The organism is Acetobacter sp. AC2005 (genome assembly GCF_037901235.1).
GTDB classification, from domain to species: Bacteria; Pseudomonadota; Alphaproteobacteria; order Acetobacterales; family Acetobacteraceae; genus Acetobacter; species Acetobacter oryzoeni.
Map to the genome: position 1 here is coordinate 1,555,001 of NZ_CP149625.1, position 57,671 is coordinate 1,612,671.

The following is a 57,671-nucleotide window of genomic DNA, read 5'->3' on the forward strand; positions in this document are numbered from 1 at the left end:
GGCAAATTGCTCGTGTAACTTCGGGATAAGCGAGACCCGTTGGTGGGCAACCATTGGCGGGTGGCACAGACCAGGGGGTAGCGACTGTTTATTAAAAACACAGGACTCTGCGAAGTCGAAAGACGACGTATAGGGTCTGACGCCTGCCCGGTGCCGGAAGGTTAAGAGGAGGTGTGAGAGCGCTGAATTGAAGCCCCGGTAAACGGCGGCCGTAACTATAACGGTCCTAAGGTAGCGAAATTCCTTGTCGGGTAAGTTCCGACCTGCACGAATGGCGTAACGACTTCCCCGCTGTCTCCAGCATCGGCTCAGCGAAATTGAATTCCCCGTGAAGATGCGGGGTATCCGCGGTCAGACGGAAAGACCCTATGAACCTTTACTGCAGCTTTACAGTGGCATCAGAGACATTCTGTGTAGGATAGGTGGGAGGCTTTGAAGCAGGGGCGCCAGTTCCTGTGGAGCCATCCTTGAAATACCACCCTGAATTTTTCTGATGTCTAACCGTGGTCAGTTAGCCTGATCCGGGACCCTGTATGGTGGGCAGTTTGACTGGGGCGGTCGCCTCCCAAAGTGTAACGGAGGCGCGCGATGGTGGGCTCAGGCCGGTCGGAAACCGGCTGTTGAGTGCAATGGCATAAGCCCGCCTGACTGCGAGAGTGACAGCTCGAGCAGAGACGAAAGTCGGCCATAGTGATCCGGTGGTCCCGCGTGGAAGGGCCATCGCTCAACGGATAAAAGGTACTCTAGGGATAACAGGCTGATCTCCCCCAAGAGTCCACATCGACGGGGAGGTTTGGCACCTCGATGTCGGCTCATCACATCCTGGGGCTGGAGCAGGTCCCAAGGGTTCGGCTGTTCGCCGATTAAAGTGGTACGTGAGCTGGGTTTAGAACGTCGTGAGACAGTTCGGTCCCTATCTGCCGTGGATGTTGGAGACTTGAGAGGATTTGTCCCTAGTACGAGAGGACCGGGATGAACATACCTCTGGTGCACCGGTTGTCGCGCCAGCGGCACCGCCGGGTAGCTAAGTATGGAAGGGATAACCGCTGAAAGCATCTAAGCGGGAAACCCACCTCAAAACTAGGTCTCCCTGAGGGTCGTGGTAGACCACCACGTTAATAGGCCAGGTGTGAAAGCGTGGTAACACGTGCAGCTAACTGGTCCTAATCACCCAATAGGCTCACTCTCTTACTGTCCCCTTAAAAGGACAGCCCGTGCACAGAAATCATCCATATAACGCCTACTTCTTCATAACCAACCGTCCTCCACACACCCCTTACAGGGTGGACTGGATGACCTGGTGGCCATGGCGGGGAGAGATCCACCCGATCCCATCCCGAACTCGGCCGTGAAAACCCCCAGCGCCTATGATACTGTGGCTTAAGCCACGGGAAAGTCGGTCGCCGCCAGGTCTTCCAATCCACCCTATACAAATCTTACCCCTACAAATTTCAACACATCTTCAACCGCGGGGTGGAGCAGCCCGGTAGCTCGTCAGGCTCATAACCTGAAGGCCGCAGGTTCAAATCCTGCCCCCGCAACCATATCTAAAGCCCTTACAAGTCATAAACTTGTAAGGGCTTTTTTGTGCCCAAAAAATTCTCTAGCTGCTGCTTTGGTGTCCGCGGCGGGATTCGAACCCACGGTTTGTTATGGGGGGAATTTTACCAATACCTGCCGGGCAACACGGAAAAGAGTTTCTCGCAACCAGCGATGCACTGGGTCCATATCACGGCGAGGATGCCACGCTTGAAAAGCTTCTACAGATGGAAGTGAAAGCGGAAATTCAAAAGAAGTCAGCCCCAGAGCATCTAAAGAGATATGATCAATTACAATACCCGGTAAAGGTAGAATGAGATCTGTATTTTTCATACTTTCTATCATTGCATGGTAATTGGGCACCACCATCGCAATCCTACGGGTGAGCCCATATTGATTACGCAGCATCCAATCAATAGGTCCTTGTGCCCGGCCTCTGCGTGAAACGCTGATGTAATCGTAACGCACCATGCTTTGAGGTGTGATGGGCTCTGCCAGAATTGGATGTTCTTTACGTACAAGGCCCCGCATATAATCGCGGAAAATGGTCTGGCGGCGTATTTCGGGCTTCATCGTGTCTGTCGCACCGATGTACAAATCTACACTGCCATCGCGCAGTGGATCAGATGCAGCGGCATCTAGCTCGGGTGCCCAGATAACTTCACAGCGTGGGCAATCTTTTTTCAAGGCTTCTAGGAGTGGAAGGGCCAAGGCTGCCACAACCAGATCATTCGCCCGGATGGTAAAAGTAGGTGCCATGTTTGCCAGATTGGCAAGTGCGCGTGTTTCTATAAGGCTATCTGCGGCTACAACAACATCCTGCACACGGTTGAGTATGCCCGCGGCAAAGGTCGATGGGGTCATGCGTCGGCCAGATTGCACAAGAATGGGGTCAGCAAACGCTTTGCGTAATTTGGCCAGTTGGCGACTCATGGCCGGTTCGCTGATTTTTAGCCGACGTGCAGCAAGAGAAACGCTTTCTTCTTCAACAAGAACCTGAAGGTAGCGCAATAGGTCGAGATCATAACCTTTCATCCTTCCAGAAGTAGATGTTGATTTATGGAATGGCCAGAAGTTTCTATTCCGAAAATCGAATTCGTCACTTATCAGAAATGGAGGTTGTCGGGGACGCAGCGGGCGGCTTGAACTGCGCTTATGAATATTGCCGCTCCTGCACAGGGAGGAGGTGCAGCACCTGTTATTCACGCTGCGCCACCACGCCCTTCTTACATCCCTCCCTTTGGCCTACGTACTGTTATTGGCTGTTTGGGCATGCTGCTTGCCGTGCATGTTGCAGGATTTAATGAGCATGTGACCGAGATTGGTCTGTCCGATATTCGTGGCGCCATGCACATTGGGCATGATGAAGGCACGTGGGTTATTGCCATTTATGAGGCATTCAATATTGCCGCCATGGCGTTTACGCCGTGGTTTTATATGACGTTCTCAATCTATCGTTTTTCCATTTTCATGACAGCAGCCATGGCGCTGCTTTCCATCCCTGCACCTTTTATGCCGGATGTGACGTCGCTTTGTATTTTGCGTGCCTTTCAAGGTTTAACAGCCGGGTGTCTGCCGCCTGTGCTGATGACCGTGATGTTAAAATACCTTCCACCGGAAATACGCGTATTTGGCATTGGTGGGTACGCCATGAGTGCGACCTTCGGCCCTAATCTGGGTTTGCCGTTAGAAGCATTCTGGTTTGAACGTATGGGGTGGCACTGGCTGTATTGGGAAATTATTCCAACTGCAGTGTTGGCCATTGCGATGATGGCTTATGGTTTGCCGAAAGACCCAATGCATTTTGAGCGGTTTGAAAAGTTCAACTGGCTTGGCTTGTCGGTTGGGCTACCGGCCATCTGTTCCTTGGTGATTGTGCTGTATCAGGGAGACAGGTTGGATTGGTTCCGCTCCTCCGTCATTACGGATCTGACATTCTGGGGTGGAGCAGCATTTATTGTCTTTGTGATTAACGAGGCCTTTCATCCCAGCCCTTATTTTCGCATTCAATATTGGCGGTCTCGTAATATCCAAGCGGCTTTGCTCTCACTGGTCGGTATTCTCGCCATCTGTGCGATTATGGGGGATATTCCTGCAACCTATCTATCTGCGGTGCGAGGGTATCGGCCTATTCAAACAGCGCCAGTTTCTTTGGTTGTGGCTTTGCCACAGCTGATTATGCTGCCGCTGATTGCCGCTTTCTGTAACAGCCGTAAGGTAGATTGCCGTTTTGTACTGGCGGGTGGCATGTTGTGTCTGGCTGCTTCTGCATGGTTGGGCACATGGCTGACTGTGGATTGGGTGCGGGATAATTTTTATCCGCTGCAAATTCTGCAGGTTTTTGGCCAGCCCATGACCGTTATTCCCACTCTTATGTTGGCAACCCTTGCTATGGGTCCCGCCGATGGCCCATTTATTTCTGGCATGGTCAATATGCTTAAAGGCTTGGCCAATGCAGTTGCTTATGCACTGTTTGCAGCATTAACCCGCCGGCGTGAACAATATCACTCCACAATGTTGCTTGATCATCATGGCACGCATGGCTTGGCCCTGCAGGGCATGGGCAACCCTATTACGCAACAGCTTTCCGTGACATCGCCCGATAGTGCACATGTTGCACGAAATTCACTGCAGGTTTTCCATACCTATGTGCATGAGCAGGCGCTCGTTCTGGCGTTGAACGATATCTATTATGTGCTGATTTGGGTCTGCCTTGGTTATGCCTGCATGAACCTTGTTTTGCCGCGCCGGGTGTATCCACCGCGCGCGCCTTCTGCAAATACTCCAGCCCGCTAATCCGGAATACAGATTATGATCTATAAAAAACCGCTGCTTTATGCTGGCTGTGCCGCTGCTGTGCTTGCCCTTGTTGCATGGGGTGGTTCGCGGCTGATCAATGGTGATGGTGTCAACCAATATACCAATGATGCGTATGTAACAGCAGATTTCCCTACAGTTGCACCTAAGGTGTCAGGCCGTATTGATAGGGTGATTGCGCAGGATAACCAGCTTGTGCATGCAGGTGAAGAACTGGCGCATATTGAGGATGATGATTACCGGGCAGCCTTGGAAGTGGCAAAAGGTAATGTGCTGGCAGCCCAAGGTGATGTTGCTAATCTGGAAGCCGAACTTGGCCGGCAGGATGCCATTATTGCGCAAACACGTGCTGCTGTAATGGCAGATCAGGCAGCGTTGATGTTTGCTCGCCAAAATGCCACCCGGTATCGCAATCTTTCTTCTGGCGGTGCGGGCACAATTGAGCAAAAGCAATCTTCTGAAGCACAGGAAAAAGAAGCAGTTGCGGCCATAGCGCGAGATCAGGCTGGAGTAGATGCGGCTATTCGGCAGGTTGCTGTTTTAAAAGCCCAGCTTCAGCGGGCCCGTGGTGTTTTGCTGCGTATGCAGGGTGATGAAAAACAGGCAGAACTGAACCTGTCTTACTGCACCATTCCGGCCCCAATGGATGGCGTGGTGGGTGAACGTGGCGTGCGTGTAGGGAATTATGTGCATCCCGGTACGGGTATTTTGGCTGTTGTGCCTGTTCATGAAGCCTATGTGCTGGCCAATTTTCAGGAAACACAGCTTACAAAAGTGCAAACCGGCCAGAGTGCGACTGTTTGGGTCGATACATTTCCCGGTCATCCGCTTAAAGCTCATGTGGATTCCTTGGCACCTGCCACGGGTGTCGCTTTTGCACCTATTCAGCCAGATAACGCGACGGGTAACTTCACCAAGGTTGTGCAGCGTATTCCCGTTAAACTCACGTTTGATCCAGACCAGCCGCTTGCTGCAAAGGTGCGTGTTGGCATGTCTGTTGAGGTGAATATTGATACGGCGTCAAAGCCAGAAGGCCCGCATGCCAATAACTCCCGTTATATCTGGCAGTAATGTCATGAAGCGTCTTTTCCTTTCCGGCTTGTCTGTACTCGTGCTTTCTGGCTGCACAGTCGGGCCGAACTATCATAAACCGCAGGTGAAAGCGCCAGCAGATTGGCGCGCAACGCAACCGCCAGCAGAAAGCCAGATTACAACGGCATCAACAGATCCGCAGTGGTGGACGCTGTTTCATGATCCAGTGCTGACAAAGCTGGAAAATGAAGTTGCAGTCTCTAATCTGGATCTTAAAGCCGCCAGCCTGCGTTTGATGCAAAGCCAGGCAGAGCGGCGGATTGCTAGTGCCGCACAGTTTCCGCATGCAGAAGCCAACGCATCTTATGGGCGAGAACGGGCCAGCACCAATGGTGTTTTGGGGTTGCTGGGCACTATGGAGCGTGAACAGGCAGGGTCTATTGCATCTGGCTCTCAAGGGTTTGGGCCAACCGCCTTGCCCGGAAGTGTTGGGAACCCATCATTCAACTTGCCTCAATACGGTATGAACGCATCGTGGGAAGTGGACTTCTGGGGGCATGTGCGCAGGCAGGTGGAAGCAGCTACAGCGGCCATGCACGAAACGGAAGAAATGCGGCGTGATATTCTGGTGTCTCTTATGGCAGAGGCAGCGCAGGATTATATAGATTTACGCGCCACACAAACGCAGATTGGCATTTTGCAACATAATATTCAGGTTGCAAAAGATAGTGTAAAACTCACAACATTGCGGTTTGAGCAAGGTGCTGCAACACGCTTGGATGTGGCGGAAGCTACAGGACAGCTTCATACATTTGAAGCACGTTTGCCGCCATTGCAGGCGCAGGCAACACATATGCTGAATGCTCTGAGCTTTCTGGTTGCGCGTGAACCCGGAGCCTTGGATGCAGAACTTGGGCCACCAGGCCCCATTCCGCTTGTGCCTGCTTTGGTGCCAGTTGGTTTGCCATCTGAACTGGCAGAACGTCGGCCAGATATCCGTATGGCTGCGGATCATTTACATGCTGCCACAGCCAGTATTGGTGTGGCCATTGCAGATTTCTTTCCGCGGGTTACGCTATCTGGCAGTTTGGATGTGCAGGCGCTTCAGTTTAGCGGTTTAGGATCATGGGCATCACGCCAATATGGTTTTGGCCCCACGGCAACGCTTCCTTTGTTTGAAGGTGGGCGGCTGACAGGCCAGCTGCATTTGCGCAAGGCGCAGCAGAAAGAAGCTGCCACCATGTTCCAGCGCACGGTTTTAAAGGCGTGGCAGGAAATTGATGATGCCATGGCCGATTTTACGGCGGCGCAGCATCGGCGAGATGAATTGGCCGAAGCCGTGCATGAAAACGAAATTGCAGTAGATACGGCCAAGGCTCAATATGTGCAGGGCTCATCCGATTTCTTGAATGTGCTGACATTGCAGAATGCACTGTTGTCTTCTCAAAGTGCGTTGGCTGATGCCACGGCCCGCGTGGCAGGGTCTGTTACGCATCTTTATCGTGCGGTTGGTGGCGGCTGGGAAGGGATGTACCCAGAAAGAACAAAAGCAAAAAAACATGTGTGAGATTGGCGTATGATAACAATCAGGCAAGCACCTACGTTAGGCAGTGCACATTCAGATACGTTAATACTCCGCTGCCATTTTGCATTTGCTGATTATCAAGACCCAGCACATATCCATGATGGGCGCTTACGTGTGCTTAACCTTGGCATGCTTAAGCCAGAGCAGGCGTATCATCTTGGGCCAGAAGCCAATGTGGATATTCTCACATGGCTATCTGCGGGAAGTCTGGTGAGTCATGCAGATGGTTTTGAGCAGGAAAAAGTAGGGCAGGGCGGACTGCATCTTTTAAGCACCGGTACTGGCTGTAAAAGACTGGAATGGTCTGCTGGTCCAGAGGGTGCCACGTTTATTCAGTTCTGGTTTATGGCTGATGTAGAAGGTGTGGCCCCTGCGCAGGAAGTTCGTGCAAGTTTTCCTCAGTTGGAAGATGGCGGTTTTAGAATTCTTGCATCAGGATTTCCTGAAGATGATCCAGAAGAAGATGGTCAGATTACAGATGGCGCACCTGTTACCTTAACGGCGCGGGCCCGTCTGTTACATGCCGTTATACCAGCGGCAGAGGGAGCTGCTTACAGTACCACGTTAGGGCGAGATCTATATCTGTTGGTTGTATCAGGCATTGTGACAATAGATGGGTGTGTTCTGCATTGTGGTGATGCAGCGGCAATAACAGGTCAGCAGGATATTGTTGTGATTGCGCAGGAAAAAGCAGAGCTTCTTCTGGTCGATGTCGCATCTCGTTAGATATATGGGCTCAAGTATCAGAATGCTTGAGCCCATATATCTAAAACCATACGCTCATTCTTTGGGAGAAAGATGAGGCATATGGTTGCGCTTACTTTATAATAGTTCCAGCACAACATCAGCCGGGCGGCAGGCTTTTGCGCCTTTGGGTGTAACCACAACGGGGCGATTGAGAAGCTTGGGGTGTTCTGCAATGGCATCAAGTATCTGATCATTGCTGATGCCGGGCGCATCAAGCCCCAATTCCTTACATAAAGCTTCCTTACTGCGTAAAATGTCGCGCGCGCTCAACTTTCCTTTGGCTAAAATGTTTTCCAATTCTGCCCGGGTTGGCGGCGTTTTGAGATAAAGGATAATGTTCGGTTCAATTCCTGCATCTCGAATAAGGCCCAAAACTGTGCGTGACGTGCCGCAAGAAGGGTTGTGGTAAAGAGTGACAGACATAGGTGCATCCTAAAGAGTGAGGCCTCAATGATGATATTTGAGGGTATCATGGCACGTAAATAGAATGGGATAGAGAAAGTATGTCGCCCTTGTTAGGCATAAAAAATTGGCTCGGCCAACGGATAACCAAAAAATCCGGGTCATGGTCGGATATGCTGGCGGGGCTTTCTCTGGCTTCCATGAACATTCCTCAGGTTCTGGGGTATGCGCGTATTGCCGAAATGCCTGCGGTATGCGGGTTATATACTGTGTTGTTTCCGTTAGTGGCGTTTGCTCTGTTTGGTTCATCACGTCACCTCGTGGTGGCGGCAGATTCTGCCACAGCAGCCATTTTTTCCAGCGGCCTGTCAGAAATTGTTTCGCCCGGCAGTGCCAGATATATGGAATTGGTAAGTGCGGTAGCTCTTCTTAATGCGGGGTTTCTGCTGGTTGCCCGCTTATTTCGCCTAGGCTTTCTGGCAGATTTTTTGTCTCGCACCGTGCTGGTGGGCTTTTTGGCAGGTGTAGGTGTACAGGTAGGCCTAAGCATGTTGTATGACATGACAGGCTTGGTCTCGTCCTCTCACAATACACTGGTGCAGGCGATAGGGTTGTTCCAGGGCTTTGGGCAAATGCAAGGGTTAAGTATGGCCATTGCCAGCCTGAGCTGCGTGGTGCTGTTGGCAGGTGCAAGGCAGAGGCCCCATTGGCCTGTAGGCCTGTGTGTTGTGGTTGTGAGTATTTTGTGTAGCTGGGGGTTGGATCTGCAGCATTACGATGTTGCCATTTTGGGCAGCATACGCGGTGGCTTGCCGGCGTTTTCCATACCTCTTCCGGGCTGGCATGATATGCTGGCCCTGCTACCTATTTCTGCATCCTGTGTTTTTGTTATTATTGCGCAAAGTGCGGCCACATCACGTGCTTTTGCAAACATGTTTCATGAACATGTTGATGAAAATGCAGATATTGTGGGGTTGTGTGCGGCCAATGCTGCCGCAGCTTTAACCGGCACATTTACGGTGAACGGCAGCCCTACGCAAACAGCTATGGCCGTGCAGGCTGGAGCAAGATCACAAAAAGCGCAGCTTGTTTTTGCTGCCGTAACGGCATGTGTGCTTTTGTTTTTTCCAGAACCTTTGCAGTATCTTCCCCGCTGTGTGTTGGGTGCCATTGTGTTTTGCGTAGCCGTGCGGATGATAGATCTTCAGGCGCTTAATGGTATCCGCCAAGAAAGCCCCGGAGAATTCCGTTTGGCGCTGGTAACAGCAGCTACGGTTGTAAGCGTAGGGGTAGAGCAGGGTATCTTTATTGCTATTGCACTCTCTCTGTTTCGGCACGTGCGGCATAGCTATATGCCACATACGTTGATAATGGCACCAGAAGCCTCCACCGGGATGTTGGAAGCAGAAGCGGTTGCCCCCGGAGAGCAAAGTATGCCGGGTATTATCATTTATCGTTTTTGTGCAGATCTGTTTTATGCAAATTGTAATTTGTTTGCTGATGATATCATGACACTGATTTCATCAGCACCCAATCCGGTAAAATGCGTTGTGGTAGATTGCAGTGCCATAACCGATATTGATTATTCAGCAGCACAGGTTGTGCGGGATGTTTTGCAAAGATTACATGCGCGCGGAATAACCGTTTTGTTTGGGCGTGTAGCTCCATTCTTTCTAAAAGATATGGAGCGTCACCATATTACTGCCGTGCTTGGAAAAGAGAATATTTATACACAACTGCATACGGCGCTGGCGAGCGCACGCAAGCTATGTGGTAGCGCAAAAGCTTTATAACTTCTGCACACCTTGCCAGATCATGTAGATGGCCACGATAAAAATGATACAGGCAAACACTGTTGTAAGATGATTGGAAGAGCCTGACATACGGCGGGCTGTACGTGTGCCAAACAGGCTGCCAAGCGCTCCACCCAAAATGAACAAGGCCGCTAATTGCCAATCTATATAGCCAGAAAGCATATAGCTTAAAGCTGTGCTAAACCCAAAAGCGGAAACGGCAACCAGAGATGTGCCTACGGCATTGAGAATGGGCATGCCGGTAGAAGCAATAAGGCCAGGCACAATTAGAAACCCACCGCCAATGCCAAAAAAGCCAGAAAGCAGACCGGTGCCAAGGCCATAGCCCATAACTTTGGGGGCATTATGCCTGTTGCAACTTGCCCCTTGGCAGCCAACGTTATGCCGCCCGCGGAGCATAAGAATGCCTACGCCAATCATCAGCAGAGCAAAAAACAAAAGCAGCTTTTTGCCATCAACTGTTTTGCCAATGGCTGCGCCAATAAAGGCTCCGGCAACCCCACAAGATGCAAAAATACCTGCGCAGCGCCATTTTACCGTATGATTGCGGGCATGCTGTGCCAGCCCCACCAATGCGTTGATAGCGACAGCCAATGCGCTGGTGCCAATAGCTACATGGGGGTTTTTTACCCCCACCAGATAAACCATAAGTGGCACAGCCAGAATGGATCCTCCGCCACCGATTAATCCCAGAGTGAATCCAACCAGAACGCCAGACATAAGTTCCAGCAGGAGATGGGCAGAAAATAAGGTGAGCATGCGGGGTATCCAGAAAAGATCAGTAAATTTTAGAGCTTGTTGATGGGGATCTTGATGTAGCTGGTGCCATTATCTTCCGGTTCTGGCATGTGTCCCCCGCGGATATTGACCTGCACGGAAGGCATGATCAGATTGGGTAGAGCGAGCGTTGCATCGCGCGATGTGCGCATGTTTACAAAATCATCTTCACTCACACCTTCATGCACATGCACATTGTGCGCGCGTTCTGCGCCCACTGTGGTTTCCCATGCATAGGTATCACGGTTTGGCGCTTTGTAATCGTGACAAAGGAACAGGCGCGTTTCTGCTGGCAAGGTAAGAAGGCGGCGGATAGAGCGATACAGCATGCGGGCATCCCCACCGGGGAAGTCTGCGCGGGCGGTGCCGTAATCTGGCATGAACAGTGTATCGCCAATAAAGGCGGCATCACCGATAACAAAAGCCATATCTGCGGGGGTGTGCCCCGGAACGTGCAGGGCAATAGCGTTCAGGTTGCCCAGCTTGAACTGTTCACCATCTTTAAAAAGATGATCAAACTGAGATCCATCACGGGCAAATCTGGTATCGGCGTTAAAGATTTTGCCAAAAACTTCCTGCACCTGCACAATGTTGGCGCCAATACCCAACTTGCCGCCCAGCTGTTCCTGCAACCACGGCGCAGCGGAAAGATGATCAGCATGCGCATGTGTTTCTAATTGCCATGCAACCTGCAGCTTTTCGGCGCGTACATAATCTACAATTTCTTGGGCAGAATCGTATTTAATGCGGCCAGAAGCCGGATCATAATCCAGTACGCTATCAATTACGGCAGCTGTGAGGGTTTGTGGATCATGCACCACATGGCTGGCCGTAAAGGTTTTTTCATCAAAAAAGGTTTTTACAACAGGCCGTTGTTCGGGGTGCTGCACAGCCATCAGAATCTGCTGGGTGGCTGTGGCGATAGCTGGATCTGACATAAGGGAAACTCCCAACAGTTTATTATTTTAAGTAAACATGAATATACACTTTAATTAAGAATGAAAGCGTCTTGCGTCAAGGGAAAGAATGCGCGTAAACACTGCAGCTATGAATGACCGCATCATAGATACCAGTCAGTTGGAGCCGGTAGTGGCCGCACCCAGAATTGGAGACATGGCTCCAGATTTTATGGCGCGGACAACCCAAGGCATGCTTACGTTAAGCGCATTGCGTGGGCAGTGGGTGCTGCTGTTTTCGCATCCGGCAGATTTTACGCCGGTTTGCACCAGTGAATTTATTGCGTTTGCACAAGCTGCTTCGCAATTTGCTGACATGAATTGTGCGCTAGTGGGCCTTTCCGTGGATAGCCTGCCCGCGCATCTTGCATGGATTGAGGCCATACGGGAAAGGTTTGACGTAAGGATTCCTTTCCCTGTGGTGGAAGATCCCTCCATGGCCATTGCACGTGCCTACGGCATGCTGGACCCAACAGCCCGCAATAGTGCAACGGTGCGCAGTGTGTACATGATTGACCCACAAGGGATTGTGCGTGCCACAACCTGCTACCCCATGACTGTGGGCCGTTCTGTAGCCGAACTGTTGCGTTTGCTTGCGGCTCTTCAACGGGTGGATGAAGGGGATGTGCTGACGCCAGAAGGCTGGACGCCCGGAGGGAACGTGGTGCTACCTACAGCGCAAACCCAAGATGCTGTCATGCAGGCGGGGCCATCGTGGTTTATGTGTTTAAAGCCTGATCAGGGGCGATAAGCTCATGGTGGAAATGTCTTTAGATGAAGCAAAGCAGTTGGTGGAGCAGCTAAAGCTGTTTGCTCAGCCGCAGCGGCTTATGATTCTGGATGCGCTTTTGCAGCATGGGGCGCTGGCCGTAGGGGAACTGGAAAGCAAAACCGGAATCGGCCAGCCGACTCTGAGCCAGCAGTTGGGCACGTTAAGGCGTTCTAACCTGATTGTGCCACGCCGCGAATCGCGAACGATTTACTATAGCTTGCAGAGCGAAGATGAAGCCTTGCGGGTAAGGATTCTGATTGGTCTTTTAAAAGGTGATAAAGGCCTGCTGTCCGCCACGCATGAAATTGCAGATAAGCTCGGGACAAAATCGACCAAAAGAAAAGACCAGATCCTTCGGGAAGAAGGCGCGCAGTTTGCTTTTGTGCAAACACCACAGCCACGCCGCTTCTAAAACCAAAAATTAGCATGGATTCTCCTAAGCATCGGTGCAAATGGGCATGTGGAAACATGCTTTTGCGTGAGTACCATGATGCTGAATGGGGTAAGCCCGTCAAGGACGCACGCAGCTTATGGGAAATGCTGGTGTTGGAAAGTTTTCAGGCTGGGCTTTCATGGAATACGGTGCTGCAGAAGCGCGAAAATTTTCGGAAAGCTTTTACTGGGTTTGATCCTGAAAAAATCGCGCAGTTTACAGAGCACGATGTGCAAAGGCTGATGCAAGATGCTGGCATTATCCGCTCGCGTCTAAAAATAGAAGCCACCGTTAAAAATGCACATGCCTATTTGCAGATGCAGGCAATGGGAGAGGATTTTGCAGATTTTGCATGGGGTGTGGCGCAACAAAACCCCGTAAAGGCAGAGCACCCGCATGCACTTGCGCAAACGCTAGCTTCACAGGTTCTCTCCAAGGAATTGAAAAAGCGCGGTTTTCGTTTTGTGGGGCCAGTTATTGTTTATGCATGGATGCAAGCTGCAGGCATGGTAAATGGGCATGAACCAGATTGTTTTCGGTATCACGCCTGCGATTGATTCGATAAGCCTCGTGAAATGGCTGTTCTCAGGCGTATTGTGGAAAGCAAAATTATGACTGAGGTAAAACATGACAAAAAATGTAATTCAGCAGCGCGTTGAATGGGCGAGGGAAGGAAAGTTCCCTCAAGTTATCGGGCGTATGCCTTCAGGTTGGCTTATTGTAGCCGATACACAGCCTGTGCAAGGTTATTGCCAGCTTTTGTCAGACCCTATTGTGCCAAGCCTGAATGACCTGCAAGGGCAGGAACGCATGCAATATCTGGCAGATTGTGTAACGGTAGGTGATGCCCTGCTGAAAGCCACGGGTGCTGCCCGCATTAATTATGAGACGTGGTGTAATCAGGAGCCTTCGCTCCATACCCATATTGTGCCGCGTTATCTGACAGAAGCGGATGCCGTAAAAACAAAGCCTGTTTGTGTGGGCTATGCGGGTATTTTTGCACGCCCGTTTGATCTTGAGCAGGATACAGCTTTTATGGAAGAAATGCGGAAACTTCTGGATATCCAGTCATAAAAGTTGCTTTGCCTTAGGAGGGTTTATGAGCGCGCCAATAACGATATACGGAATTAAATCCTGCGATACGATGCGTAAGGCCATGAAGTGGCTAGAGGCGCACGGTGTGGCATATGACTTCCATGATTATAAAAAGCAGGGAATAGATGTCGCTACACTCAAGCAGTGGGCACAAAATGTTGGGTGGGAAAAGCTTTTGAATAAAGCTGGCACCACGTTTCGTAAATTGTCTGATTCTGAAAAAGAAAATATTGATGAACCACGCGCATTGGCGCTTATGGTTGCTTATCCTTCCCTTGTAAAACGGCCTGTTTTAGAAGCGCAGGGAAAAATCACGGTTGGCTTTAAGCCAGAAATCTATGCAGATTTATTTGCGAAAAATTAAATGGCACGGAAATATGGGGCGTATGAAACGCCCCATATTTTTGATCAGTGATTATTCCTGATCAGGTGCAGCTGCGGAGTTCAGCTGGATGTAGCGTTCAATGCCAATCTGCTTGATCAGATCAAACTGACGATCCAGGAAGTCTTCGTGCTCTTCTTCGTTTTCAAGGATCTTCAGCAGAAGGTCACGGGAAACAAAGTCACGCACGCTTTCGCAGTAGGCAATGCCTTCGCGCAGGTCAGCCAGAGCTTTTTCTTCCAGCTTCAGGTCGCATTCCAGAATTTCCTTCACGTCCTGACCAATCAGGATGGTGTTCAGACGCTGAACGTTGGGCAGGCCACCCAGATACAGAATGCGTTCGATCAGCCAATCAGCATGACGCATTTCTTCAATGGATTCTTCGTATTCTTTCTTGCCCAGCAGGGTAACGCCCCAGTGGCGCAGGGTGCGTGCGTGCAGGAAATACTGATTGATAGCCGTCAGCTCATTTGTCAGCTGCGTGTTCAGATGTTCGATAACCTTAGGATCTTTTACCATGATACGATTTCCAGATTTTGATGGAGGTTTGTGAGGTCTTTTTACGGATATTTCAGGCACAATGCAATCAGAAAATCGTTAAATATCAAGGAGTTTTAATAAGTAATTCTTATTCGCAAATGTTATTGGTGTTTTTTGTTGTCGAAACAGCATCTTATGTATGTAGTGTCCATTATAACATTTCTGTTATTTGGTTTGTGAAAGTTTAGGTGTGTCATCTAAAGGTAAATGAGCGCGTATTTCTTGCGAATAGTATGCATCTGGCGTTGCGCCATCAGGCCTTTGTATGCGGCTTAGGCGTTTAAGGGTAGGGAAGTCATACTGCGTGTTTAAGAGCCCCAAATCATATGCCAAGGAGGCCGTGTAGCCACTTAGCAACACGCGCCAGTCCAGCCGATAATGCAGTTGTGCACCAGCGCGGGAGAGAATTTCTGTTGTGCAGTTATCTGCGAGCGTATTGTACCAGCGTGGATGCGTATGCAGGAAATGAATTTCCGAAAGATAGCTTTTAAATAGGCGCTCACGTGTTTGCGGTGAAATGAAGAGCCGGTAAAGATAAACACGCTCCTTACGGATATCTGTGCGCACGCCAATCAGATCCTGCTCATCAGCCGTAACATAAAACATTTCATAATGATGGAAAAAGCCAGCAATCGCAGAATAGGGGAAACGCTTTTGCCTGCGTGTTTCAATAGATATGGCAAGGTGGCGCCCATCCTTAAATCCAAAGGTCAGGAAAACATGGGCAATGCTTTCCCCTGCCCAATAGGAGGTGATCATATCTACGGATGAAAGGTCATCCAGATTATACGTGGCATCATAATAATGTGGTGTATAATCCGTTTCTGTTTTGTATTTGAAATTGCGTATATTTTGAATATGCACAGTTCGACCGGTCAAAATGGCATCTGCCGGCAACGCATATTCTCCCGCCCAATCTCGATGATTGCGAGGGGGATCAGTTAAATACCATATTGCAAAAACAGCACATAAAGCAGGAATGGCAGGGCGGCGAAGCCGTGCAGGAGCAAAAAAGAACGCACCTAACACAAGCAGCGGAAAGACAATGCTCAGGCCTAAGCGCAGAATATCTGGTGTTAAGGTAGAATAATAAAATGCCGCAGCTGAGTAGAGGCTGAATAAGCATATGCCTGCTGCTTTTATCCAAAAAATCCAGCCATGCGTCGAAGAATTATGAGGAAGCTTGCTCATGGGTGTACTGGGGGTGTGGTTGGTTGATACTCACCGCCGATACGTGTGATATTTTGTTTGTTCATATCCCCTGTTTCTGGCGCTCCCGGCGTAAGGTGCGCCAGATGCTCCAGCAGAATGCGCCGCACCTCTGCAATAGTGATTGGGTTGGACTGTGTGGAATGGCCCGAATGCCGCACAACCAGTTCGGAATCAGCATAAGGAATGTGCGCGCTGCGGTATTTTACCACGCCATCATCGGCTGTTGCTAAGGGGCCATCCCCCAAAACCGGAATAATGGAATGTGTGCGCACTTCCGGCACTACAGGTATGGAGGCAAGAGAGCGGATAAAAGCACTATGGGGTGTCATGCCATACACGCTGCCCATACGCCACGGGCTCATGTTTACGCGTATTGAACCGGACTCTCCAGCAACAACTTGCTGCATCACCTCTGTCAGACTAACGGGAAATGTTACCATACGGCCTACAAGATGCGCTAGAGAAAGTGCAGCCAGGTAACTTCCGTGTTGTGGTGTAGAAATAAACACAACTTGCTGCACCTCAGGCAACGGTTTTGGAAACAGGGTTTCTTGCAAAAAGCTATGGGCTTTTGGGGTAAGGTGTAAACTGTTGAAAGGGTGGTGCGTGAGTCCATTCCAGAGTTTATCTTTGGGGTCTATCACTTGCATTTTTGCTAGAAGGCCGCCTTGGCTATGGCCAATAAGCACCATATGCCCAAGCGCAGGATCGGCCTGCGTGCCACCGTTGTTTTGAATGGCAGCTTCTAGAGCCTCGCGAAGTTGGAAGGCAGAGTAAGGGATAGGATTGCCCGTAGCGTAAGAAAAAAACCAAAATTCAAAATGGGCGCGGATTTGAGGATCTTCCAGAAGATCGTTCACCATATCAGCCCATCGTCCCGGGCTGGAAGCTGTGCCGTGAACAAGCACAACAGGAATACACCCATAGCGGTGAGGTTCTATGGCAATGAGCTGAGGTTTGCGGCCGTTATCAAAAAAACGACCGTCCAGAAAACCTTTGTACTCACTAGACCAATCTACAGCATTGCTAAGGCTCAGCGCGCGCGAGGCTGTTTGATCATACTGCAGAGGGATGGCTGTTTTGTTGGCTATAAGAATATGCCCCTGATCATCCAACGCTGTTAGGGTCAGATGTCCAGAAATATGATCGGAGAGAACTTGCCTGCGTGGATCAGGTATTTCCATAAACAAGCTGACAGGGATACGCAGTTTGTCTGTTACGGTAAAGGAAGATGGGGCGCGGCCATCTACATGCGGAATAGCGGCTAGAGGTTCGCCCAGCCCCATATGGCTATAAATATTTTTAACGCCATTTACTGTCAGGCGTGCTGTGGGGCGAAAATCGGTTAATTCGTAACCATGCCATATATGTTCTGCCGGGTTTGATGAAAGATCCAGATCACCAAATGGCAGTACCCAGTGTTGAGCATTCACATTGGCGGGTGATCCTAAGGCCTCTGTCAGGCTGAGCATATAAAGATCACACGCTTGCCGAAAATGTGGATCATACGGATCGGGGTGGTCCGATGTTTTATCCGCTGGGTTGAGGTACGCATATGCATACATGGCAGCAGCCATGAAATCTGTGCGAGACTTATGTTTTTTGCCACGTAAGTAGCTGAGTTCAGCCAACGCAAAAAGCTGGTCATTTAGATCTGGTGTGTAAAATTGGTCTTGCGTGCTTTTGCGCAGGATATCAATGGCGGCACTTGGGTGTGCTTGCCATATGCCCAACAAGTTTTGGCGTTCCAACACAATCCGGGTGGTGTTGCTAAGGATTGTTCCGTTAAGGGCCGTATGAGTACGGTCCAGATAAGCTTCTGTCAGGCTGAGTTGCTTGACAGATACAGGGGGGGTGCATCCTGTAAGGGCCAGAAAAACAGCAATGTAACAAGTTTTGTGATTTAATTTTCTTATAAATCTTATAGAAAAAACAGACATTATGCTTTCCGGAAGAACACACCCAAGCGTTAAAATATGCGGCGGAACTTACGATGTTCACGACTATGTGGCAAACAGAATGAACAGAAAGAGAGTTCTCTAAAATATTGGAAGATATTATGCGCAATATGCCAGCATTACGTGTTGTTTTATTGGGAAGTTGTATGCCTGATAATGTGCGTAAAGGGTATATACCAAAAAAAAATGAAATAATAAAATTTCAATTACCCAAGTTATTTCAGGAAAATATTTTAGAAAAACAGAATATCACACGTATTTTTTGTGCGCCTGATATTCAGGTTTCTCCAGAACGTTTTTTTTCTAAATATAGTATTGAATTAGAACCAAAGTTGGAAAATAGGAATTATGGCATTTGGGCCGGGCAACAGTTAAAAAATTTGTTGGTGGAAGATCAGGTGCAATTCATGAACCCCACATATTCTCCAAATGGGGGGGAAAGTATGTGCGTGTTTCATATCAGATTAAAATCCTGGCTTGATAGCCTATTTCATAAAGCTCAAAATCAAGATACATTCTTGATTATAGCTTCACCTGTTATCATACGTGCTTTGAGTGCATGTATTCTAGCTGATGAGATAAAAAATTCGTTTTATATTCTAAATAAATTAGATATTTATCCGGAAAGTTGGAGCGTTTTTTCAGGTAGGGCGGGAAAGTGGCGCATTCTCACACTTTCTGCTCCTTTTTGAAGTCATAAGGTGAAGTTATAAAAGCATCCGTAAAATTTTTGTTTGTTAAGAATAATCATTCACGATGTGGTGACATTTTGTGATATATTATATAAATATATATAAACAATTTCAGTGTAAAATTCGTCTATTTTGAAAATTAAATACTTAATATCAATAGGTTATCATATATTTTATGATAGAAATAAAAGATATTTTCTTGGATATGGAATATATTTTTTATATGAGAAACCGCAGTTTCATATATTGGACATTTGTTTGATTGAGGGTCTTAGCTAAAGGCCGTTTTTTGAGGCTATTCCGATAGGAGTGATTACACCATGACATATACAGTCGGCATGTATCTTGCTGAGCGTCTTTCTCAAATCGGATTAAAGCACCATTTTGCCGTAGCTGGAGATTTCAATCTGGTTCTTCTGGACCAGTTACTGGCCAATAAGGAAATGGAACAGGTTTACTGCTGTAATGAGCTGAACTGCGGTTTTAGTGCAGAAGGTTATGCACGTGCGCATGGCGCGGCGGCGGCTGTGGTAACCTTTAGTGTGGGCGCTATTTCTGCCATGAACGCCATTGCAGGTGCTTACGCAGAAAATCTGCCTGTTATTTTAATTTCAGGCTCACCCAATAGCAATGATTACGGAACAGGCCGTATTCTGCATCATACGCTGGGCACGAATGATTATACCTATCAGTTGGAAATGATGCGGCATGTAACGTGCGCGGCAGAAAGCATTACAGATGCAGCATCTGCTCCGGCTAAAATTGATCATGTTATCCGCACGGCCCTGCGTGAACGCAAACCAGCATATGTTGAAATTGCTTGTAACGTATCTGATGCAGAATGTGTGCGTCCTGGTCCGGTATCGTCTTTGCTGGCAGAATTGCGGGTAGATGATGTCAGCCTAAAAGCTGCGGTAGAAGCTTCCCTCAATTTTCTGGAAAAATCTCAGCGTGTGACCATGGTTGTGGGGAGCAAAGTGCGCGCTGCACATGCACAAACACAAACAGAACATCTGGCAGATAAGTTAGGCTGTGCTGTTACTATTATGGCAGCAGCAAAAAGCTTTTTCCCAGAAGATCACAAAGGTTTTCGTGGTCTGTATTGGGGAGATGTGTCTTCACTTGGCGCGCAGGAACTGGTTGAAAAATCTGATGCGCTTATCTGTGTCGCGCCCGTCTTTAATGATTACTCCACAGTAGGTTGGACAGCATGGCCCAAGGGTGACAATGTTTTGTTGGCAGAGCCCAACCGCGTCACTGTGGGTGGCAAAACATACGAAGGCTTCACGTTGCGTGAATTCCTTGAAGAGCTGGCAAAGAAAGCCCCCAGCCGTCCGTTAACGGCGCAGGAAAGTCAAAAACACACGCCAGTTATCGAATCAGCCAAAGCAGATGCACGCCTGACGAATGATGAAATGACCCGTCAGATCAATGCAATGCTCACATCAGATACTACTCTGGTTGCTGAAACAGGTGATTCCTGGTTCAACGCCACGCGTATGGATTTGCCGCGTGGCGCACGTGTTGAGCTAGAAATGCAGTGGGGGCATATTGGTTGGTCTGTGCCGTCGGCTTTTGGGAACGCTATGGGTTCTCAGGAACGCCAACATATTCTTATGGTAGGTGATGGGTCATTCCAGCTGACTGCGCAGGAAATGGCGCAGATGGTGCGTTATAAGCTGCCAGTCATTATCTTCCTTGTGAACAATCGTGGTTACGTTATTGAAATTGCTATTCACGATGGTCCGTATAATTACATCAAAAACTGGGACTATGCCGGTCTGATGAAAGTGTTCAACGCTGAAGATGGGCATGGCTTGGGCATGAAGGCCACTACGGCAGGTGAACTGGCAGAGGCCATCAAAAAAGCCAAAGCAAATCGTGAGGGTCCAACCATTATTGAATGTCAGATTGAACGTTCTGATTGCACCAAAACATTGGTGAAATGGGGTAAGAAGGTTGCTGCAGCTAACGCCAGAAAGCCTCAGGTATCCTGATACGTTGAGAGTTGAAATCTAGAATATTTACTCCCTCTCTTTTTTATGAAGGGAGAGGGGGTATGAACCAGATTGGCAAGAGTTTTTATATCAGGTAAAAGGCCTGATTAAATCGGACTATAAAGTTACACAGATTTTCCAGAATGAACAGGCTTTAATATTTACTTATAACGATATGGCTGATGATAGCGTCGTGAGACAGATGCAAGCTGCAATCTTAGTTGTATGCCGGATGCATTTCTTGTTCAAATCGAATTAAAATTCAAGCGTGCATTCTGGGAAGTGGCATTAGATTTACAGACCAGCCAGATTTCCTATCTTTGTCATAAATATTTCAGGAAAGGGCCGACAATATTGTTAGGGCTATCTGTTTGGCATGCCTGCGTATGACTATATTAGAACGTCTGGAACGAGTTTCTGAATAGAGGAATATTATTTATTCTAAATATTACAAGGAGTTTTCAAAAGGTATGAGCTTGGTATGGAGTCGGGCGCCGTGGATTGCGGGCGTTGTTCTATGTGGACAGAGGAAGCACGACGAACGCACTATAAACACTTTGCAGCATCTATGATGCTTAATGACATGGATGCTATCCTATATTTTATCGCCATTCTAGATAATCAACAAATAACCAATATTGTAAATTATATTCATACATATTTTAATAGTTATTATATCTATGTACTCGATAGCCTAAAAAATTCTTTAGACTGATTTTCTAAAAAGAATTTAAGAAGATTGAATTTATAATTGAGAATGGATATTATTACCAAAAAATGTATTACTATGAAACTAAATTATATGATTTATATTATAAATAAACCTATAATAGAGATTTTTCTGTAAAATGTTCTCAACATTCAGTAGAATGCGGCTATTGTCCTGTATTTGTGCGAGTGTCAAGATAAGAATATTTTACTTTAAGCGTAGTATAAGATAAATTTACATAAATGAATTAAAAATAAAGAATATAAAATTTTTATCTTATTTTTTTAAGATTCAGCAATCTTGATGGGTTATAATTTCAATATGAGTAAAACGTCTAGAAGATTATTGATTATTCAAAAATAGCTTAAAAAAGGTGACTAAACGCATGACATCAGAGTCGAAATGGCAGCCGTCAGCTGCACGCACTAATGGAAAGAGCGGCAGAGAGACGGTAAAAGAAGATATGGCAAAATTGAAAGCTGCTGTATCACTCATTGATCGGTTAAGTGGTGGCCAGCAGGAGATTTTTCTTCAGAAATTGATAGACGATCCCGCAGCAGTAGATCATATAGCTTCCGAATTGTCAGTATTGCCGGCTGTAGAAGTTCTGAGGAAGCTGGCAAGAACTAGCAATATTATGACATCAGAGCCAATTAAGGCCGACTATAATTATGTTGGTCTTCCAATAGAGGCAAGTGAATATCCTTTTTTTACTGGATTCCAAAAACTGATTATACCTAAACTAGGGAAAAGAGCGAAGGGATTTTCTACCCTTTTCCACCGACTTGATGCTTTTTCTAATCCCCTTATCATTGAAACTGGTTGTCTTCGTGTACCAGGTAACTGGGAAGGCGACGGTCAGAGTACATTTTTATTCGACTGGTATGCACGTGAAAAATATGGGCATGTTCTTACGATAGATATAAATCCTGATAGCATAGATAGTGCGCGTCGGGCTTGTAGTAGTGTGACGAGTACTATTCTTAACGATTCAATTTCTGCACTCGACATGCTGAGTAAAATGTTAGATCGCCCAGCATCCTTACTTTATTTTGACAGTTTCGATCTTGATCTTGAGAATCCAATGCCGAGCGCCATTCATCATGCCATGGAAATGATGGCGGCTCGACGATTGATCGGTCCAGGAACTTTGGTCTGCGTTGATGATTTTTCACTTCCCAATCAGAAGCAAGGAGGGAAAGGACTGATTGTTGATCAGTTTTTATCTACAGTTAATGCAAAAGTTCTTTATGAAGGTTATCAAAAGATTTGGGAAATTATGGGATAGATAGAAAATTAACTTTCTCGAATTTATTACATATTATTTTAAAATTTTGGGGAAGGGAACCGAGTAGTTCATCTCACAGACGAAACATCAACGATATGGAGAACCGTTGATTGGAGTGGTTTTCCATATGACGATCGTCTAGTGCTACAAGAATGGTGCGAAAGTCTGCGTGATTGCTGGCAGCTATAAAAAGGCGATCAGTTTTCATTCTAGTATCTAGTCTAGGTAGACTAATGAACTGCCCCTTAACCCCTAATATATTTAACCTGCGCATTTTGCCATTTTCGTGAAACGATATACGCACTGTCGTAGCTTGGCTCAAAAGCTGACAGAACCAAGAACGTAACTCATTGGTATCGCTACGGACAAAAAATCAGATAGGCTTTTCTTGTCTTTCATTGGAACGTGAAATGAAGCCAATAGAGCAAGTAATGCTCTATTGGCTTCTCACAAGTTTATATTATGAGCGTGCGTAAACGTCTTCAAGACGCACGATGTCATCTTCACCGAGATAAGGGCCAGATTGAACTTCTATAAGAGTTAAGGGGATCTTACCGGGGTTTTCAAGTCTATGGATTGTACCAAGTGGAAGATAAACACTTTCATTTTCTCGGACCAAGATATTGTCTTTATCCCGTGTAACAATAGCAGTCCCAGCGACAACCACCCAATGTTCAGCACGGTGGAAGTGTTTTTGAAGTGAAAGTTTCTGGCCAGGTTCAACGTGAATTCTTTTAACTTGAAAGCGATCTCCTTCAATGAGGCTTTCGTAGAATCCCCAAGGCCGATATATACGATTATGTTTGGTAGCTTCTGGACGTCCAGCTTCCTTGAGACGTGTAACCATCTTTTTAACGTCTTGTGCACGATCCCGGTGTGACACCATAACGGCATCACCCGTCACGATGACGATGAGATCCTCTACACCGGTTGCTGTAGTGACCATACTATCAGAGCGGACATAACAGTTTTTCGTTCCATCAAGAAAAACATCTCCAAAGGTTGCGTTGCCATCAGCATCTTTGGGGGTGATTTCCCAAACGGCATCCCAGCTACCAATGTCAGACCACCCGAATGCTGCGGGCACCACAACAGCCATCTTGGTACGTTCTGCTACAGCATAATCAATTGAGATATCATGACATTCATTAAAAAATGTAGCGGCCAAACGTTCAAAATCATGATCAGAAACACGATTTTGAACGGCATCTTTTACATGAGCGAAAATCTTCGGTTCAAAGGTTTCTATTTCTTTCAGCAGAACACTGGCTTTGGCGACAAACATGCCAGAATTCCAAGAATATCTCTTATCCTGCATAAGCATTTCTGCATGCTCAGCATTGGGTTTCTCAATGAATCGTTCAATATGATAAACACCCGGAACAGATTTTAATTCTGCGCCACGTTCGATATATCCATAACCAGTTTCGGGCTTTGTTGGATTGATACCAAAGGTTGCAATATATCCTTCAGAGGCGGCTTCTACAGCAGAATTAAGCGCTTTTTTTAGTAATTCCTGATCCTGAATGGCAGCGTCCGCTGCCATAATCCATAAAATGGCATCTGGATTCTGTTGCGCAATAAAAAATGCAGCAGCAGCAATAGCTGGAGCAGAATTGCGTGCAGCCGGCTCCAGTAAAATATGGCTGTCTTTAATACCGATTTCACGAAGCTGTTCTGCTACAATAAAACGATGTGCCTCGTTACAGACAACAACCGGACTGCTTAGATGCGCGTTGACCCCACGCATGGCGGTTTGCTGAAGCAGCGTATTTTCGGAAAGAAGTGGCCAAAATTGTTTTGGAAAGCTACTGCGAGAGACCGGCCAGAGACGGCTTCCTGAACCGCCAGACAAGATAACAGGTACAACATTACTGGAATTAGGACTTGTTTTTGCCAATAGGGAAGACATAGAAAAATTTCTCCGAAAAATTCAATGTAACTAGGTTCTTAAAAGAATAGAGCGAGCATTCCTATTAATTTCGTGCGTTAAGCGCACCATTTAGCAATGCGTTCCATCCCAAGCGTTAACAGATCATCCGCCCGTTTAGGGGTTTTGGCTTCAACATAAACGCGTAATTCCGGCGCATTGCCCGATGGGCGCAGATGGATGATATCACCATTTTCAAATGTCATGCGTAGTCCATCTGTTTCATCCACATCTTGTAAAGCACCACAGATTTCCAAAAAACCAAGATTTTGCAATTCTGGAATTATATTTTTGCGTAAAGCGCCAATTTTAGCACGGCTTTGATATGTTGGTATTTCAGCCACACGGTCACTGCGAGTGAAACGCGAAGGAAGGGTTGCCAAAAGTTTGGTCAGATTGTTCCCATATTTCTTTGAGGCAACAAGAGCGCATAGAATTGGAAGCACAGCATCCCGAGTGGGAAGGGATGCCAGTGTTCTGCCGTTTTTCTCAATATCTGAGGCGAGCAAAAACCCTCCATTGGCTTCATATCCAACTGACGTAAAGCCATCTTTGGCAGCCTTCATCATTTCAGCTATAACAAATGGAGAGCCTATAGCTGTCCGACGAATGGATTTGGCAAATACGGCTTGTTCCAATGCTGTGTTACTGTTGACGGGTGTCGTCACAGCCGTCGCACCTAGGTATTGTGCAGTAAGAATGCCAAGCACATCACCACGCATCCAATCACCATAACGATCAGCGACTAATGGACGATCTGAGTCCCCATCCGTTGTAACGATTGCATCATATGTATGAGATGATGCCCATTCATGTGCGAGTGCTATGTCTTCTGCCCGGACGGCTTCTGTATCTACAGAAACAAACTTTGAGGATCTAGCGAGAGGAACGGCTTTACCGCCTAATGCCTCAATAATAGTGACAAGAACATCTCGGCCGACAGCAGAATGTTGATAGACACCAACTGTAAAGCCAGAAAGTGCATCTGAACCAAAAAAATTACGATAACGGGCCACGTAATCGGGAACGATATCTGTAATTGATGGTAGTGAAATATCTTGTTTTAATGTGCCGGAAGCATCAAACCAATTTTTAGGGAGTGTAACATCTTGTTCCCGCATGGGAGTTTCATCACTTTTGAGGAATTCACCATGAGCTCGATTGAATTTGATCCCATTTCGATCAGATGGAATATGACTTCCAGTAACCATCAGGGAGGGAATTTCACGCGCAAAAGCATATAGACTTAATGCTGGTGTAGGGACAAAGCCGCAGAATACAGGTTTACCTTGCATATATGTAATTGCAGCTGCACATGCACGTAAAATACGTGGTGTGCTTGGGCGCAAGTCACCCGCAATGGCAACTGATTTACCAGGAACGAATTCATTTAGGGTTGCAAGATATTTGAGATAGCCCACTGTATAAGCGAAGCACAGAGAGTCAGTCATGGAGCTTACTAAGCCTCGTGCACCGCTTGTGCCAAAAGCAACACCAGAAGATGCCATCCAGTCTGCTATTTTCATTCTTGAGCACTTTCTTTATTCAATGTTGTGAAAAAGAATAATCAAATGAATTGAGTTTAGAAAGATGGCAAAAACTAAATTTTTGATACGATAAATTTTAGTTTCTAGGTATCGTTTTTAAAATGCCTTATTTCAGGTAAATTTAAAAACACAGTTTTTGAATCTGGAAGGTTCGAAGAACCATTGATTGTTTTCCCTTGCGCCTTATTTCAGGTTTTTGGTGTGTTGATTTCTGGTTCCATGTCCTGATTTCGCCCTGCGTTTTGAGCAGAGAGAAGTTTCATGCTCTGGATATTGCTACGCAGTGGCGTTAATCCGCTTCAGGAAGAGGCGCATATTAAAGACGATATTGGCCAGCCCGATCCTCATACTGGCTCGAGCAATGCTTACGGTCCTAACGAACAATCCCGTCTGAGACTTCTGGTCAGCAAAGACATGCTCGACACGCGAGCGGATAACTGATTTTCCAGCATTCGATTTCTGGATATGCCGGAGCATCGGCTTGAGATGCGGCTTTTTTCTGTAAACCTTTGAGACAAAGCTCTGCTTCTCCATGAAGTCTTCAGTGTCCAGCGCGCATGCCTGTTCTTGTGGGGCCGCTTTGAGGGCTTGTCCTGCCAGTCCTGTTGCCCACAAATCCGCTTTCTCCGCATTTGTGTTCGTTGTTTGCGAGCAGCCACCAGTGTGGCATCCAAGATCTGGTCCGACATTAGCAGATAGCCAGCGTTCCGCAGGGTCGCATCAAAGCGATCAAACAGTGTTTCAATGACATCCGCCCGGGTCAGGCGTTCGCGAAACAGCAAGACCGTTTTTGCATCGGGCACACGGTCTGATAGACATCATCCCAAAAAACGCATGAAAGAGAGACGATCGTTAATCAAATACTCCGTCCGCTCGTCGAAGAGATTGTTCAGCATCTGGATGACCAAAATTTTGAACATCAGCACCGGATCAAACGCCGGACGCCCGCCTTTACGTCCGTCTGAATATGCCAGTACCTTGTCTAGGTCAGCGTGGAACACTTCAAAATCTACAGTCCGGGAAAACGCTTCGAGTTGGTCTCAAAGTCCACTCAATCGCGCAAGCCGCTCTTCAACATCAAAGAAACCAGTTTGCTTCATCTTCCATTCACTCCAATTAACTCAGAAGAAATGGAATCACAGGGAGTGTACCAAAGCCAGAGGGTTGTTCGAACCCTTCCTCTTTATAGGGAATGGAAAGCAATGCATATAATTAGCGATATAAACCTAGCCATTTCTTACGGTGGTTTCCGCTAAAGGGAATATTCTCATGGTTCTGAGGCTTTGTTTTCGTGAATTTCAGCATCCCATAGGGCAGTATTAAATATCTAACCAAAGGTTCGATCATAATCCCTTATAACAGACACTGACGTAGTAGCCAAATTTTTTAAAATCAGACATATGATCTGACAGATTCAGACAAGAAAAATCTATAGAGGATAAATAATTATCGTCGAGATATTTTGTTTATTGTTTAAATTTTCAACATTGCAAACATCACTGTCGTGTAAAGGCTGGGTGTTCGCTTTTCGCAATCCACAATTCGAAAGTGGTATATAAGTAGGTCGCTTAATTTTCTTCCTTTATAAACTTCACTCTGAAATAATGGGGTAGAATTTCAGGAAAAATTAAAATTTATGGTACATTTCTATGCCTTCATCAACACTCGGACATTCTATCATTTTTCCATCTTTTAACAGGCAGCATCGTGTGCAAGTTTCTTTTACAAAACCCATATTATGCGATACGATAATCATACTGCGATCAGCTTTTTTTTCAAACATTTCACGATTACATTTCTCTGCAAATCGTGCATCTCCAACCATAATGACTTCATCAATAAGATAACAATCAAAATCAATGACAAGAGATAGAGCGAAACCCAATCTTGCTCTCATACCTGAGGAATATGTTTTTACGGGCTCTAAAAGCTGGCTACCAAGTTCTGCAAAATCATCTACAAAAGCACGTGTCTCTTCATAATCTTTTTCATATATACGGCAAATGAATTTAAGATTATCTAAACCGCTCAGACTTCCTTGAAATGCACCAGTAAATGCTAACGGCCATGATATAGACATATCCTTTTCTATGCGACCGGAGGTTGCATATTCTACACCGCCAATAATGCGTAATATTGTAGATTTACCAGCACCATTTTGCCCTAAAATACCTAATTTTTCTCCCCGTTCGACTCTTAGGTTGATGCCTTTTAGAACTTTACGTGGTCCTGCACTTGTATGGAATGTCTTAGTAATATCTATACATTTTAGCATAACTCACCTGCATTTATTAGACAATTTCGATATGTTTTCTAATATTGGATGTTACCATAATACCAAGTAGGAGTAGTAGCAGGGTGGACCATGTATCATAAAAAAGATCATATTTTATACGAGCACCGATTCCAAACTGACCGGCACGTATTATTTCTGTATTGTTAGCCATGGGAGAAAGAAGAAGTATCCACTGATATTTTAAGGGAAGCCAGCTCACCATAACAAAAGCGCCGGAAAGTGGAATGGAGAGATAGCCAATTACTCCAATAATTTTTTCAAATAAATCTGATATTTCACTTAATGACGCGGCTAAAAGAGCAGTAGCGAAACTAAATACAGATTGGTAGAAATATCCCAAGAACAGAAGACCATAATCAGCAGGTGGTTTCATATACCCAAAAGCGATGGCGCCACAATGCAAAATAATACCAGCCATTATAGTGCCAATTATTTCCAAGAATGTTCTTGCGGTAATAATATCAAATGGTGTTACTTGTCTGTGGAATAAAAGACTTCCGTTAGCTTCATATGCTTTAATTGCACGGCCCAAACAGTGGCGCCACATTGTAAGAGGTAGGTATCCAGTTACTACAAGCGCCGTCATGGCCAATCCATGTTCACGAGCTGGACGTATTGCTGTCCATACAATGGTGACCCCAGCACAAAATAGAATTGGTTCACCTATAACCCAAAGGAAGCCAATATTTTCTCGTCCATAACGAGTATGAAGTTCACGTAGTATCAGCGCGTGGATAACTTTGTATTGTAAACAGAAGCATTTCCAGAGTGAAGCAGGCTTCCTATGTTTTATATTGGTCATGTTGTTTTATGTTCCCGAGCACCGGCGACCAGCAACCGACCCATAATATATAGTCCGTATGTTGCAGCAAAGAATACAGCCATAAAGACAGCAGTAGGCGGATATTCTGGATAATCAGGAGCATCAGGTTGCGTCACTTCTTCCAAGAATACCATCTGTCTGTCTGCTTGCGCTTTAGCGGCTTCAAGCGAGCCAACTTCTGATATTAAAACTTTTTCCAGCAATTGGCGTTGAATGGTTAGAGAATCAAATTCCGTTAATTTTGGAACTAAAGATTCTGCATTGCCCGTTAATTGAGCGCTTGCACGTTTAAGCTCTTGCTGAATAATGGCAATTTGATGGCGATATACAGCTATAGAAGGACTATCAGGGGTTGTTTTCAAGGTTTGATCTAACTGCATTTGTGTGGCAGTTTGCATTGCTTGCAAGGCATATTTATTACTGACAAGTGGAATTGATTGTTTTTCTGGATCAATTACAGCATTGGTGTTCCGAAATGTTGCTAGTTTAAGTTGAAGTTGTTGAAGTTGTTTTAAAGATTCATCGACTTCTTTTTGTGCCGCTCCGATAAGATTTTGCCGTTGTCTTGTGTTAATATCATTTATCAGGCTTTCAGATGCTGTTAGTAATGCCTTGGCAATACGTTGAGATTCTGCCGCATTAAAGGTACGAACACGCAAAACTGATAATGATGTATCAGCATCGATTTCTGCTTTGATATGTTTTTTATAATATCTATAAAAACTCTCTTTATCGTTTCTAGAATAGAAATTTGGATATCGCGCAATAAAGTCAGCATGGGGAGGATTAAATACCTTATCCAAATTATGCTTTTTTAGCAAAGTATTCATGGCATCGCGAGACATCATGTAATCTTGCACTGCATAGGTATTTTCGCTGGTAATGGTTTCACCACCGGCCTGCAACAACATGGAAAGCGGCGTACTTTGCGAGCGCTCACTTCTTACCATGAAATGAGCTTCTGAGATGTACTGTGGACTTGCAATACAAGATAAATATATAAAAAATAAGATATTAGGGAATATAACGAACAAGGCCAAAGCGGGCCTGTTTTTTATAAAGTTCACAAATAAGAACATAATGCGAGAAAAAGAGGAAGGTTGTGTTGGTGGAGCAATCGGTTCACGCTCTTCTACTTGATTTATCATACACGTCCTCTTGTTCATCAGGTATTGAATAAAATATGAGTGGCAATTAAATGCCACTCATTAATATGTCGTTTAATATTTATCGTGCCATGTATCCTGCAGTAATGCCAGGTTGAATAATAGTACTAATAAGGCCAAAAAGCTTATAGAACTCATTGGCTTTTGCATTCGAGAAATAAAGCATATCTTTGTCTTTCATGACAAAATGCTGCGCTAAGAAGTAGTTGCCAGGATTCATCATATCTATTTGGTAAACAATAGGCGTAACTGGGCTGCCGGGGCTGGTAGGTAATCCCAGTCTTTGCACAATATTGTTGTCTTCATAACGTAGAAGGAAAATACCATTAGGATCTGCTTTGCCATCAGCCGGACCGCCAACTCGTGCGATTGCTTCGGCCAAGGATAGTTCAGGCGCAGCAAATGGTTTTTCTGTTACGGTTCCTGCTGCACCAAATACTGTAAAGCTTCTCGGTTTATAAATTACTTCCACCCTATCGCCAGGTTGAATTTGAATATTTTGCGATGGGTCAGTTTCAGGAACGGACATCGGGACACGAACAACGTGGCCAGCACGTGTTAATTGAATAACAGAATCTTCTGACGCATGTGTCGAGCCTTGAGCTAAGGCAATAATATCAAGCAAACATTCTCTGTTCGGTGTTAAGACAATGCGCCCAGGTTTTTTGACATCTCCATAGATGATGGCAGAGTTCGTCAGGCTTTGAACCAGTCTGACCAACACTTGTGGAGCCTGAGATTTTTTTGTAAGCGCAGCTTTGATTTCTGCGGCCACAGTATCTGTGGTTTTTCCGATCACATACAGCTTGCCAACGTAAGGAACATCTATTGTACCGTGCCCACTTACTACCATGGGCGGCAGATTGCTAAGGGTGGCAGTGGTGCCGCTGCGAGTGGAGGAAGTATTGCTCATAAGGAGGCTGCTAGATGATCCAGATCCACCACCTGCTCCTGCAAGCGCCTCTGCCGTCGGAGAGTCGGCAACGTTACTGCCGCCGCCACTGAAAATAGCGCTGCCGAGTTCATACACAGAAATTTGAAGTATGTCGCCGGGCCCGATTTCATCATTGCTACCATGTTGAGAGGTAACTTCTTCTTCTAATGATGAAAGCGGGGTTGCATTCTCACTTGCTATTAATGTCAACAGATCCGCACTGATTTGTACAATACCAAATCCAAGATTATTTTTTTGAGGATCCTGTTGTGATTTCAGGACCTCCGATTCTGTGGGGCCACTATTGGGAAGAGAGCCGCAAGCAGCCAAAGAAACAAGGCACACCGCTAGTGTCATCAGGTCACGAGGGAAGAAACGATGTGGGTATTTTTTAGGTTTATTTGTGAGACTTAATTGGCGCACAATGTGTTCACCTAATGGCTGAGATGGCATAATGACGAATGGTCCCCTTCGTAACTCTGCTCATATGTCAAACATAACGGTGATTGACAAGAAAAAGTGGTTGCATCAAATTTCGATTGTAGAAATGCGCATCAAAATATTCTTTCAGAAGATATTTTAAGGAAATTTTTGGTCAGCGTTCATTGGAATAGAGAAAATTCATAAATTTAAAGCGCAAAATCCTAAAAAACACAAGTGCAATATATTCAATACATTGATTTCGTAAAGAAATAAATAATTTGCGCTCTGATCTAAATTATCGAAAGTCGACCAATCAGAAAGTGTATGTTCTGTGAGGAGGCTGTATAAAGTAATTTACAGCCAAACTAGACTGTTATTTTTTGCGTAGGTTTATATTTAACCATCATAGCGCAGTAAACTTCCTGTAATCTTTTTGTGTATTTTTCTTGAGAAAAAAGAGTAAATCGTTGCGCACCCTTTTTCTGAAGTTCCATATGCAATGCTTCGTTCTGATCAAGAGAATTTATGCCCTTTACAATGCTTGGAATACTATAGGGATCGACGATAAGTCCTCCTCCTTTTGCAACGTCAGATAGCCCACCTTCTGCGGAGGTAATTACAGGTGTGCCACACTTAAAAGCTTCCAAGACAGGCAGGCCAAACCCTTCTGCTATTGAGGGAAACAAAAGAGCATAGGCGTTACGCAATAGGGCAAAAAGCATCTGAGAAGGAAGGTAATCTATGTACAGGATGCGCCCAGTTTGGATGCCATGTTTTAAGAAGCGTAATTCATTCTCATTTTTCCATCCCATGGCCCCAACAATTACGAGCTTTTTGTTGGTAGATGAAGATAGGAATGCTTCTATAATACGGCCTATATTTTTTTTGGGTTCAAGAGATCCGAAAAACATGAAATAGGATAGTGGCGTGACACTAAATAATTTTTCTATATCTATATTCTCTTCTGGAGTCATTAAAGATAAATCTTGATCTACTGTCTGGTATGTATTGTATATATTGTTAGCAGATTTTGGGTAGAAAGAAATAATCTCATTTTTTGATGCATTTGATACAGTAACTATAGGGTCTCCGCTTAGAACAATTTTCTTTATAAGATTAAAATAATACGTTTTATTATCGAGTGTTGTTTGCGGTAGGTGCAAAGGCACAAGGTCATGTATTGTATATAAATTAATGGAATTTTTTACTCTGATTGGCAGTGGGTATGTCCAATGCATAATATCAGGAGGGGAAGGTAGCGTGATATGCGCAAATCTTCCTGTACGCTTATAATAAGAATGAGCTCTTTTGAAGAGATTTCTGAGATTATAAAGTTGATGATGAGGGGGAAGCCAATGACCCATTCCGCGTGTTTCAACATGGCCCGATAGCGGGATATTTATGGCTTTCCAATTAAAGGAATTAATGATTTTTTTTGTTTTATTGAGTATCGGATTGCCGGAACGTTCTGACTTTTGTTCATTCCCGCCGAGCGCATTGAAAAAAAGAACTTCCCGTAAAATCTCATTCTTACTGGCTGGAATATCCAAGCCATATAATAAACTAATATCATAGCCGGCTGCATAAAGCGTTTTTGCCAAGGAACGACCATATGTTGCAACACCCGTACCTTTTGGAAGAGCTAAATTGAAGCCATCAATACACACAGACAGGCGTTGCAAGAGATTTTACTCCTTACTGAAAATTTCATTCAGTTTTAAATACCGTGACAATTCTTTATTATACAATAGGGTGGTTATCACCATCAATGGTTTAGATTTATGGCATTTAAAAATTCCAATCCCAATTGAACTTGGGACGGCCAAGGGGAGACGGTGGCAGATGCTTCATAGGAAGTCCGATCTTTCCTTGTTTTGTTTTCTGCACATGAACCAAGATCTATGATTGCACGTGTCCAGGCGGGGCCATCCAGTGGATCCAAATAGATCGCTGCTGGTCCGACAACTTCTTTAAAAACAGATATATCTGAACACACAACCGGAGTTTGCACCGCCAAGGCTTCTAGTAAAGGCAGCCCAAACCCTTCTGTAAAAGAAGGAAATAATAGAGCGCGGGCATGACGTAGAAGGTGGATTACTTGTTGGTCGTTCAGGGCATTATATTCTTTTACATTATCTTGTAGGGCAGGGCAGCGTTCCAGCATATCCAGTATATTTTCGTTTTCCCAACCTCGTCGCCCAATAATAATTAATTCGGGCGTATCTTTTCCTAAAGAATGCGCCAGATTGCGCCAGATATTTAGAAGGAGAAGATGGTTTTTGCGTGGTTCAATTGTACCAATACAAACAAAATAAGGCTTGGATGGAATTGTAATATTTGGGTTTTGAACTGTTTTTTCTAAACCCCATATATGCAACCCATGTGCAATTGTCTGTATTGGAAGCTGCGCTGGCATAAAAGGCCGGAGAGACTGTTTTACGCTCTCGGTAGGAACAATCACGGCATCTGCCAACCGTGCCACCGTTTTGAGGCGTTGAAGGTGACGTTTGTCTTCCCCTGGGCGGCTGTACTCAGGGAATTCTATTGGAATGATATCATGAATCATAACCACTAGTCGGGCATTGGTTTGGCCGAGAAAGCGCTGGATAGCGTGTTCTTTCATCAAATGGTGATGTGAAAGAAGCAGATAAAAGGCAGAGCTTTTTTTGTGGGATTTGTGAGCGATGGCATGAGAGAAAGAAAGTGAGAAAAGTATTTTACGGGCCATCCATTTCAGGACGGTTGGTTTTACATTTTCTCCATTCCATAAAGCCGCAGTAAGAGACAGAAAACGAGAGGCTTCCGAATGATCGACTGGGCAGATGCCGCGTATAGGATGATATGCAACAAAAATGAGGGAATCCCCCCAATGTTTGTCAAGATATGCTGCGTATTCGTATTCTGTCCGATCTATCCCAGTTGGTACGCTATGGCCTGCACGTGAAAGCAGGCGTGAAATATCCATAAAGAGTGGAAAATTGGCAGATTGTGTGTGTGTCAATTTATTATTCCTCTAGATGAGAGGGTAGGAACACAACATCATCGTTTTCTGATCGGATATTCTGAATTCTTTTGAGTGCGCCGGAAACCAAGGAATCCAATCCTTCATCCGAGAAAAATCCACCTTCAATGAGGCAGCGGTTCACCAGCACAGTCATGAAGGCTTGGAGTGCAGCCGGATCAGGAGACCTAGGTGTAACCCAGAACGTATCAAGCGGTTGTTGGTCTGTAACGTGATCAACATTGTAAACAGCACGGCCAAGCACTTTTACCGGAACGTTATTGGCAAGTGCTAACGTGCCTGTTGTACTATTGATGGTGACAACCCCCTGCGCCTTGGCAACAATATGCGCAATATCACCATATTCCATGTAAATGACTCTATGGCTGATACCCAAGGTCTTGGCGAGATCATAAACAAGCTTGCACCAGTTTTTGACGCCATTATCGAGTGGGTGCTCTTTGATGACGAGGTACAAATTTTTGGGTGCGTGTTTGGCAAATGAAATCATGACCATACTGAGCGCGGGTGTCATGCCGGCAAAATCAGAATGGAGATGAATTTGAGAATCTGCATCCAATTGCAGCGGAAAGAGCATATACGGCGTACCGGTCTCTTCCAGCCATGCGAACAATTTTTGTGAACGCGGCAAGGCTTTTTTCTTCTTGGCCAATCGGCGTAGCCAGCTCATACCTTCATACCAAGCGCCCCAGGGGCGATAATCCTGCCAATGGCGAAAATGCCAGCGGGTCAGGATATCTGCGGCGTTATAGGCGACGGCTTCCAATGCGCGGCGCTTGAAAGAGGATGGAACGGTTTTGTGCGGTGGAAGAGGCGGAAAATGTCGTGCCTGTTCGATATACCATTGTGAGTTGCGGGGGAGGGTGGAATGTCCATTCACACCGTCTCTTTCCAGCGTAACCCAGTCTGGGCGAATATAGCCTTCCTCAAAAACATAAATGCGTATCTTCAGTTCCTGGCAGATTTTAATGGCAGTTCGGTGTAACGGCCGGCAATCTCCAAAAAGAATTATATCTGTAATGCGCAGTTTATCGAGCACATTTAGGAGGAAAACAGGCCATTCCGTATCTGTGCCGGTGAAGGAAATTCCATTTGGCAGTTGCCAGAAAAGGCAGTCACCGCCGTTAAAATTGATTTTCCAAACATCATGCTGTTTTTCGCGTAGAGCGGTTCCGATTTTTTCGAAAAAGGGCCCCATAAGGCCTTGCAGCAATAAAAAACGGCGACGCTGGGAATGATCTAAAGATTTATTATGCATTACAAGAAATCAAAAAACCGATCAAAAGGTAAGGCTACGACATAAAGCAGAAAATGTTTTATGCAAGGTAATTTGAACTTTCCTTAAGCGCATCCAATATGTTGGACGCCATACGTCAGGTTGTTCAAATCGGTCTAAAACTGTTTCCAATGTGCAGGGAAGATGTGTAACCGGATCCAGGTAGCGAGGATAAACCAGCAAGGTTCCTGCTACAAGCTCAGTTAAGCTGAGTGTGCGATGACGCCTGGCAGGTATCAGCCCCTTGTCCTGCGTTAACCCCCAGCCCGCATAAAATGGTGTGCCATAAGTGGTAACGGGGATGTTTCGGATGAGTGCTTCAAACCCTGCAAGGGAGGTGAGTGTATGCACTTCGTCAATCTGATTGAGAATCTCAGTGATAGTGCCATCCCGATTGATTTCATCTGCAAAAGAAAGGATATCCTTGTCGGAAAGAGCGCCTTTACGATAACCACCTTCGACATCGGGGTGGGGGCGGTAGATGATATATGCTTCTGGCCGAGCTTTTCTAACCGCTTTGAGCAAGGAAAGATTATCCTGAATGTCTCCCCCGCCTCGTAAAACCGAGAGATCATCAGCAACTTGACCCGGCACCAGAATTTTCAGTTGGTGTTTGAGCGAAGGGAAGGCTGTAAATGTTGTATTTGCGCGTGCGTATTTTGAAATGCCACGCATTCGTAAACGTTCAATAACGGCACGGGTTCTGACGAGAAGAGATTCACTGAATTGGTATGTTGCAAGAATCTGTTCCAGATCACTGGTTTCTGCCGGGTCGTAATATATACCGCGTGTATCCAGAAAAATAGAAGCAGGAGGTTGCAAGGCGCTGCCAAGTCCTATGGAGCGTATAAAACCGTCTTCTACCAGAACAAGATGTATGTTGGCGAGGCTGAGAACTTCTTGAATGCCAGATGGTAGTCGTGTTGCCCAGATAGCAACTTTCAATTTCCCGGAGGCAAAGCAGGCTTTAATCGCTTGCGTAGGAGAAATAAAAAAGCGCGGCTTACCTGGGGCCATTGCAAGGAACGCACCGATTTGATGACGTTTCCAGAGCGACATCCCCATACATGCCCCGATCTCACGGTTGGCAAGGAGAATACGTTTCCACAATGCAAGAAGTTCAACGGTGTGCAGGCAGCTCACTTCCTGTCGCGTGAATGGGCTGAAATAGCACGTTTCATGGCAAATAATGGAGAGAGCTTCAGAAGAAGAAAGCTCCTTGCTGGAACTGGCCTGGCTATTCCAGAGCGTAACCAGTTTGCCGTGAAGTGCCGCCAGTAAACAGATATCAAGTTGGAAAGTCTGTGGTGTGATGGCAACAACTTCTTGCACCGTTTCCATAAGGAAGTGAGGGTCCTGTTTGCCAGCTACAGCACAAGAAAGATGAAGTTTTTTTGCCAGTTTTTTTGTGTGGCAGGTCAGTTCTGGAACAAGTAATAAAATATCTGTCTGTCGGAAATTTTGTTTAAGATGATGGAGGGCTTTTTGCGCAGTTGAAAACTCATATTGTGCAGGTAAGGCTAATATGGCGCGAAAACAGCGTGCAAGAGGCTTTTCCCAGAATGTGCCACCCACTTTATGTGTTAGAATAGCCTCCCGGATTTCTTCAGTTGTCTCTTTGGAAATGGAAGATGTGGTCGAAGCAGCAGGGCGTGCTTCGGCAATGCAAGGCATTGTTGATTTGAAAGGTGGAGGCGCTAAGAAAAAATGTTTTTTATTTTCTATCTCCTTTTTTCTTAGGGGAATCACTGGAGGCCTCTTTATTAACAAATAGTATATAGAAATTTGAATAGTTTGCCTTTTTTCGAGCATGGATTATAAACTGCTTGCTTAGCGATAGGCAAGACAGAGCGTAAAATTTAAGAAATTTGCAGTTGGGCATGTGAGTGGTGATATTTGAATTTCTTGTAGGGGGTTTGATAGCTTTTATCGTCACTTTACCGGCTCTTTTTCTTCCCGTGGCGGGGAAAAAGCAGAACTATCAGCTATTTCCTCTATTTTGTTTTCATTTAATTAATATCTCAGCATTATATGCGTTGCTGATTTTTATGTTTGGCTCCGTATCATTGGGGTGCGCTGTAAGTGTCATTTTATTTTATATATTTTCTGTGATTTCGTGCATTAAATACGATATATTGCAAGAACCAATTTATTTTTCAGATATTATTTCTTTGGGAACATTGGTAAAAAACCCTAAGTTTTTCATCTTTTCTATTCCATTCATTGGTTGGCTTGTACTGATAGTTATTGCTTTATGTATCCCCACTTCTTTATGGTATTGTTTTTCCATTAATGTAGATTTGCGTATATATGCATTGGTTCTGATTTGTTTTTCGTATTTGGGTTATAAAACTTTTTTTATACGTTACCGTATTACTGAACCTGACTGGCAGCGTGACGTCGGTCGGTTTGGTGTGCTGGGGATGTTGATTGCTTATTGGAAGTGCTGGAAAGAGCAGGCACCTCCAGTTCCTCTGTCTGTAAAGGGCGGAAAGGCGAAAGCAGATATTGTATTGGTTGTGCAGTGTGAGTCTTTTGCCAGCCCATCCATTTTTTGTGATCCCAAGGCGCGGAATATTGCATTGCCCTTTTTCAAGCGGGCGGAACATCAGGCCGTGGCGCGGGGTAGCCTTCTTGTTAGTGGATTTGGCGCTTATACCATGCGAACAGAATATGGTGTGCTCTTTGGACGGACTGAAGCTGAATTGGGTTTTTGCTGCTATGATCCGTTCCTTACGGCTCAAAGAGATCAAACCTATGCACTGCCCTACCAATTAAAAGCTGCAGGGTATCATACTGTTTTCATGCACCCGCACAGTCTGGAATTTTACGGGCGTGGTCAATTGATGCCTGAAATCGGATTTGATGTCGTTGATGACTGTGCTGCCCTGCAGAGCGCACCGCGTGCGGAGACGTATATAAGTGATACCACATTAGCTGATGAAATTATTGAACGGCTTGAAACCGCCACGTCTCCGCTTTTCCTATATGCAGTGACGATGGAAAATCATGCCCCATGGCCAGGAGCGCCATCAGAAGCCCTTGGGCATTATTTGCGGCATTTGCAAAATAGCGATGCTATGTTGGGCCAGCTTATGAAGTGGTTTGAGGGGCAGAATAAGTCTGCTTTACTAGTGTTTTTTGGAGACCATCGCCCCTCTATACGAGGGATTGCATATCAGAATAAAAAACGTTCCACTCCCTATGTTGCGGTCAGTTTTCCGATAAAATCAAAGGAGCCTATTGTAAGTGATCTTACGCCAGCGAAATTACATCATTTGATTAGAGATTTTTCAGTTGAATTCGTTTAAGTTGAATTCTTGAATATGGAAACAAAAAGTGGAAATCTATAATAAGAAGGAAAATTCTATGGCGTTTCATGCCTGTTTCTGGAATTTTTCCACAAAACATCTAAGAGTATAAATTTTGGAGCATAAGCGATTAAAGATATTTCGCTCTCATTGGCTTGAATGTTTAACATACATGCCAATAAAGGTCTTTATTGGCCTTTGGAGTATTGTATTGAGTGTGTACATATACACGCTTGTTTTATCGCGCCCGGTGCCATTACTGTACCTGATTGTTGGCAGTGTAACGGGGTTGGTTGTCTGGGTTTTCTTTGAATATGTCATGCATCGTTTTCTATTTCATTTACGGTTACGTTCCCGTCTGGGTCAATCTTTTCTCTTTATCATGCATGGCAATCACCATGTGTCCCCGCGTGACCGTTACCGTAATCTGATGCCTGCTGTTGTGAGTGTACCATTGGCCATTGGCCTGTATTATTTATACTGTACAATTATGGGCCCTTTGTTTGGGCGTCCATTTTTTTTGGGTTTCTTGTGTGGTTATGTGTTGTACGATGGTTGGCATTATGCCACGCATCAATACTGTTTCTCGAACAGAATATTGAAATCCGTTCAGCGGCATCATTTACAGCATCATTATTATGATCCAGATAGAAATTATGGTGTAACGTGCCCGTGGATGGATAGAATATTTGGCACAATCTGCAAAATCACACGCAAACGTTGAATTGAGCAGTTATATGCAACCAGTCGTGGCTATCGGTGCCCGTAATGTTGGTGCTGAAGGAGGAACGGGTGTTTCCACATACGCATCGACTTTGCGTGAGGCGCTGCAACATAATGGAGCGCAGGTTGGCATTGCGGGCGGCATGGATTGGCAGCAGGCTCCCCATGCGTTGAGAAATAAGTTTCTCCGGTTTGTTTTGGCCTTAAAGGCACATCAGAAATTTACGTTTTCTCAATCTGAATATTCATGGAATGTCAGTGATTTTTTCCGAAAAATTCAGGTCCATTTTTCAACATTTAACCGCATAACAGCCGTCAGTTCTGGGTATACCCCCAATATTATGCATTGGAGTTACCCATTCCCAGCATATTGGGAAAATATTCCCAATATCTATACGGTTCATGATCTCATACCTTTACTACACCCTGATTTAACAGGTATTCAATCGGAACGCATGCAGCGGATACTCAAGCAATGTATGCAACGTGCCACAGCCATTGTTACAGTTTCAGAAGCTGTAAGGCAGGATATAGCTGTATGTTTTCCTGAATATATTCATAAAGTTGTAGTTCTGGGGCAAGCTGTTTCTCTTCCGTCTGGCAACGGTAAGATATCTGCTTTTCATGAAGGAAAAGAACATTTTTTGTATTTTGGTTCTATTGAAAAGCGTAAAAATATTTACCGCCTTATTCAGGCCCATGGTCAAAGTGGCACGCATTGTCCCTTGCTGCTGATAGGAAATGATGGATTTGGGGCGCGCGAGGAACTTGCAGCTATAGCAATGCATCCCAAGCCGGATCTTGTGCGACATATTCCGTGGTGCTCCAGGGAACATTTGCTAACACTTATTCAGAATGCCCGAGCCGTATTGTTTCCATCTCTAGCAGAGGGCTTTGGGTTGCCTATTGTAGAAAGTATGGCGCTTGGCACGCCTGTCATGACCAGTAATGGTCATGCAACTCAAGAGGTTGCCGAAAATGCGGCCCTGCTGGTTGATCCCTATAATGTTTCAGAAATGGCAGATGCTATTTCTTTGTTGGATCAGAGTGCTTGTTTACGGCAGGAACTGACATCTGCGGGTTTAATGCGTGCGCAAGATTTTTCGATGGAGCATTATATGAGCCGCATAGCGAGCTTGTACAAGAAGTTGTAGAACGAAGTGGTTTATTTTGGATAGGGGTCTGGCATACCCCTGTGCATGTCAAAGCGTGAAGACGCAGGTAAATCACTTGCCGTGACGCTTGGATTTGATGTTGTCTGAACAGAGGCCGGCGGAGGTAAAATGGCTGGAATAGGCTTTCTGGCGCACCCAGTGAATATTGCAGTTAATGCTGCAAGTGATAGAATTTTTACGTACAATTTTTTATCCTTAAAAATGAGCTGAAGCCGGGAACTTAAATAATGTGTTTTACACATACGGGCAAAAATTTTTGCAGTTTCGGCACCAGAAAATAACGGTAAGATTATGCCGCCCGCATAAGATCATTTAAAGCATCAATCTTATCGGCTAACATGGCCACGGAATTCGTAATGCTTTTGGGTATATTGGCTTCAGCTGTAAGTGTAGAGTTAAGCTTGTCTATATCGGAACTGATTTCAGAGAGCAGGGTATGAATTTCTGCTTGCGTTCCGTCTAAATCTTCCATTGTTTTCTCCTTGTTCATTGGTGAAATTTGAATATCTTATGTTTGTATAAACAAATGAAGTTATAGACGAGACCGGATATAATGGCGAAGAAAAAGACAATCTATCATCTCACAAAAAATCTTCGTGCAGTAGTTGATAACTTCATTATGCGCTGCTCGTTGTTGCCAGATCAAGCCATTTTCAACCCTCATATTTTTGCTTGGGTTAAGGATTTGGAGGCAAATTGGCAGACTATTTGCAAGGAAGCCACCCTTATTCGGGCGGGCAATATGCCTTCTTTGGGCGAAATCTCTCCAGATCATGGAAGAATTGCCGCAGATGCCCGTTGGCGTACGTTTTTTCTTGAGGGGTATGGCTATAAACGTCTGGAAAACAGGGCGTGTGTTCCGGTTACAGCTTCATTGATAGATAAGATCCCTGATTTATGCACAGCTACATTTTCTGTGCTTGAAGCAGGATGTCATATTCCGCGGCATCGGGGTATGACCAAGGGAATGCTGACCTACCATTTGGCATTACGTGTTCCAAAAGATAGAGAAAACTGCTGGATCCAGATTGAAGAAGGGGACGAATGTCACGTCTGCCCCTGGTCTGATGGACATTCTCTTTTGTTCGATGATACATATAACCATGAAGTCTGGAACAATACTGAGGAAGACAGATACGTTCTGCTCATTCAGGTCAAGCGTCCCTGTAAGTGGCCAGCTCGCCTGTTGATGAACGTTTTTTTCAAAGGTGTTCGGTATTCGCGCTTTGTGCAGGATATACGGAAAAATTTAGATAAATCTCAGTAGATCCATTTTGGTGGATTAAGTCCATCATTGGGTAAGTAATGATGGATGGCTCATGCATTTTTCCGATGGAAAGAATGTATTCTCAGATTGAGATATCTACGGCAGCCAGCCCGAACGTGCTTGCCGGTGCGGTACTGCGTTTTCCGAATTCTGGCCCATTCCTCGTGCCGTGGCGTAATTTCGCATTGGCCGTATGGGGTCATATGACATCATTTTATTCTGGCAATTCAATAAAACTGCCTATGAGTCTTACTTAAAAGACTTGGCGTCCCGTACGGGATTCGAACCCGTGTTGCCGCCGTGAAAGGGCGGTGTCCTAGGCCTCTAGACGAACGGGACAAGAGGCTGTGTTGAGGCGCTTTGTAGAGATAATGCCGGGGGGCGTCAAGGCAGGAAATAGACTTTTGTGGAGGTTTTTGAAAAAAATAATCATTCCAGAATATGCCAACTGATTGTTCTGGTTAAAATGGCATGAGGACCCCCGATTAAGACCAGCAATGCACATGCCAATCAAGCATTTTATAAAAGGCCTAACGGTTTGTTACTTTGTTTGCATGGTTACGGTAGCAGCATTCGCGCAAAGCAGCTTGCATAATATTGCGGTCTGTCAGCTTGCTGCTGGGCATCCTGTATTTTGCAGTAAGCCTTTTACGGGAAAGGCTGCAATGCCGTTCCCATTGGGAAGCGGTGCATATTATGCGTGTTCAATTACAGCAGGAAACATCACATTCTGTGCCGCACCTTATACAGGTAGAGCGGTCATTCAGCAGCTTAATGGTGTGTATGCATCCTGTTTGATTGAACTTGGGCAGGTAAAGTTTTGCAGCCTTCCTTATACCGGTCGTGCTGTTATTCCCGGATGATAGGGAATATTTTACAGGCCAAGTTCTAACAATTTTTTCTGCAGAGAAAGGGGCAGGTCTGCTGGGCGCGCGTCGGTTCCCTGTAAATCAGGTGGTGCATCTTGGCTTTGTAGGTACCGCCACCCCTGAAATGCTCGCATGGCGCGGGGTTCTACGGGAATAATCTTGGGAGAAAGCAAGATAAGTGTGCCCTGTGTACCATCAGCCCGTGTTGTGGTTTGAATATCCAGAATGGGTTGTCGGCACAAAATAAGCCCGTTGATAACGCGGTAAAGCGAACCACCATCCAGAAGGGCATCTTTCTGCTTGGGAAAAGAACGCGTGTGCACCACAGGCAGGGGCGTATCATAATCAGGGTGGCTGTGCGTATTGAATGGCTGTTTTAACCGTTCGCTCAGATCTTCGAGTGATTCAACGCCTACAGCCAGCTTGATCAGATTAAGCATTTTTCCAATGTAGTGTACTACTTACGCCAGACAAGGCTCTATTTTTTAAAGCACCAACGCGTGCAATAGGGCTTCTAACCGCAATCGGCCTTCTTCTGTCGCGTATAAATGGGTGGGCGTTTGCACAAGGTAGCCTTCTTCCAACGCCGCAGCCAGAATAACCGGGTCTAGGGTTTCGGTTAGTTGCAGGCCTGTGCGGGCCTGAAAGTGGCTAAGAGCAATGCCTTCCTGTAAACGCAGGCCCATCAGCAACATTTCTCGCGCACGTTCCTGCGGCACAAGCGGCTCCTGAGATGTCTGTCCAGAACCCGTGCTTTCTACAAGCTCGGCCCAAGGCTCGGGCGCGCGGTGCCGGCGTGTGGCATAAAGCTGGCCATCTAGCGTAATGCGCCCATGCGCACCCGGACCAATGCCCAGATAATCACCATAATGCCAGTATGTCAGGTTATGGCGGCTTTCACTGCCCGGTTTGGCGTAGTTGGAAACCTCATACGCATTCAGCCCGTGTGCGTGCGTGATGGCCGTTGTTGTTTCATAAAGTGCGGCGGCTGTTTCCTCATCCGGTAGGCTGAAACTGCCTTGCCGGTAAAGGGCTTCAAACTTGGTGCCAGGTTCAATGGTTAACTGATAGAGCGAGACATGATCTGCCACCAGTTGCAGCGCTGTCTCTAGCTCTGTTTCCCATGCAGCCACGCTCTGGTTGGGGCGTGCGTAAATCAGGTCAAACGTAATGCGGGGGAACAATGAACGTGCAAGTTCCAGCGCAGCCAGTGCCTGTGTGGCGGAGTGCTGCCGACCCAAAAAATGCAGAGCCTCATCATTCAGGGCCTGAATACCCAGGGAAACACGGTTGATTCCGGCCTGCCTGAAATCTTTCAGTCTTTCGGCTTCTACGCTGGTTGGGTTGGCTTCCAGCGTAATTTCAAGGTTGGGAGCAGCATCAAATAGAGATGTGGCATCATCTATCAGGCTCGCGACCGTTTGCGGGGCCATGAGAGAGGGTGTGCCGCCACCAAAAAAGATGGATGTCAGGTGGCGGCGGCCCAAACGGTTGGCTTCATGCGCAAGCTCTGCGCGAAGGGCCTGCGCAAAGCGCGCCTGTGGAATTTCTGCCCGTACGTGTGAGTTGAAGTCACAGTACGGGCATTTGGCCAAACAGAATGGCCAGTGGATGTAAAGGGCGAGTGCGTCCTGTTCCACAGTGTTAGATAGCCACTTTCACGCCCAGTTCCACAACACGATCTGGCGGAATACGGAAGAATTCCATGCTGGAGGTGGAGTTGCGGAGCATGAACAGGAAGATGGACATTCTCCAGCGCGACATGCGCGGCACAGAGGAACGGGTAATCAGTTCGCGGGATGTGAAATAGGAGGCCTGAAGGGCATCAAAATCCACGCCGTTGGCTTTCAGTTCTTCCAGTGCACGGGGGATGTTGGGCATTTCCATAAACCCGTAGCGCAGCACAATGCGGTAGATATCTGGTGCCAGTTCTTCCACAGCTACGCGGTGGCCGCGCTCTGCTTCTGGCTGATCAAGGTTCTGCACGGTTACGAACAGCACATGATCATGCAGGATTTTGTTATGGCGCAGATTATGCAGCAGGCACGGAGGCACAAAGTCTGGTGTGCTGGTCATGAACACAGCCATGCCCGGTACACGAATGATGCGGGACTGCGGAAGCCGGGCAATGAAGGACCCCATGGGCAGACTATCCTGCCGCTGGCGTGCAATAATAAGGCTGCGGCCTTTTTTCCATGTGGTCATCATCAGGGTCAACACGCAGCCAAGCAGCACTGGCACCCAACCGCCATCAGGAATTTTAAGAGCGTTGGCAGCAAAGAAGGTGCTGTCCAGCAGCAGGAAGCCCCCAAATATGGCTCCCACTTTCCATGCAGGCCAGTTGAAGTGGCGATGGAAAACGACAATAGCCAGAATGGAAGTGCAGATAAATGTGCCCGTAACCGCAATACCATAGGCAGAGGCCAAGGCATCGGAACTACGGAAGGCCACCACCAGCAGCACGGCCCCAACGGCAAGGAAGCGGTTGAAGTCCGGCAGATAAATCTGGCCTTCTTCTTCTGCATTGGTGTGGGTAATGCGCAGCCGGGGCATATAGCCTAGCTGGATCAACTGGCGGCAGATGGAAAAGCCGCCGGAAATGCCGGCCTGACTGGCAATAACAGTGGCAAAGGTAGAAAGCACCACCATTGGCCCCTGCATCCAGTGCGGGCACAGCAGGAAGAAGGGGTTTGCCAAGGCTTTGGGGTCAGCAATTACCAGTGCGGCCTGCCCAAAATAGTTGAGCACCAGCATGGGCAGCACAAAGAAAAGCCACGCATAGCGGATAGGGGCGCGGCCAAAATGGCCCATATCAGCATACAGAGCTTCTGCCCCGGTGACGCACAATACGACAGAGCCGAGTGCCAGAAAGGAAAGCTTGCCGTGGTAGAAGATAAATTCCAGCGCGTAGGTGGGTGAAAGCGCCATCAGAATAGCTGGGTGATGCAGAATTTCCATCAGCCCCAGCACACCCAGCGTGCCAAACCACAGCAGCATGATTGGCCCAAATATGGCGCCAACCTTGCCCGTGCCTATCCATTGCACGCTAAACAGGCTGATAATCACCAATATGGCTACGGGTATCACAAAGTCATGCGCCGCAGGCACACTCACTTCCACGCCTTCAATGGCGGAAAGCACGGAAATGGCAGGGGTAATAATGCCATCACCAAAAAACAGACAGGCCCCTACAATACCAACCAGCCCTAATATCCATCGGGTTTTCTGGTTGATAACCACGCGTTGGGCGAGGGACATAATGGCAAGGATACCGCCCTCACCATTATGGTCAGCCCGCATGATCAGGATGACGTATTTAACCGTGACAATCAGGATCAGCGTCCAGAAAATCAGGCTGGCAACGCCCAGAATTTCCCACGGGGCTACCTGATGGTGGCCCGAAATAACCTCGACAGTAGAGCGGAAGGCGTAAAGTGGGCTGGTGCCGATATCACCATACACAACGCCCAACACACCCAGCAGAGCGGCAAAGCCAACAGGGGCGGCAGCGTGCTGCGGTTGGTCGGCGTCAAATTCCGTAATGCGCCGCGGTTCCGGCGCTGAAGCCACATGCGGCTGATCTCCTGTAGGGGAAGAACCAGCCGGTTTGTTGGCGGGGTCAGTCATGGTGTCTCTGGCTCCACGTCAGTCTTGCAGGGGCACGTTGCCCCGTTCGCCCTGCATAAAGGGCGCAGATAGGTGGAAGCAAGGCATACTGGCCTCCACCCAGAAAATGAAAATCAGGGAGAAGGTGGCCGCGGGCCGAAAATTGCGGTGCCAACACGCACAAGAGTTGCCCCTTCGGCAATGGCCTGTGGGTAATCTGCAGACATTCCCATGGAAATAACAGGAAGCCCATGTTCCTGCGCCATGCTGCGCAGAAGCCTAAAATGCGGCACTGGGTCTTGCGTGGCAGGCGGAATGCACATCAGCCCTTGCAGTTTGGCCCCAAACTGCTGGCGGCAGGTGCGGATAAAGCTATCTGCTTTTTCACGCGGGACACCAAACTTCTGGGGCTCATCACCTGTGTTAACCTCAATCAACAGTTCAGGCAGGCGGCCTTCTTTATCTGCCGCTTTGGCCAAGGCTTCTGCTAGTTCCGGCCGATCTAGGCTTTCTATCACATCGGCAATGCGCACTGCATCACGCGCTTTGTTTGTTTGCAGGCCGCCGATCAGGTGCAGCCGGAGGTCAGGATAAGTTGCCCGCAGGGCGGGAAACTTGCTGGCGGCTTCCTGCACCCGGTTTTCTCCAAACACACGCTGGCCTGCGGCAAGAGCTTCCTGCACGCTTTCAAGCGGATGGAATTTGGAAACGGCAACCAGCGTAACAGAGGCGGGATCCCGGCCTGCTGCGTGTGCTGCTGCGTCAATATTCTGGCGAACGGCCGTAAGCCGGTCCGCCAGAACAGATGAGGGAAGGGTGGATGGTGTTTCCATGAGGCGTCAAAATTCTTGAAGATGGGCACTTGGTCAAGTGCCGCAAACGCCGCATACCTATGTTGAGATGGGAAGATAGTCTTTTCAGGCACCTAGAGAACTTGGACTAAAGCGCCTGAAGGATGCCGAGTATAAAAGCAAATTTATACTGCAAGAGAATCGACTGTTAAGATAATTTTACCCAAATGGTGCCCATCTTCCATGGCCTGATGCGCAGCCGCAGCCTGTGCCAATGGAAAAGTTTGATGGATAAGAGGGCGTATTGTGCGGCTGTTTAGCAAGGGCCAGACTTTTACTTTTAACTCTTGTGCAATGCGGGCTTTGCTGGCGCTATCACGCGGGCGCAACGTGCTGCCTGTTACAATAAGCCGGTGCGTCATAATCCGCACCAGATTAGCCTGCTCGGCCTTTGCGCCACCTTGCAGTGCGATAATGATGAGCTTGCCATCAAAGGCGAGGCTTTTGAGATTTCGCTCAAAATAAGGGCCACCCACCATATCAAGAATAGCATTTACGCCTTTGCCTTTGGTCAGTTCCGCAATGCGTTCGGCAAAGTCTTCCGTTTTGTAGTTAATGGCTTGTGCACCCAGTTGTTCGCACAGAGCGCATTTTTCATCAGTTCCGGCTGTTGCAAAAGGCGTGCCGCCAAAAGCTTTAACAAGCTGAATAGTCGTTGTGCCAATGCCGCTACTGCCACCATGGATCAATACCCGTGCATCTTTGGGCAGCATGGTGGGCATAAAAAGGTTAGACCACACGGTAAAAAAGGTTTCCGGCAGTGCTGCTGCCTCTATGGCATTAAAGCCTTCAGGCCAAGGCAGACACTGTCCGGCAGGTACAAGGCAATATTCTGCATATCCGCCTCCATTTGCTAGGGCGCATACGCGGCTCCCTATGGCGGGCATTGTAACATCTTCTTGCGGCAGACCGTGCGCAACAACTTCCCCTGCTATTTCCAGCCCCAGCCTAGGGCAAGCACCGGGCGGAGAGGGATAAAGCCCTTTGCGCTGCATGATATCCGGCCGGTTTACGCCAGCAGCCATCACGCGTACCAGCACTTCGCCGCGGCCAGGCTGCGGAATCTGAATGGTTTCCACGTGCAGCACATCGGGTGCGCCCGGTTGCGTAAAACAGATGGCTTTCATGGTGGAAGGTAAAAGGGGGGCTGCAGACATAGATTGTTCCACCGTTTGTAGTGGTTAAACCAAAAATATTTAACGTATTTGCATTATCGTATAGACACCTCACGCACGTTCACGTCTGCGCTATAATTGACTGTTTTCTCTGGTTTGTGATGTGCTAGCGCCGGTGTTTTTCACCAGCCAGTTCCCGGCGGGTGCGTTCCAGTTCTTCTGCATAACGGCGTAAAACATAGCGTTCACTTAGTATGCCAAGCACATTGTGATCTGTGTCTGTAACAGCCAAGGCGGGCAAACTTGTGCTTTCAAACGCAGCCAAAGCGCGGGAGAGGCTATCTTCTGGTGCAAGAACCATGCTGTCTGAAGGTAGCAGGCTCTGCAAGGGGTGGTTAGCGGGCGTTACCATGGATTGAACTTGCGCGTATTCTACCAGTCCCATGCAGTGGTGCTGATTATCCAGCACAACAATGTAACGGGGTGCACGGCCCGTAAACGCAGTGCGTGCTTGGGCTACAGACGTTTCAGCAGGCAGTGTATCCACTTGTGTGCGCATCATCTGCCCCACGGTCAGTGTGCGCATCCAGCCCACATCTACGCCAGAGCGAATGTTTTCTCCACGCAGATGAAAGCGCCATGTGGTGAAGGAATAGCCAAAAATACGCCGAGTGGTGAGCGAGGATGTAATGGCAGCCAAAGCCACGGCTGCTGTCATGTTGGCGCTGTGTGTTGTTTCCAGCGCCAACAGAATCATGGTGAAGGGGCCACCAATAATGGTTGTTGCCAGCGCACACATGCCAGCAACGGTGCAAAGCGTAATGGGCAGAGAAAGAAGAGGGGCTGTCAGCCCCGTAAAGGCTGCTCCCGTTAGAACACCCAGATAAAGAGATGCAAAAAAGAGACCACCACGAAAGCCACTGCCAATGGAAATGGTAGAGGCCAAGGCTTTTAGCAGAAGTAGGCCTATGGCCAGCCATAATGTGGGCGGCATAATCAGCCCTTCCCGCATGGCCATGTGCCCAGAAGACAGCACAGAAGGAGAAATCAGGGCCAGTAACCCAACCAGTAATCCACCTACTGCCGGACGCAACCAAAGAGGGGGCAGAATACGACGGAAAAGAGATTCCGTCAGTGTCACGCTTTTCATCAGCCCAACGCCGATAAGGGCTGTGGCAATGCCCAGCAGTATGAGACACGGATACGCCAGCGGTGGAATGGCTTGTGGCAATGCAAGAGAGAGTTCTGGCAGATTGGCTCCAGCAAGATGCACAACAGCCAAAGCACAGAGAGATGCACAGGCTACAGGAGCAAGTAGGGGAAAGGCGTAGGAGCCAATAACCAGCTCAAACGCGTAAAAAGCCCCAGCCAGAGGGGCATCAAACGCAGCGCCAATAGCGCCTGCCGCACCACACCCTACCAACAGGCGTATATCTGCACGGTGCATGCGGAGGTTTCGCCCAATGCGGGAGCCAAATGCGGCTCCAATCTGGCTGAAACCGGCTTCCAGCCCAATAGACGCACCGCAACCGTTTGAAAGAACAGTTTGCCCGGCAACAATCAGGCTGTCTTTCAGGTTCATGCGGCCGCCGTGCAGGGCATTGGCTTCAATAGGGTCTACAGGCCGATGGCGTTGGCGGGTAAGGGCGAGGTTCCATAACCCAAGCAACAATCCCCCGAAAATGGGAACCAACAGGGCGTGTAAAGGTGTAATGTGTTGCAGGCCAGAAAGTCGGGAATGACCGGGTGCTAGAATCTGATGAACCAGAAAAGTTGCTTTGGTCATAAGGCTGACAGCGCCACCAGCCAGCAGACCAATAAGAACAGCCAGTGCAACAAGCCATAAGGAATCCGTACGCACCAAGGCGCGTAAGGTCAGCAAAAGGCGTGCAGGCGTTTTATGAGTGCGCAGGTGGTCCAGCAATCCTGTCATGGATCGGACATAACAGGACGACTGAGCAACGTCCAACACATCACATAAGTGTCATGCACTTTTATGGCATATGATGCATGGTGATTATGGAGCAGGCGGTTTTCCTGCCAAAATAAGATCAGCTTCCTGATCTGTTAACGGGTAATGAAAAAACTTGCGATAGAAGGCCTGTGTGGCCTTGTGCATATCGGTATCTGCAAAAAGGTCTGGATGCAGTTTTTGTGCAACCCATTGGAGTTGCAGCAGTTCTTCCGCTCCGTATCTGTCCCATGCAAATACGCCTTGTGGGTTTATCCATGCCCGCCCGTTTTTGAAAGCGGCGAGAGATCTGAGAGGAGAAGCCGCATCTGGCATGCCTGCAGAGGCCCCGATAATAATGACATCCGGGTTCCACACAGCAATCTGCTCAAAAGAAACAGGCCGATGGTTGCCGCTGACCGTAGCGGCATTTTGCCCACCAGCAGTTTGTATCCAAGCGTCTATCAGCGTGTCTGTGCCATCAATCTGCAACGGGTTCAGGCGCGCAATATGCAAAACGCGTGGGCGCTCTTTGGCTGGTACATTGGCCAAACGGGTGCTTAATTGCTTCAGCGTTGCTTCCATATCCTGCCTGTAGGATTGGGCAACCTTAGAGGCTTCTGGCGTATCCAGTGCTTGGGCTGTCATGTCCATGGATTTTAGCATTTGCGGCAGAGTTGTATATTCCGCACATAAAGTGGGCACACCCATTCTGCGCAGTTCTTCTGCCTTTGCAGCAGTTGGTACAAAAGCCAGACCGATGTTGAGAGCCAGCAGATTTTCTGCACTGGCGGTATCAGGCCGCACACCCGTATGGGCGTTTTTCATGACAGGCGCGACCTTGAACAGCCAAGGGCTATCTACCGGGTTTTCTGCAGAAACCCGAATACGGTTTGCCGCCCCCAGCATGACGGAAATTTCGTTATGGGCAAACCATAGGTCTGCAATGGGTGGGTGGTCATCCTTGATCTCGACGGTATGACCACTCATATCCGTAACGCTGCGTGCCATGGCGGCAGGGGCAATAAAAGAGCCTAACCCCGCAATCAGCAGGGTGGAGCAGCAAAGGCGTGTCAGCAATGAAGCCATGAAATGTATCCTATTTTTATATACGATAGGATACAGATAAATGCACCACAAGCACCACGTTGGTGCGGATATGGTGCAGCATTGGAGGAAAGAGCGTGCGGAAGCACAAGGTTATGCTGGGGGATAAACTGCTTTATCAGGCATCTCAGCTTTCACATGCTCAACGCTTTGCAAAGGCACGGCAGGCCGAAGGTGTGCCATGCCACGTTGTGCCAGATGAAACGCCTAAACTACCCCGTAAGGTGAGAATCAATAGCCTCACCGGTAAACCGTATCGCAAGGTGACATCGGAAAAAGCAGAGCGTTAACTGTTGCGCTTCGTGCAAAAAATTATACAAGCACCGAGCGGTTGTTGCGCCATGCTTCTTCCAGCGCATCTGCCGGATCTGCATGGGGTGCGCTCCAGCTTCCTTCCTTATCCGGTGCGTGTGTGAGCGCGCGCCATGTGGCTTCACCAGTCGAACGCTCCAAAGCAATGTGCCAGCCGGGTGGGATACGTGTGAGCAAGCGTTCCATTTTCTGCCCGGATGTAAGCGGCTTAGCGTAATTATGTCCCACTATCTTCTCCCGTAGCGTTTATATGTTTGAGGGAAGAGTTCTCAAGCGCGTTAGAATTTCAGCAATGACTTCAGCAGGTTCAGGCAGCACGGAAAAAGTGAGCGCCTGTTCATCTGCCTGCGGAGGTTCCAATGTTTGTATCTGGCTTGGCAGTAAGGAGGCGGGCATAAAGTGGTCGGGCCGCGTTTTTAGCCTTTGTGCCAGAACAGATGTATCTGCGCTTAAATAGATAAATAATGGTTTTACGCCATCTTGCCGAAGTTGATCACGATAAATGCGGCGGAGGGCAGAGCAGGCAAGAATACCGCCTGTTCCGGCTTTTTGTTTTTCTGCCAACCAAGCATGGCAGCGTGTTAGCCAGCCTTGGCGATCTTCATCCGTAAGTGGGATGCCATGAGCCATTTTTTCAATGCTGGAGGGAGAATGCAGGCTGTCTGCATCCAGCCACGGCCATCCCAACTCATTATGCAGGCCCTCGGCCACAGTGCTTTTGCCAGATCCGCATACACCCATAACAACCAGCAGGTGCCGGGTAATACCCTGTGCCGCTGGTTGGGTAGGGAGTGTGCTGTCTGTGGGGTAGGCAGAAGCATTCTGTGGCATGGGAGATATTTTAATCCTGTTGCGGGGTGAGGATGCGTATGCCTTCTGGCCCAGCGGTAATGGTTTGGCACGCCATATGCAGAAACAGCCCGTGTTCAACCACACCAACAATTTCCAGAATGGAGCGGCCCAGTTTTTTGGGTTCCATCATGGGGCCAAATACGCAATCCATGATCAGGTTCTTTTCATCGGTCAGATAGAAAGATCCATCTCGGTTGCGCCGTGGTGTGACATGTGCGCCCAATTCACCCAACTGGCGTGCAACTTTTTCCCAACCAAAAGGAATAACCTCTACGGGCAGGGGGCATTTTGCACCCAGATGGTCCACGTATTTGCTGGCATCGGCCACCACAACAAACTGCTTTGCGGCAGAGGCGACTATTTTTTCCCACAATAGAGCGCCCCCTAAACCTTTAATCAGGTTGAGGGTGCGGGGTTCAATTTCATCAGCACCGTCTATGGCGATATCAAGTTCAGGCTGTTCTCCAAAAGTGGTGAGGGGAATCCCTTCTTCTTTAGCCTGCTTTTCCGTAACACTGGATGTGGGAATGGCCCGGATACGCAGGCCTTCTTCGCGCACACGGCGGCCGAGTTCAGCAACAACAAATTTGGCGGTAGAACCCGTGCCAAGGCCAACGGCCATGCCATCCTGCACAAGGGATGCAGCCTTGATGGCAGCCTGCTGTTTAAAGGCGGCAGCGGGATCGGGCGGTGTTGCGGTCATGCCTGTTTATATCCTGTTAGTTCTGCGGTGCTGGGGCTGCGGGCTGATCTAAAAACCAGATCAGATCTCCTGCACTGGTAATGGCGCTGGCGGGGCAGGCGGGATCCTGCGCTCTTACGCGGGTAACGGCTTCTTTTTTATCAGCCCCTTCTACCAGAAAAATAACATGCCGGCTGGCATGAATGGCCGGGTAGGTCAGTGTCAGACGTGTGTGGGGGGCAACAGGGGGCACGCAAGGGGCAACCCATGCAGTGCGTTCCTGCAATACCGGTTGGCCGGGGAAAAGGGAGGCTGTATGGCCATCTGTGCCTAAGCCCAGCAGGTTTACGTCAAAAAGTGGTTTGTCTGCTTGCAAAGCATCTCCCTGATATATCTGTTTCAGGGTTGCTTCATATTCCTTGGCGGCTTGCTCCGCTGTGCCTTTATCCGGCATGGGGAAAATGTTTTCTGCGGGCACTGGCACGCGAGAAAACAGCAGGCGGCGCATCATGCCATAATTGCTGTCAGCATGATCGTGCGGCACAAATCTGTCATCCCCCAAGAAAAACTGCATGCGCTGCCACGGAAAGCGGCTGGCATAGGGTTCTTCTGTCATCAGGCGGTAAAGGTGCTGCGGTGTGCTACCCCCGCTGAGTGCGATGCGGAAGGGGGCTTCCGGGCGCTGGAGTGTCTGTTTTACAAGCCAATCAGCCAGATCATGCATCAGGCTGTCTCGTGTTGCAGAAATGTGCAGGGCACCGTTGGCGGTAGTCTGTTCTGTCACGATACTGTCTTTCCTGCCGTGTCTGAAAGCGGAGCCACGCGGGGCAATACAAACTGTTCCATGGCTTTGGCCCAGCCATCTTCCGAATTAGGGGCGGTTACGAAATGTGCCGTTTCTGCCACTTCCGGTTTTGACTGCCCCATGGCGATAGAAAGCCCACCAATGGAGAGCATAGGCACATCGTTGTTCATGTCCCCAATGCAGGCCACTTCTTCTATGGGAATATTATAAAAGCTGGCCAATTGGCGCAGAGCGTAGCCTTTGTTGGCATCTTTGGGGGTGATATCCAAAAAGCATTGGCAGGAGCGGGCCACGCTGGCGCGGCCTTCAAGCAACTGCCCGATTTCCAGCTCCTGACGCATCAAAGCTTCATAATCGGCAGAAGACCCGGTCACCTTACCAACATCCTGCCGGTAATCATCAAAAGAAGGCACGGCTGTAGGTGTCATGCGCACGGCTTTTGCTTCGGGTTCTACGTAAGCGCCGGTTGCATTGGTGACCAACCATTCGTGCCCACGGAACAGCCACGCATCAATGTCGTGCACCTTGAGCATATCCAGTGTTTCCTGAACAGCTTCGGGGTCTAATGAAAGGCGGGAGCGGATTGTGCGGTCTGCATTAAAAATGGTGCCACCGTTTAGCGCGCCATAAGGCGTGTGCAGGCCCAGCACATCAAAATACATTTCCATGCCACCCGGAGGGCGGCTGCTGACAAGACAGACCGGCACACCGGCCTGCTTGAGCGTTTGGATGGCGGCAATGCTATGGCGTGTTACCTGTTTTTCAGGCGTCAGCAGCGTGCCGTCCATGTCAGATACAACAAGGCGGATGCGGGAGGCAGGCGGACGGCCCGGGTTGAGTCCGTTCTGTCCGTTATCTGTCATACTTCCCGACTCCTACCTTGTGTCTAAAATGTTATTTTAGTTCTTGTTTTCTACGTGGCCACCAAAGCCAAAGCGCATGGCTGATAGCACTTTTTCTGCAAATGTGTTGCCGCTGCGTGAACGGAAGCGTGTGAACAATGCGGCCGTCATCACCGGCACTGGCACGGATTCCTCAATGGCAGCTTCAATTGTCCATCGGCCTTCACCAGAATCACTGACTTCACCGCTGAACTCAGAAAGCTCACCATTTTTGGCCAGAGCCTGAGCGGTAAGATCCAGCAACCAGGAAGATACCACGCTGCCACGGCGCCAGACTTCGGCAATATCTGCCATGTTGAGGGAGAAGCGTTCATCTTCTGCCAGCAATGGTGAATCCTTGCGGTACATCACGTCAAAGCCTTCAGCAAAGGCCTGCATCATGCCGTATTCAATGCCGTTATGAACCATTTTAACAAAATGGCCTGACCCAGCTGGGCCACAATAAAGGTAGCCCTGCTCTGCACGGGGGTCGAGATCTGCACGGTCACGGTCCGGCGTGCGTGGAATATCCCCAATTCCCGGTGCCAGAGAGGTCAGAATGGGGTCAATATAATCAGCGGCTTCACGCGGGCCGCCATACATCATGCAGTAGCCGCGGTCCAAACCCCACACACCGCCAGATGTGCCAACATCAATGTAATCAATGCCTTTTTCAGCCAGCACTTTGGCGCGGCGGATATCGTCTTTGTAGTAGGTGTTGCCACCATCAATAACGATATCACCTTTTTGCATCAGGCCAGCCAAGGCCATTACGGTTTCTTCCGTAATGGCGCCAGCCGGAAGCATGGACCATACAATCTTTTTGGGTCCGTTCAGCTTTTCCACCACATCGGCAAGGTTGCTGGCGGCAACAGCACGACCGGCTTCTGCGCGAGCAACGGTTTTTTCCACCATTGCGGTATCGCGGTCATAAACAACAACGTCGTGCCCGTGCCGTGTCAGGCGGACGGCAATGTTGCCGCCCATTCTGCCCAGTCCAACAATGCCAATCTGCATAATGTTCTCCTGTTTAATATTTTACAGGGCGTCATGCAGGGCAGAAGCAAGCGCTGCAAGGCCTTCTTTGAGATTTCCTTTAATATGCACCCGCAGGGCACGGCGCTTGCGTTCGGCCAGCACATCAAAATCACCACGTGCCTGAGCGGCTTTTACAACGCCAAAGGAATAGCCAGTGCCGGGCACGGGTAGGTCTCGCGCATCATCCGCTGTAATTTGCAGGAACACCCCTGTGTTGGGCCCACCTTTGTAAGCCTGACCGGTAGAGTGCAGGAAGCGCGGCCCGAACTCTGCCGCCGTGGCAATGGTTTTGGCATCACGCACATGCAGGCGCGCATGCTGGATCCATTCCAGTGTTTCACGGTTACGTTCAATGTAAGCCAGAAGCCCCACGTAATCCCCAGCCTTTACGCGGTCAAAATGCGCTTTCAGGATAGCCGTGGCCGTATCTCCCTTAAGGGCGGCTGCATTGGCCTGATCTGCAAAAAACACCAGCGGCCCGTGCTGCGCAAAGGGTTCTTCTGCGGGCAGTTTGCCGGTTTTTTCGTAAGCGGCCATCAGCTTGCGCGTTTCGATCTTGGTGGATTCAACATCCGGCTGATCGAACGGATCAATGTTCAGGAAAGCACCAGCAACAGCGGTGGCAATCTCCCAACGGAAGAATTCCTGCGCAATCTGGCGCTTATTGTGGAAGTTAATGGTGATGACAGGCTGTCCGGCATCAATTAGGGTTGAAATGGCTTCATCCTGCTCATGCCGATGTTCTGTTGCAAGGCGCAGATAAACAAACAATCTATCCTTGCCGTAGCGCTTGGGGCCGCCCAGCGTTTCATCATCAATGGGGATAATGCCTTTGCCATGCTTGCCGGTGGATTCAGCAATAAGCTGTTCCATCCAAGCGCCAAAGTCCATGATCTGTGGCGTGGCAATAATTGTCAGCTTATCCCGCCCGAACTGTGTGGCGGCAACACCCATAATGGTGC

49 protein-coding genes, 2 tRNA genes, 2 rRNA genes and 3 pseudogenes (2 of these 56 running past the window's edge) are annotated in these 57,671 nt (G+C 47.6%); 21 read left to right on the top strand and 35 right to left on the bottom strand.

The features are described from left to right. The 3 genes from QQM41_RS07570 to QQM41_RS07580 form a co-directional block, all read left to right on the top strand. A 23S ribosomal RNA gene (locus QQM41_RS07570) occupies window positions 1-1,188 on the top strand; it begins 1,555 nt to the left of the window's first position. 108 nt (window positions 1,189-1,296) lie between these two features. Continuing rightward, window positions 1,297-1,412, top strand: a 5S ribosomal RNA gene (gene rrf, locus QQM41_RS07575). 55 nt (window positions 1,413-1,467) lie between these two features. Further along, a tRNA-Met gene (locus tag QQM41_RS07580) sits at window positions 1,468-1,544 on the top strand. Between the two features lie 72 nt (window positions 1,545-1,616). On the opposite strand, the pseudogene QQM41_RS07585 reads toward QQM41_RS07580, so the two are convergent. Further along, window positions 1,617-1,691: pseudogene (locus QQM41_RS07585) on the bottom strand. A gap of 55 nt (window positions 1,692-1,746) precedes the next feature. Then, window positions 1,747-2,574: pseudogene (locus tag QQM41_RS07590) on the bottom strand (LysR family transcriptional regulator); the annotation flags it as partial. A 120-nt stretch (window positions 2,575-2,694) separates the two neighbouring features. Here QQM41_RS07590 and QQM41_RS07595 point away from each other — a divergent pair. Genes QQM41_RS07595 through QQM41_RS07610 form a run of 4 tightly spaced genes read left to right on the top strand, consistent with a single transcriptional unit; the run spans window position 2,695 to window position 7,699 of the window. Continuing rightward, window positions 2,695-4,335 (top strand): MFS transporter, encoded by a 1,641-nt coding sequence (locus QQM41_RS07595; protein ID WP_339076726.1) that lies wholly within the window; start codon window positions 2,695-2,697, stop codon window positions 4,333-4,335. A 15-nt stretch (window positions 4,336-4,350) separates the two neighbouring features. Beyond that, window positions 4,351-5,427, top strand: a complete 1,077-nt coding sequence (locus QQM41_RS07600) for an HlyD family secretion protein (RefSeq protein WP_087651583.1) — start codon at window positions 4,351-4,353, stop codon at window positions 5,425-5,427. A gap of 4 nt (window positions 5,428-5,431) precedes the next feature. After that, window positions 5,432-6,955, top strand: coding sequence for an efflux transporter outer membrane subunit (locus QQM41_RS07605; protein ID WP_339076727.1), 1,524 nt, complete (start codon window positions 5,432-5,434; stop codon window positions 6,953-6,955). 9 nt (window positions 6,956-6,964) lie between these two features. Further along, complete coding sequence (locus tag QQM41_RS07610; protein ID WP_339076728.1) at window positions 6,965-7,699, top strand: hypothetical protein; 735 nt, start codon at window positions 6,965-6,967, stop codon at window positions 7,697-7,699. Window positions 7,700-7,795: 96 nt separating this feature from the next. Here the strand turns inward: QQM41_RS07610 and arsC are convergent, their stop codons facing one another. Beyond that, a complete protein-coding gene (arsC, locus tag QQM41_RS07615; protein WP_339076729.1) occupies window positions 7,796-8,143 on the bottom strand; it encodes an arsenate reductase (glutaredoxin) in 348 nt (115 codons plus the stop codon). An 80-nt stretch (window positions 8,144-8,223) separates the two neighbouring features. Here arsC and QQM41_RS07620 point away from each other — a divergent pair, with 80 nt between their 5' ends. After that, window positions 8,224-9,915 carry a SulP family inorganic anion transporter gene (locus QQM41_RS07620; RefSeq protein ID WP_339076730.1) on the top strand — a complete coding sequence of 564 codons (1,692 nt, stop codon included), beginning with the start codon at window positions 8,224-8,226 and terminating at the stop codon, window positions 9,913-9,915. Here the strand turns inward: QQM41_RS07620 and QQM41_RS07625 are convergent. Further along, window positions 9,910-10,695, bottom strand: coding sequence for a sulfite exporter TauE/SafE family protein (locus QQM41_RS07625; protein ID WP_050818584.1), 786 nt, complete (start codon window positions 10,693-10,695; stop codon window positions 9,910-9,912). The genes QQM41_RS07620 and QQM41_RS07625 overlap by 6 nt on opposite strands. Before the next feature lie 29 nt (window positions 10,696-10,724). Further along, complete coding sequence (locus tag QQM41_RS07630) at window positions 10,725-11,651, bottom strand: MBL fold metallo-hydrolase (RefSeq protein ID WP_339076731.1); 927 nt, start codon at window positions 11,649-11,651, stop codon at window positions 10,725-10,727. 88 nt (window positions 11,652-11,739) lie between these two features. Here QQM41_RS07630 and QQM41_RS07635 point away from each other — a divergent pair, with 88 nt between their 5' ends. From QQM41_RS07635 to QQM41_RS07655, 5 genes are all read left to right on the top strand, one after another. Further along, window positions 11,740-12,420, top strand: a complete 681-nt coding sequence (locus QQM41_RS07635) for a peroxiredoxin (protein ID WP_050818582.1) — start codon at window positions 11,740-11,742, stop codon at window positions 12,418-12,420. Window positions 12,421-12,424: 4 nt separating this feature from the next. Next, window positions 12,425-12,853: a helix-turn-helix transcriptional regulator gene (locus QQM41_RS07640; protein ID WP_050818581.1), complete on the top strand. Its 429-nt coding sequence runs from the start codon at window positions 12,425-12,427 to the stop codon at window positions 12,851-12,853. Between the two features lie 14 nt (window positions 12,854-12,867). Continuing rightward, window positions 12,868-13,431 (top strand): DNA-3-methyladenine glycosylase I, encoded by a 564-nt coding sequence (locus QQM41_RS07645; protein WP_339076732.1) that lies wholly within the window; start codon window positions 12,868-12,870, stop codon window positions 13,429-13,431. A gap of 70 nt (window positions 13,432-13,501) precedes the next feature. Continuing rightward, window positions 13,502-13,948 (top strand): hypothetical protein, encoded by a 447-nt coding sequence (locus tag QQM41_RS07650; protein WP_339076733.1) that lies wholly within the window; start codon window positions 13,502-13,504, stop codon window positions 13,946-13,948. Window positions 13,949-13,973: 25 nt separating this feature from the next. Further along, the gene (locus QQM41_RS07655) at window positions 13,974-14,333 is read left to right on the top strand and encodes an ArsC family reductase (RefSeq protein ID WP_339076734.1); all 360 of its coding nucleotides are present in this window, start codon (window positions 13,974-13,976) and stop codon (window positions 14,331-14,333) included. A 51-nt stretch (window positions 14,334-14,384) separates the two neighbouring features. On the opposite strand, the gene bfr is transcribed toward QQM41_RS07655, so the two are convergent. The 3 genes from bfr to QQM41_RS07670 form a co-directional block, all read right to left on the bottom strand. Further along, window positions 14,385-14,870, bottom strand: a complete 486-nt coding sequence (gene bfr / locus QQM41_RS07660; RefSeq protein ID WP_003624713.1) for a bacterioferritin — start codon at window positions 14,868-14,870, stop codon at window positions 14,385-14,387. A 186-nt stretch (window positions 14,871-15,056) separates the two neighbouring features. Then, window positions 15,057-16,082 (bottom strand): DUF4105 domain-containing protein, encoded by a 1,026-nt coding sequence (locus QQM41_RS07665; RefSeq protein ID WP_339076735.1) that lies wholly within the window; start codon window positions 16,080-16,082, stop codon window positions 15,057-15,059. Next, entirely contained in the window at window positions 16,079-18,043 is a 1,965-nt protein-coding gene (locus QQM41_RS07670; RefSeq protein ID WP_339076736.1) for an alpha/beta hydrolase, read from the bottom strand. Before QQM41_RS07670 ends, QQM41_RS07665 begins: the two co-directional genes overlap by 4 nt. Before the next feature lie 119 nt (window positions 18,044-18,162). Here QQM41_RS07670 and QQM41_RS07675 point away from each other — a divergent pair, with 119 nt between their 5' ends. From QQM41_RS07675 to QQM41_RS07685, 3 genes are all read left to right on the top strand, one after another. Further along, entirely contained in the window at window positions 18,163-18,753 is a 591-nt protein-coding gene (locus QQM41_RS07675) for a histidine phosphatase family protein (protein WP_339076737.1), read from the top strand. A 320-nt stretch (window positions 18,754-19,073) separates the two neighbouring features. Next, complete coding sequence (locus tag QQM41_RS07680; RefSeq protein ID WP_339076738.1) at window positions 19,074-20,750, top strand: thiamine pyrophosphate-binding protein; 1,677 nt, start codon at window positions 19,074-19,076, stop codon at window positions 20,748-20,750. Window positions 20,751-21,844: 1,094 nt separating this feature from the next. Further along, window positions 21,845-22,747: a hypothetical protein gene (locus QQM41_RS07685; protein ID WP_339076739.1), complete on the top strand. Its 903-nt coding sequence runs from the start codon at window positions 21,845-21,847 to the stop codon at window positions 22,745-22,747. A gap of 460 nt (window positions 22,748-23,207) precedes the next feature. Here the strand turns inward: QQM41_RS07685 and QQM41_RS07690 are convergent, their stop codons facing one another. The 11 genes and pseudogenes from QQM41_RS07690 to QQM41_RS07740 all read right to left on the bottom strand — a co-directional run bounded on the left by QQM41_RS07690 (window position 23,208) and on the right by QQM41_RS07740 (window position 37,913). Further along, window positions 23,208-24,659 (bottom strand): mannose-1-phosphate guanylyltransferase/mannose-6-phosphate isomerase, encoded by a 1,452-nt coding sequence (locus tag QQM41_RS07690; protein WP_339076740.1) that lies wholly within the window; start codon window positions 24,657-24,659, stop codon window positions 23,208-23,210. Between the two features lie 77 nt (window positions 24,660-24,736). Further along, window positions 24,737-26,185 carry a phosphomannomutase gene (locus QQM41_RS07695; RefSeq protein ID WP_339078086.1) on the bottom strand — a complete coding sequence of 483 codons (1,449 nt, stop codon included), beginning with the start codon at window positions 26,183-26,185 and terminating at the stop codon, window positions 24,737-24,739. A 315-nt stretch (window positions 26,186-26,500) separates the two neighbouring features. Then, a pseudogene (locus tag QQM41_RS07700) lies at window positions 26,501-27,324 on the bottom strand (transposase). A 527-nt stretch (window positions 27,325-27,851) separates the two neighbouring features. Further along, on the bottom strand, window positions 27,852-28,499 hold the full coding sequence (locus QQM41_RS07705) for an ABC transporter ATP-binding protein (protein WP_339076741.1): 648 nt from the start codon (window positions 28,497-28,499) through the stop codon (window positions 27,852-27,854). A 16-nt stretch (window positions 28,500-28,515) separates the two neighbouring features. Beyond that, window positions 28,516-29,322 (bottom strand): ABC transporter permease, encoded by an 807-nt coding sequence (locus QQM41_RS07710; RefSeq protein ID WP_339076742.1) that lies wholly within the window; start codon window positions 29,320-29,322, stop codon window positions 28,516-28,518. Beyond that, a complete protein-coding gene (locus tag QQM41_RS07715) occupies window positions 29,319-30,491 on the bottom strand; it encodes a capsule biosynthesis protein (RefSeq protein ID WP_339076743.1) in 1,173 nt (390 codons plus the stop codon). The genes QQM41_RS07710 and QQM41_RS07715 overlap by 4 nt, the downstream gene beginning before the upstream one ends. 79 nt (window positions 30,492-30,570) lie before the next feature. Then, complete coding sequence (locus tag QQM41_RS07720; RefSeq protein ID WP_339076744.1) at window positions 30,571-31,896, bottom strand: polysaccharide biosynthesis/export family protein; 1,326 nt, start codon at window positions 31,894-31,896, stop codon at window positions 30,571-30,573. Between the two features lie 335 nt (window positions 31,897-32,231). Beyond that, window positions 32,232-33,548, bottom strand: coding sequence for a glycosyltransferase family 1 protein (locus QQM41_RS07725; protein WP_339076745.1), 1,317 nt, complete (start codon window positions 33,546-33,548; stop codon window positions 32,232-32,234). An 83-nt stretch (window positions 33,549-33,631) separates the two neighbouring features. Then, window positions 33,632-34,867, bottom strand: coding sequence for a glycosyltransferase family 1 protein (locus tag QQM41_RS07730; protein ID WP_339076746.1), 1,236 nt, complete (start codon window positions 34,865-34,867; stop codon window positions 33,632-33,634). A gap of 4 nt (window positions 34,868-34,871) precedes the next feature. After that, the gene (locus QQM41_RS07735) at window positions 34,872-36,146 is read right to left on the bottom strand and encodes a capsular biosynthesis protein (RefSeq protein ID WP_339076747.1); all 1,275 of its coding nucleotides are present in this window, start codon (window positions 36,144-36,146) and stop codon (window positions 34,872-34,874) included. Between the two features lie 21 nt (window positions 36,147-36,167). Then, window positions 36,168-37,913 carry a hypothetical protein gene (locus tag QQM41_RS07740; RefSeq protein WP_339076748.1) on the bottom strand — a complete coding sequence of 582 codons (1,746 nt, stop codon included), beginning with the start codon at window positions 37,911-37,913 and terminating at the stop codon, window positions 36,168-36,170. 137 nt (window positions 37,914-38,050) lie between these two features. Between QQM41_RS07740 and QQM41_RS07745 the strand changes: the two genes are divergently transcribed. The 3 genes from QQM41_RS07745 to QQM41_RS07750 all read left to right on the top strand — a co-directional run bounded on the left by QQM41_RS07745 (window position 38,051) and on the right by QQM41_RS07750 (window position 41,352). Continuing rightward, window positions 38,051-39,475, top strand: coding sequence for an LTA synthase family protein (locus QQM41_RS07745; protein WP_339076749.1), 1,425 nt, complete (start codon window positions 38,051-38,053; stop codon window positions 39,473-39,475). A gap of 319 nt (window positions 39,476-39,794) precedes the next feature. Next, window positions 39,795-40,199 carry a sterol desaturase family protein gene (locus QQM41_RS15720; RefSeq protein WP_408874584.1) on the top strand — a complete coding sequence of 135 codons (405 nt, stop codon included), beginning with the start codon at window positions 39,795-39,797 and terminating at the stop codon, window positions 40,197-40,199. Next, entirely contained in the window at window positions 40,165-41,352 is a 1,188-nt protein-coding gene (locus QQM41_RS07750) for a glycosyltransferase family 1 protein (protein WP_339076750.1), read from the top strand. Before QQM41_RS15720 ends, QQM41_RS07750 begins: the two co-directional genes overlap by 35 nt. A gap of 310 nt (window positions 41,353-41,662) precedes the next feature. Here the strand turns inward: QQM41_RS07750 and QQM41_RS07755 are convergent, their stop codons facing one another. Beyond that, window positions 41,663-41,845, bottom strand: coding sequence for a hypothetical protein (locus tag QQM41_RS07755; protein ID WP_339076751.1), 183 nt, complete (start codon window positions 41,843-41,845; stop codon window positions 41,663-41,665). Window positions 41,846-41,926: 81 nt separating this feature from the next. Here QQM41_RS07755 and QQM41_RS07760 point away from each other — a divergent pair, with 81 nt between their 5' ends. After that, the gene (locus QQM41_RS07760) at window positions 41,927-42,640 is read left to right on the top strand and encodes an aspartyl/asparaginyl beta-hydroxylase domain-containing protein (protein WP_339076752.1); all 714 of its coding nucleotides are present in this window, start codon (window positions 41,927-41,929) and stop codon (window positions 42,638-42,640) included. 263 nt (window positions 42,641-42,903) lie between these two features. Here the strand turns inward: QQM41_RS07760 and QQM41_RS07765 are convergent. From QQM41_RS07765 to QQM41_RS07800, 8 genes are all read right to left on the bottom strand, one after another. Then, a tRNA-Glu gene (locus QQM41_RS07765) sits at window positions 42,904-42,979 on the bottom strand. Between the two features lie 535 nt (window positions 42,980-43,514). After that, window positions 43,515-43,949, bottom strand: a complete 435-nt coding sequence (locus QQM41_RS07770) for a DUF1489 domain-containing protein (RefSeq protein ID WP_339076753.1) — start codon at window positions 43,947-43,949, stop codon at window positions 43,515-43,517. A 45-nt stretch (window positions 43,950-43,994) separates the two neighbouring features. Beyond that, window positions 43,995-45,149, bottom strand: coding sequence for a radical SAM family heme chaperone HemW (hemW, locus tag QQM41_RS07775; protein WP_339076754.1), 1,155 nt, complete (start codon window positions 45,147-45,149; stop codon window positions 43,995-43,997). 4 nt (window positions 45,150-45,153) lie between these two features. Then, on the bottom strand, window positions 45,154-47,136 hold the full coding sequence (locus QQM41_RS07780) for a potassium transporter Kup (protein ID WP_050818567.1): 1,983 nt from the start codon (window positions 47,134-47,136) through the stop codon (window positions 45,154-45,156). A gap of 113 nt (window positions 47,137-47,249) precedes the next feature. After that, entirely contained in the window at window positions 47,250-47,948 is a 699-nt protein-coding gene (locus QQM41_RS07785; protein WP_339076755.1) for a YggS family pyridoxal phosphate-dependent enzyme, read from the bottom strand. A 143-nt stretch (window positions 47,949-48,091) separates the two neighbouring features. Beyond that, window positions 48,092-49,123 carry an NAD(P)H-quinone oxidoreductase gene (locus QQM41_RS07790; RefSeq protein ID WP_339076756.1) on the bottom strand — a complete coding sequence of 344 codons (1,032 nt, stop codon included), beginning with the start codon at window positions 49,121-49,123 and terminating at the stop codon, window positions 48,092-48,094. A 124-nt stretch (window positions 49,124-49,247) separates the two neighbouring features. Beyond that, complete coding sequence (locus QQM41_RS07795; protein ID WP_339076757.1) at window positions 49,248-51,014, bottom strand: chloride channel protein; 1,767 nt, start codon at window positions 51,012-51,014, stop codon at window positions 49,248-49,250. Between the two features lie 84 nt (window positions 51,015-51,098). Next, the gene (locus tag QQM41_RS07800; protein ID WP_339076758.1) at window positions 51,099-52,121 is read right to left on the bottom strand and encodes an ABC transporter substrate-binding protein; all 1,023 of its coding nucleotides are present in this window, start codon (window positions 52,119-52,121) and stop codon (window positions 51,099-51,101) included. 95 nt (window positions 52,122-52,216) lie between these two features. Between QQM41_RS07800 and QQM41_RS07805 the strand changes: the two genes are divergently transcribed. After that, window positions 52,217-52,429 carry a hypothetical protein gene (locus QQM41_RS07805; protein WP_196332587.1) on the top strand — a complete coding sequence of 71 codons (213 nt, stop codon included), beginning with the start codon at window positions 52,217-52,219 and terminating at the stop codon, window positions 52,427-52,429. A gap of 22 nt (window positions 52,430-52,451) precedes the next feature. On the opposite strand, the gene QQM41_RS07810 is transcribed toward QQM41_RS07805, so the two are convergent. The 7 genes in view from QQM41_RS07810 to QQM41_RS07840 are tightly spaced (at most 36 nt apart) and all read right to left on the bottom strand, a layout consistent with a single transcriptional unit that may run on beyond the window. Continuing rightward, window positions 52,452-52,679, bottom strand: coding sequence for a hypothetical protein (locus QQM41_RS07810; RefSeq protein ID WP_339076759.1), 228 nt, complete (start codon window positions 52,677-52,679; stop codon window positions 52,452-52,454). Between the two features lie 18 nt (window positions 52,680-52,697). Next, a complete protein-coding gene (locus QQM41_RS07815) occupies window positions 52,698-53,282 on the bottom strand; it encodes a gluconokinase (protein WP_339076760.1) in 585 nt (194 codons plus the stop codon). Between the two features lie 10 nt (window positions 53,283-53,292). Further along, window positions 53,293-54,006 carry a ribose-5-phosphate isomerase RpiA gene (rpiA, locus tag QQM41_RS07820; protein ID WP_339076761.1) on the bottom strand — a complete coding sequence of 238 codons (714 nt, stop codon included), beginning with the start codon at window positions 54,004-54,006 and terminating at the stop codon, window positions 53,293-53,295. 16 nt (window positions 54,007-54,022) lie between these two features. Continuing rightward, the gene (pgl, locus tag QQM41_RS07825) at window positions 54,023-54,769 is read right to left on the bottom strand and encodes a 6-phosphogluconolactonase (protein ID WP_339076762.1); all 747 of its coding nucleotides are present in this window, start codon (window positions 54,767-54,769) and stop codon (window positions 54,023-54,025) included. Then, entirely contained in the window at window positions 54,766-55,653 is an 888-nt protein-coding gene (locus tag QQM41_RS07830; RefSeq protein ID WP_128105975.1) for an HAD family hydrolase, read from the bottom strand. The genes pgl and QQM41_RS07830 overlap by 4 nt, the downstream gene beginning before the upstream one ends. Window positions 55,654-55,689: 36 nt before the next feature. After that, window positions 55,690-56,688 (bottom strand): phosphogluconate dehydrogenase (NAD(+)-dependent, decarboxylating), encoded by a 999-nt coding sequence (gnd, locus tag QQM41_RS07835; RefSeq protein WP_339076763.1) that lies wholly within the window; start codon window positions 56,686-56,688, stop codon window positions 55,690-55,692. A gap of 21 nt (window positions 56,689-56,709) precedes the next feature. Continuing rightward, window positions 56,710-57,671 carry the 3' end of a bifunctional transaldolase/phosoglucose isomerase gene (locus QQM41_RS07840; RefSeq protein WP_339076764.1) on the bottom strand. It continues 1,894 nt past the right edge of the window, so 962 of the gene's 2,856 nt are visible here — the last part of the coding sequence; its start codon lies off the right edge, out of view — the gene reads right to left on this strand; the stop codon is at window positions 56,710-56,712.

Bases quoted from the DNA above. Each gene is read 5' to 3' on its own strand.
- QQM41_RS07595 (WP_339076726.1), top strand. From the start codon at position 2,695: ATGAATATTGCCGCTCCTGCACAGGGAGGAGGTGCAGCACCTGTTATT.
- QQM41_RS07600 (WP_087651583.1), top strand. From the start codon at position 4,351: ATGATCTATAAAAAACCGCTGCTTTATGCTGGCTGTGCCGCTGCTGTG.
- QQM41_RS07605 (WP_339076727.1), top strand. From the start codon at position 5,432: ATGAAGCGTCTTTTCCTTTCCGGCTTGTCTGTACTCGTGCTTTCTGGC.
- QQM41_RS07610 (WP_339076728.1), top strand. From the start codon at position 6,965: ATGATAACAATCAGGCAAGCACCTACGTTAGGCAGTGCACATTCAGAT.
- arsC (WP_339076729.1), bottom strand. From the start codon at position 8,143: ATGTCTGTCACTCTTTACCACAACCCTTCTTGCGGCACGTCACGCACA.
- QQM41_RS07620 (WP_339076730.1), top strand. From the start codon at position 8,224: ATGTCGCCCTTGTTAGGCATAAAAAATTGGCTCGGCCAACGGATAACC.
- QQM41_RS07625 (WP_050818584.1), bottom strand. From the start codon at position 10,695: ATGCTCACCTTATTTTCTGCCCATCTCCTGCTGGAACTTATGTCTGGC.
- QQM41_RS07630 (WP_339076731.1), bottom strand. From the start codon at position 11,651: ATGTCAGATCCAGCTATCGCCACAGCCACCCAGCAGATTCTGATGGCT.
- QQM41_RS07635 (WP_050818582.1), top strand. From the start codon at position 11,740: ATGCGCGTAAACACTGCAGCTATGAATGACCGCATCATAGATACCAGT.
- QQM41_RS07640 (WP_050818581.1), top strand. From the start codon at position 12,425: ATGGTGGAAATGTCTTTAGATGAAGCAAAGCAGTTGGTGGAGCAGCTA.
- QQM41_RS07645 (WP_339076732.1), top strand. From the start codon at position 12,868: ATGGATTCTCCTAAGCATCGGTGCAAATGGGCATGTGGAAACATGCTT.
- QQM41_RS07650 (WP_339076733.1), top strand. From the start codon at position 13,502: ATGACAAAAAATGTAATTCAGCAGCGCGTTGAATGGGCGAGGGAAGGA.
- QQM41_RS07655 (WP_339076734.1), top strand. From the start codon at position 13,974: ATGAGCGCGCCAATAACGATATACGGAATTAAATCCTGCGATACGATG.
- bfr (WP_003624713.1), bottom strand. From the start codon at position 14,870: ATGGTAAAAGATCCTAAGGTTATCGAACATCTGAACACGCAGCTGACA.
- QQM41_RS07665 (WP_339076735.1), bottom strand. From the start codon at position 16,082: ATGAGCAAGCTTCCTCATAATTCTTCGACGCATGGCTGGATTTTTTGG.
- QQM41_RS07670 (WP_339076736.1), bottom strand. From the start codon at position 18,043: ATGTCTGTTTTTTCTATAAGATTTATAAGAAAATTAAATCACAAAACT.
- QQM41_RS07675 (WP_339076737.1), top strand. From the start codon at position 18,163: ATGCGCAATATGCCAGCATTACGTGTTGTTTTATTGGGAAGTTGTATG.
- QQM41_RS07680 (WP_339076738.1), top strand. From the start codon at position 19,074: ATGACATATACAGTCGGCATGTATCTTGCTGAGCGTCTTTCTCAAATC.
- QQM41_RS07685 (WP_339076739.1), top strand. From the start codon at position 21,845: ATGACATCAGAGTCGAAATGGCAGCCGTCAGCTGCACGCACTAATGGA.
- QQM41_RS07690 (WP_339076740.1), bottom strand. From the start codon at position 24,659: ATGTCTTCCCTATTGGCAAAAACAAGTCCTAATTCCAGTAATGTTGTA.
- QQM41_RS07695 (WP_339078086.1), bottom strand. From the start codon at position 26,185: ATGGCATCTTCTGGTGTTGCTTTTGGCACAAGCGGTGCACGAGGCTTA.
- QQM41_RS07705 (WP_339076741.1), bottom strand. From the start codon at position 28,499: ATGCTAAAATGTATAGATATTACTAAGACATTCCATACAAGTGCAGGA.
- QQM41_RS07710 (WP_339076742.1), bottom strand. From the start codon at position 29,322: ATGACCAATATAAAACATAGGAAGCCTGCTTCACTCTGGAAATGCTTC.
- QQM41_RS07715 (WP_339076743.1), bottom strand. From the start codon at position 30,491: ATGATAAATCAAGTAGAAGAGCGTGAACCGATTGCTCCACCAACACAA.
- QQM41_RS07720 (WP_339076744.1), bottom strand. From the start codon at position 31,896: ATGCCATCTCAGCCATTAGGTGAACACATTGTGCGCCAATTAAGTCTC.
- QQM41_RS07735 (WP_339076747.1), bottom strand. From the start codon at position 36,146: ATGCATAATAAATCTTTAGATCATTCCCAGCGTCGCCGTTTTTTATTG.
- QQM41_RS15720 (WP_408874584.1), top strand. From the start codon at position 39,795: ATGCATCGTTTTCTATTTCATTTACGGTTACGTTCCCGTCTGGGTCAA.
- QQM41_RS07755 (WP_339076751.1), bottom strand. From the start codon at position 41,845: ATGGAAGATTTAGACGGAACGCAAGCAGAAATTCATACCCTGCTCTCT.
- QQM41_RS07760 (WP_339076752.1), top strand. From the start codon at position 41,927: ATGGCGAAGAAAAAGACAATCTATCATCTCACAAAAAATCTTCGTGCA.
- QQM41_RS07770 (WP_339076753.1), bottom strand. From the start codon at position 43,949: ATGCTTAATCTGATCAAGCTGGCTGTAGGCGTTGAATCACTCGAAGAT.
- QQM41_RS07780 (WP_050818567.1), bottom strand. From the start codon at position 47,136: ATGACTGACCCCGCCAACAAACCGGCTGGTTCTTCCCCTACAGGAGAT.
- QQM41_RS07785 (WP_339076755.1), bottom strand. From the start codon at position 47,948: ATGGAAACACCATCCACCCTTCCCTCATCTGTTCTGGCGGACCGGCTT.
- QQM41_RS07790 (WP_339076756.1), bottom strand. From the start codon at position 49,123: ATGTCTGCAGCCCCCCTTTTACCTTCCACCATGAAAGCCATCTGTTTT.
- QQM41_RS07795 (WP_339076757.1), bottom strand. From the start codon at position 51,014: ATGACAGGATTGCTGGACCACCTGCGCACTCATAAAACGCCTGCACGC.
- QQM41_RS07800 (WP_339076758.1), bottom strand. From the start codon at position 52,121: ATGGCTTCATTGCTGACACGCCTTTGCTGCTCCACCCTGCTGATTGCG.
- QQM41_RS07815 (WP_339076760.1), bottom strand. From the start codon at position 53,282: ATGCCACAGAATGCTTCTGCCTACCCCACAGACAGCACACTCCCTACC.
- rpiA (WP_339076761.1), bottom strand. From the start codon at position 54,006: ATGACCGCAACACCGCCCGATCCCGCTGCCGCCTTTAAACAGCAGGCT.
- QQM41_RS07830 (WP_128105975.1), bottom strand. From the start codon at position 55,653: ATGACAGATAACGGACAGAACGGACTCAACCCGGGCCGTCCGCCTGCC.
- gnd (WP_339076763.1), bottom strand. From the start codon at position 56,688: ATGCAGATTGGCATTGTTGGACTGGGCAGAATGGGCGGCAACATTGCC.